Annotated in this window: 46 protein-coding genes and 4 pseudogenes (1 of these 50 running past the window's edge); 24 read left to right on the forward strand and 26 right to left on the reverse strand. The window is 70.7% G+C overall.

Translation table 11 applies throughout. The features are described 5' to 3' along the window. The first annotated feature begins 164 nt into the window (after positions 1-164). Positions 165-1,024 (forward strand): IS5 family transposase gene (locus tag AADR41_RS15790; protein ID WP_446751048.1). Its coding sequence is split into 2 segments (ribosomal slippage): positions 165-516 and positions 516-1,024, totalling 861 coding nucleotides; the frame shifts between segments, so codons are not numbered across the junction. Between the two features lie 30 nt (positions 1,025-1,054). Here the strand turns inward: AADR41_RS15790 and AADR41_RS15795 are convergent. From AADR41_RS15795 to AADR41_RS15810, 5 genes are all read right to left on the reverse strand, one after another. Then, the gene (locus AADR41_RS15795; RefSeq protein ID WP_342282022.1) at positions 1,055-1,693 is read right to left on the reverse strand and encodes a LysE family translocator; all 639 of its coding nucleotides are present in this window, start codon (positions 1,691-1,693) and stop codon (positions 1,055-1,057) included. Between the two features lie 117 nt (positions 1,694-1,810). Beyond that, positions 1,811-2,155 carry a DUF6188 family protein gene (locus AADR41_RS42900; RefSeq protein ID WP_446751049.1) on the reverse strand — a complete coding sequence of 115 codons (345 nt, stop codon included), beginning with the start codon at positions 2,153-2,155 and terminating at the stop codon, positions 1,811-1,813. After that, entirely contained in the window at positions 2,073-2,309 is a 237-nt protein-coding gene (locus AADR41_RS15800; protein ID WP_342282023.1) for a hypothetical protein, read from the reverse strand. Before AADR41_RS15800 ends, AADR41_RS42900 begins: the two co-directional genes overlap by 83 nt. Before the next feature lie 769 nt (positions 2,310-3,078). Beyond that, positions 3,079-4,008, reverse strand: a complete 930-nt coding sequence (locus tag AADR41_RS15805; RefSeq protein WP_342282024.1) for a hypothetical protein — start codon at positions 4,006-4,008, stop codon at positions 3,079-3,081. A gap of 264 nt (positions 4,009-4,272) precedes the next feature. Further along, positions 4,273-4,500 carry a hypothetical protein gene (locus AADR41_RS15810; RefSeq protein WP_342282025.1) on the reverse strand — a complete coding sequence of 76 codons (228 nt, stop codon included), beginning with the start codon at positions 4,498-4,500 and terminating at the stop codon, positions 4,273-4,275. A 403-nt stretch (positions 4,501-4,903) separates the two neighbouring features. On the opposite strand from AADR41_RS15810, the gene AADR41_RS15815 reads away from it, so the two are divergent. The 5 genes from AADR41_RS15815 (at position 4,904) to AADR41_RS15835 (ending at position 12,010) form a co-directional block, all read left to right on the forward strand. Beyond that, positions 4,904-6,604, forward strand: coding sequence for a sensor histidine kinase (locus tag AADR41_RS15815; protein ID WP_342282026.1), 1,701 nt, complete (start codon positions 4,904-4,906; stop codon positions 6,602-6,604). Further along, positions 6,601-7,275: a response regulator transcription factor gene (locus AADR41_RS15820; protein WP_342282027.1), complete on the forward strand. Its 675-nt coding sequence runs from the start codon at positions 6,601-6,603 to the stop codon at positions 7,273-7,275. Before AADR41_RS15815 ends, AADR41_RS15820 begins: the two co-directional genes overlap by 4 nt. A 330-nt stretch (positions 7,276-7,605) precedes the next feature. Next, a complete protein-coding gene (locus AADR41_RS15825; RefSeq protein WP_446751050.1) occupies positions 7,606-8,403 on the forward strand; it encodes an ABC transporter ATP-binding protein in 798 nt (265 codons plus the stop codon). A gap of 84 nt (positions 8,404-8,487) precedes the next feature. Then, positions 8,488-11,058 carry an ABC transporter permease gene (locus AADR41_RS15830; protein ID WP_342282029.1) on the forward strand — a complete coding sequence of 857 codons (2,571 nt, stop codon included), beginning with the start codon at positions 8,488-8,490 and terminating at the stop codon, positions 11,056-11,058. A 562-nt stretch (positions 11,059-11,620) separates the two neighbouring features. Then, on the forward strand, positions 11,621-12,010 hold the full coding sequence (locus tag AADR41_RS15835) for a substrate-binding domain-containing protein (protein ID WP_342282030.1): 390 nt from the start codon (positions 11,621-11,623) through the stop codon (positions 12,008-12,010). Between the two features lie 54 nt (positions 12,011-12,064). Here AADR41_RS15835 and AADR41_RS15840 read toward each other — a convergent pair whose 3' ends face one another. Further along, positions 12,065-12,508 carry a hypothetical protein gene (locus tag AADR41_RS15840; RefSeq protein ID WP_342282031.1) on the reverse strand — a complete coding sequence of 148 codons (444 nt, stop codon included), beginning with the start codon at positions 12,506-12,508 and terminating at the stop codon, positions 12,065-12,067. Positions 12,509-12,511: 3 nt separating this feature from the next. Continuing rightward, complete coding sequence (locus AADR41_RS15845; protein ID WP_342282032.1) at positions 12,512-13,390, reverse strand: TetR/AcrR family transcriptional regulator C-terminal domain-containing protein; 879 nt, start codon at positions 13,388-13,390, stop codon at positions 12,512-12,514. Between the two features lie 194 nt (positions 13,391-13,584). Here AADR41_RS15845 and AADR41_RS15850 point away from each other — a divergent pair, with 194 nt between their 5' ends. Beyond that, entirely contained in the window at positions 13,585-15,183 is a 1,599-nt protein-coding gene (locus AADR41_RS15850; RefSeq protein ID WP_446751051.1) for an MFS transporter, read from the forward strand. Positions 15,184-15,430: 247 nt separating this feature from the next. Here AADR41_RS15850 and AADR41_RS15855 read toward each other — a convergent pair whose 3' ends face one another. From AADR41_RS15855 to AADR41_RS15865, 3 genes are all read right to left on the reverse strand, one after another. Then, positions 15,431-16,606, reverse strand: a complete 1,176-nt coding sequence (locus tag AADR41_RS15855) for a serine hydrolase domain-containing protein (protein WP_446751052.1) — start codon at positions 16,604-16,606, stop codon at positions 15,431-15,433. Between the two features lie 181 nt (positions 16,607-16,787). Beyond that, positions 16,788-19,205, reverse strand: coding sequence for an ABC transporter permease (locus AADR41_RS15860; protein WP_342282034.1), 2,418 nt, complete (start codon positions 19,203-19,205; stop codon positions 16,788-16,790). Next, positions 19,202-19,936 carry an ABC transporter ATP-binding protein gene (locus tag AADR41_RS15865; protein WP_446751053.1) on the reverse strand — a complete coding sequence of 245 codons (735 nt, stop codon included), beginning with the start codon at positions 19,934-19,936 and terminating at the stop codon, positions 19,202-19,204. The genes AADR41_RS15860 and AADR41_RS15865 overlap by 4 nt, the downstream gene beginning before the upstream one ends. Positions 19,937-20,105: 169 nt before the next feature. Between AADR41_RS15865 and AADR41_RS15870 the strand changes: the two genes are divergently transcribed. From AADR41_RS15870 to AADR41_RS15895, 6 genes and pseudogenes are all read left to right on the forward strand, one after another. Next, the gene (locus AADR41_RS15870) at positions 20,106-21,338 is read left to right on the forward strand and encodes a sensor histidine kinase (RefSeq protein WP_342282036.1); all 1,233 of its coding nucleotides are present in this window, start codon (positions 20,106-20,108) and stop codon (positions 21,336-21,338) included. Beyond that, positions 21,326-21,961: a response regulator transcription factor gene (locus AADR41_RS15875; protein WP_259928450.1), complete on the forward strand. Its 636-nt coding sequence runs from the start codon at positions 21,326-21,328 to the stop codon at positions 21,959-21,961. Before AADR41_RS15870 ends, AADR41_RS15875 begins: the two co-directional genes overlap by 13 nt. A 188-nt stretch (positions 21,962-22,149) precedes the next feature. Then, complete coding sequence (locus tag AADR41_RS15880; RefSeq protein WP_342282037.1) at positions 22,150-22,317, forward strand: hypothetical protein; 168 nt, start codon at positions 22,150-22,152, stop codon at positions 22,315-22,317. Positions 22,318-22,520: 203 nt separating this feature from the next. Further along, positions 22,521-24,221: an amidase gene (locus AADR41_RS15885; protein WP_342282038.1), complete on the forward strand. Its 1,701-nt coding sequence runs from the start codon at positions 22,521-22,523 to the stop codon at positions 24,219-24,221. A 1,228-nt stretch (positions 24,222-25,449) separates the two neighbouring features. Next, on the forward strand, positions 25,450-25,893 hold the full coding sequence (locus AADR41_RS15890) for a nuclear transport factor 2 family protein (protein ID WP_342282039.1): 444 nt from the start codon (positions 25,450-25,452) through the stop codon (positions 25,891-25,893). Between the two features lie 319 nt (positions 25,894-26,212). Then, positions 26,213-26,350 (forward strand): annotated as a pseudogene (locus tag AADR41_RS15895) (GNAT family N-acetyltransferase); the annotation flags it as partial. Positions 26,351-26,874: 524 nt separating this feature from the next. Here AADR41_RS15895 and AADR41_RS15900 read toward each other — a convergent pair. The 3 genes from AADR41_RS15900 to AADR41_RS15910 are packed head-to-tail and all read right to left on the reverse strand — an operon-like array spanning position 26,875 to position 28,791. Beyond that, positions 26,875-27,297 (reverse strand): arsenate reductase ArsC, encoded by a 423-nt coding sequence (locus AADR41_RS15900; protein WP_342282040.1) that lies wholly within the window; start codon positions 27,295-27,297, stop codon positions 26,875-26,877. Next, entirely contained in the window at positions 27,290-28,387 is a 1,098-nt protein-coding gene (gene arsB / locus AADR41_RS15905) for an ACR3 family arsenite efflux transporter (protein WP_342282041.1), read from the reverse strand. Before arsB ends, AADR41_RS15900 begins: the two co-directional genes overlap by 8 nt. Beyond that, the gene (locus AADR41_RS15910) at positions 28,384-28,791 is read right to left on the reverse strand and encodes an ArsR/SmtB family transcription factor (RefSeq protein ID WP_342282042.1); all 408 of its coding nucleotides are present in this window, start codon (positions 28,789-28,791) and stop codon (positions 28,384-28,386) included. The genes arsB and AADR41_RS15910 overlap by 4 nt, the downstream gene beginning before the upstream one ends. Before the next feature lie 79 nt (positions 28,792-28,870). Here AADR41_RS15910 and AADR41_RS15915 point away from each other — a divergent pair, with 79 nt between their 5' ends. Continuing rightward, the gene (locus tag AADR41_RS15915) at positions 28,871-29,344 is read left to right on the forward strand and encodes an ArsI/CadI family heavy metal resistance metalloenzyme (RefSeq protein WP_342282043.1); all 474 of its coding nucleotides are present in this window, start codon (positions 28,871-28,873) and stop codon (positions 29,342-29,344) included. Positions 29,345-29,364: 20 nt separating this feature from the next. Further along, positions 29,365-30,069 (forward strand): ATP-dependent DNA ligase, encoded by a 705-nt coding sequence (locus AADR41_RS15920; RefSeq protein ID WP_342282044.1) that lies wholly within the window; start codon positions 29,365-29,367, stop codon positions 30,067-30,069. An 11-nt stretch (positions 30,070-30,080) separates the two neighbouring features. On the opposite strand, the gene AADR41_RS15925 is transcribed toward AADR41_RS15920, so the two are convergent. Then, positions 30,081-30,377 carry a GYD domain-containing protein gene (locus AADR41_RS15925; protein ID WP_342282045.1) on the reverse strand — a complete coding sequence of 99 codons (297 nt, stop codon included), beginning with the start codon at positions 30,375-30,377 and terminating at the stop codon, positions 30,081-30,083. 397 nt (positions 30,378-30,774) lie between these two features. On the opposite strand from AADR41_RS15925, the gene AADR41_RS15930 reads away from it, so the two are divergent. Together AADR41_RS15930 and AADR41_RS15935 are read left to right on the forward strand one after the other, a co-directional pair. After that, entirely contained in the window at positions 30,775-31,575 is an 801-nt protein-coding gene (locus AADR41_RS15930) for a DUF6585 family protein (protein WP_342282046.1), read from the forward strand. Positions 31,576-31,591: 16 nt separating this feature from the next. Then, a complete protein-coding gene (locus AADR41_RS15935; protein WP_342282067.1) occupies positions 31,592-31,783 on the forward strand; it encodes a hypothetical protein in 192 nt (63 codons plus the stop codon). Positions 31,784-32,029: 246 nt separating this feature from the next. Here the strand turns inward: AADR41_RS15935 and AADR41_RS15940 are convergent. From AADR41_RS15940 to AADR41_RS15965, 6 genes and pseudogenes are all read right to left on the reverse strand, one after another. Further along, positions 32,030-32,302 (reverse strand): annotated as a pseudogene (locus tag AADR41_RS15940) (helix-turn-helix domain-containing protein); the annotation flags it as partial. 483 nt (positions 32,303-32,785) lie between these two features. Beyond that, entirely contained in the window at positions 32,786-34,657 is a 1,872-nt protein-coding gene (locus AADR41_RS15945; RefSeq protein WP_342282047.1) for a hypothetical protein, read from the reverse strand. After that, a complete protein-coding gene (locus AADR41_RS15950) occupies positions 34,654-38,388 on the reverse strand; it encodes a vWA domain-containing protein (protein ID WP_342282048.1) in 3,735 nt (1,244 codons plus the stop codon). Before AADR41_RS15950 ends, AADR41_RS15945 begins: the two co-directional genes overlap by 4 nt. After that, positions 38,385-39,539 carry an ATP-binding protein gene (locus AADR41_RS15955; RefSeq protein ID WP_342282049.1) on the reverse strand — a complete coding sequence of 385 codons (1,155 nt, stop codon included), beginning with the start codon at positions 39,537-39,539 and terminating at the stop codon, positions 38,385-38,387. Before AADR41_RS15955 ends, AADR41_RS15950 begins: the two co-directional genes overlap by 4 nt. Before the next feature lie 136 nt (positions 39,540-39,675). Continuing rightward, positions 39,676-44,595: a DNA-binding protein gene (locus AADR41_RS15960; protein ID WP_342282050.1), complete on the reverse strand. Its 4,920-nt coding sequence runs from the start codon at positions 44,593-44,595 to the stop codon at positions 39,676-39,678. Beyond that, on the reverse strand, positions 44,592-45,458 hold the full coding sequence (locus AADR41_RS15965) for a DUF4132 domain-containing protein (protein WP_342282051.1): 867 nt from the start codon (positions 45,456-45,458) through the stop codon (positions 44,592-44,594). The genes AADR41_RS15960 and AADR41_RS15965 overlap by 4 nt, the downstream gene beginning before the upstream one ends. A 474-nt stretch (positions 45,459-45,932) precedes the next feature. On the opposite strand from AADR41_RS15965, the gene AADR41_RS15970 reads away from it, so the two are divergent. Together AADR41_RS15970 and AADR41_RS15975 are read left to right on the forward strand one after the other, a co-directional pair. Continuing rightward, a complete protein-coding gene (locus AADR41_RS15970; RefSeq protein WP_342282052.1) occupies positions 45,933-46,412 on the forward strand; it encodes a hypothetical protein in 480 nt (159 codons plus the stop codon). 68 nt (positions 46,413-46,480) lie between these two features. Further along, entirely contained in the window at positions 46,481-47,089 is a 609-nt protein-coding gene (locus AADR41_RS15975; RefSeq protein ID WP_342282053.1) for a vitamin K epoxide reductase family protein, read from the forward strand. Here the strand turns inward: AADR41_RS15975 and AADR41_RS15980 are convergent. Beyond that, entirely contained in the window at positions 47,040-48,374 is a 1,335-nt protein-coding gene (locus AADR41_RS15980) for a globin domain-containing protein (RefSeq protein ID WP_342282054.1), read from the reverse strand. The two genes, AADR41_RS15975 and AADR41_RS15980, sit on opposite strands and share 50 nt — an antisense overlap. A 241-nt stretch (positions 48,375-48,615) precedes the next feature. Between AADR41_RS15980 and AADR41_RS15985 the strand changes: the two genes are divergently transcribed. Beyond that, positions 48,616-49,377 carry a response regulator transcription factor gene (locus AADR41_RS15985; RefSeq protein ID WP_446751054.1) on the forward strand — a complete coding sequence of 254 codons (762 nt, stop codon included), beginning with the start codon at positions 48,616-48,618 and terminating at the stop codon, positions 49,375-49,377. Between the two features lie 27 nt (positions 49,378-49,404). Here the strand turns inward: AADR41_RS15985 and AADR41_RS15990 are convergent, their stop codons facing one another. From AADR41_RS15990 to AADR41_RS16010, 4 genes and pseudogenes are all read right to left on the reverse strand, one after another. Then, complete coding sequence (locus AADR41_RS15990) at positions 49,405-51,096, reverse strand: sensor histidine kinase (protein WP_342282055.1); 1,692 nt, start codon at positions 51,094-51,096, stop codon at positions 49,405-49,407. Positions 51,097-51,956: 860 nt separating this feature from the next. Then, positions 51,957-52,607 (reverse strand): hypothetical protein, encoded by a 651-nt coding sequence (locus AADR41_RS15995; RefSeq protein ID WP_342282056.1) that lies wholly within the window; start codon positions 52,605-52,607, stop codon positions 51,957-51,959. 145 nt (positions 52,608-52,752) lie between these two features. After that, entirely contained in the window at positions 52,753-53,052 is a 300-nt protein-coding gene (locus AADR41_RS16005) for a hypothetical protein (protein WP_342282057.1), read from the reverse strand. A 262-nt stretch (positions 53,053-53,314) separates the two neighbouring features. Next, positions 53,315-53,853, reverse strand: a pseudogene (locus AADR41_RS16010) (IS5 family transposase); the annotation flags it as partial. Between the two features lie 161 nt (positions 53,854-54,014). Here AADR41_RS16010 and AADR41_RS16015 point away from each other — a divergent pair. Further along, positions 54,015-54,776: a maleylpyruvate isomerase family mycothiol-dependent enzyme gene (locus AADR41_RS16015; protein WP_342282058.1), complete on the forward strand. Its 762-nt coding sequence runs from the start codon at positions 54,015-54,017 to the stop codon at positions 54,774-54,776. 57 nt (positions 54,777-54,833) lie between these two features. Beyond that, positions 54,834-55,109: pseudogene (locus AADR41_RS16020) on the forward strand (IS5/IS1182 family transposase); the annotation flags it as partial. A 126-nt stretch (positions 55,110-55,235) separates the two neighbouring features. Here AADR41_RS16020 and AADR41_RS16025 read toward each other — a convergent pair. Next, positions 55,236-55,640, reverse strand: coding sequence for a type II toxin-antitoxin system PemK/MazF family toxin (locus AADR41_RS16025; RefSeq protein WP_342282059.1), 405 nt, complete (start codon positions 55,638-55,640; stop codon positions 55,236-55,238). Positions 55,641-55,749: 109 nt separating this feature from the next. On the opposite strand from AADR41_RS16025, the gene AADR41_RS16030 reads away from it, so the two are divergent. Beyond that, a complete protein-coding gene (locus AADR41_RS16030) occupies positions 55,750-56,670 on the forward strand; it encodes an IS701 family transposase (RefSeq protein WP_446751055.1) in 921 nt (306 codons plus the stop codon). Positions 56,671-56,901: 231 nt separating this feature from the next. Then, positions 56,902-57,671, forward strand: partial view of a hypothetical protein gene (locus AADR41_RS16035; RefSeq protein WP_342282060.1) — the 5' portion only. It continues 109 nt past the right edge of the window; 770 of the gene's 879 nt are visible here — the first part of the coding sequence; the start codon lies at positions 56,902-56,904; its stop codon lies off the right edge, out of view.

Consider the following 57,671-nt stretch of genomic DNA (forward strand, 5'->3'; position numbering starts at 1 on the left):
GCACATCCTGCACTGGTCGACCTGGCGCCGACGACGACAACACCAGGCCCGCATCAGTCACTACAAACGGCGCGGGCACAGCCCCTGACCTGGCCATCAGTCACGGCAAGCACCGTTGCAGTACTAGAGCGTGTCTCTTTGACGGGTCGGTCGGTTGATCGGGTGTGTCTGCCCGGTTAGTGATCACTGATGCGATGTGGGGCCGGATCGAGCCGCTGATGCCGGCAGATCCGGTCCGTGGGCGACGGTGGGCTGACCACCGCCGCACCCTTGAGGCCATCGCGTGGAAGTACCGAACCGGCTCACCCTGGCGCGACCTGCCCAACGAGCTCGGTTCTTTTCAGACCGCTCACAAGCGCTTGATCAGGTGGGCCGTGGACGGCACGTGGGAACGCATTCTCACAGCGGTTCTTACTGCGGCTGACGAGGGTGACGATGTGAGCTGGACAGTCTCGGTGGACTCGACCGTCTGCCGGGCTCACCAGCATTCGGCCGGTGCCAGAAAAAGGGGGCACCAGGCCGGTCGGAGCCCGAGGATCACGCGCTCGGACGCTCCCGCGGCGGACTGAGCACGAAGGTCCACTTGGCCAGTGACAGCCAAGCGCCTCCGCTGGGTATCCGCGTCACCGCCGGTCAGGCCGGTGACGCGCCGGCCTTCGAGGCGGTCATGGCCAGAATCCGGATTCCAGGCAGCGGACTCGGGAGGCCAAGAACCCGCCCGGTGACCGTCCTGGCGGATCGCGCCTACTCGTCCCGTGCGATCCGTGGACACCTTCGCCGTCGAGGCATCCGGGCTGTCATCCCGCAGCCCGCCGACCAGATCGGCCACCGTTTGCGGCGAGGCCGCGCCGGAGGTCGCCCGCCCGCCTTTGACGCCGACAGGTACAAGGAGCGCAATGCCGTCGAGCGCTGCATCGCCCGACTCAAGCAGTGGCGCGGGCTGGCTCTACGGACGGACAAGCTCGCCATCGCCTACCAGGACGCACTCCACTTCGCGTCCATCTTGATCTGGGTCCGGTGTTGAGCTGGTCGCTGGACCCTCACGTTCCGATCATCAGTTGCTGAGTGCCAGCCTGATGCCGAAGATGCCGATGACGGTGCCGGTGATCCGGTCGAGCAGGCGACGGGCCTGCGGCTTGCGGAGCCATCCGTGAAGGACGCGAGCAAAGCCGATCAGGACGCCAGACCAGAGCAGACCGATCAAGATGTGCACCGTGGTGAGCAGAAGGCCCATGGTCAAGTGGCCGGTGCCTGCCGGGATGAACTGAGGCAGGACGGCGACATAGAAGGCGCCCATCTTCGGGTTCAGGAGGTTGGTGAGCGTCCCCTGCCGCCAGCCGCCGCTGACCGAGTCCGCGCCGGCGGCCAGAACAGAATCGTCCGTGTCTGCCGTGGGCAGCCCCCGGAAGGTGTCCCGGAGCATACGGAACCCCATCCAGATCAGGTAAGCGGCACCGATCCAACGCAACGCGGTGTAGGCGAGGTGGGAGGCGGTGAGAAGCGCGGTCACTCCGAGGGAGGTGAACGCACCCCACATCAGAGTGCCGGTCTGGATTCCGAGGACGACGCCCCAGGCCCGCTTGCGTCGGCCGAGGGCTGACGTGCGCAAGATCAGCGCCGTATCGAGTCCGGGAGTCAGAGTGAGGAGCCCTACAACTAGGGCGAAGGACCACAGAGCGGAGCTTATTGCCATGGAATGCCAGCCTACCCCGCCAGATCGCCTGCCTTGTGAGCAGGTCCGGTAGGTCTGCCTCTACTCCAAAGAGACAGGGCCTAGCCGCACTTCGACCCTGGATCTGGTTGGTGGTGATCAGCCACTGGGCTTCGCGGAGTCTTCTGCCGGGCTCGGCACGCCAGGATTCGTGGATGGTGGGCGAGGCGGGTGAAGGCGGGCTGCGGTACGTCTGACAGGTTCCCAGCGCTCTGTAGACCGACCTTGTGAATTCTCAGTCGCCGCGCAGCCAAACCAGACGCCGAGGTCACCTCCCGGCAGGGACAGGAACCGCCGTCCTCCAGGTCCTGTGATCTGCCACGCCTCGAATGCTGCGTCGGCTGGACACGTCAGATGCGTGTCACCCCCGAACACCATCCGGAGCGTGCCGGGACTTGAAGGCGACGGCAGAGACGACGTTCGTCCCGAATTCCCAACCTTCATCGAGGGCCGGAGTGAGGCGGTAGTCGACAGTGATCCCAGCAACGCCCGGCTCTCGGAAATTCAAGATCCACCGGTCATCGTGTTCGACCGGCTCTGCTTCAGTGCTCATCACCCCACCGTGGTGGACGGCCCAGCCGAGGGCGATGGAGGTCATCACGGATTCCGCCGGAGCCACGGCTGTTGAGAATCCGGCGAGGTGTGCTCTCGATCCTCTTGGCAAACCGGCAGATCAGGCCAAGATCCGGAGACAGCTCCGATGCGACGGGACGGCCGGCGTCCGCCGCAGCAGGCCATCACTTCTGTCGCCGTGGAGTTCAGGAAGATCGTGAACCAGGATGATCTGTCCACCGTGTCGATGGATCCGGTACGAAGTGGCTCTTTCCCGGCTCGCAGGAGGATGTCGACGCTGTCGGCCAGGCCATCGATCGTGCGGCCACGTCTCAAGGAGTGGTGCATTCGGCGCCGGAAGACGCCCGCGTGCCTGTTGGCCGGGACCAGGCCGTCCCAGACGACGAATTCAGCCCCGGCGATCAAGGCTGCGCGTGCAGGTCCGCATGCCGGGGTCTGTTCGCGGAGCATGGCGATGAGGTCGTCGCGAGTCACACTGCCATCCGGTGGTGGCCGACGATCGGCTGCATGTGACAACCACAGCGCCCTTCTGGTGACAGTCCGGCTGCTCCGGCCTGGTTCCTGAGCAGCCTACGCGGCGCGGTCGGTGACAACTACCAAACCTCGGCACACTGGTGTGACTGGGCGAGACAGTTGCCACTTGGGCGCGACACCTGTCACTGAGCATCTGGATGCCCGACATCGGTAGCAACGCTGCCGGACGGAAAAGACGATGCACAGGCAAGTCGTCGGTTGGGCCACCGGACTCCCGTACGGCAGCCAGGCGTGGGTAATTCGGCGCATCCGGTGCCGGGTCAGACCCCCGCAGACGTCTGAGCGTCCTTGGCGGGTGTCGCGGGCGCCGCCTCGGCGTCGGTGTCGTGCCCCTCCGGGGACCCGAACCAGGCCACTGCCACCGCGCCCGATACGGCGAGCACGAACCCGGTGATCGCCGCCCAGGCGAAGCCGGGACGGGAGGCATCGCCGAGCCACAGCACGCCGATGATGCCCGGCAGGACGGTCTCGCCGACGACCAGCGCGGCAGTGGCACCGTTGACCGAGCCGATCTGCAGGGCGACCGTGTGCAGATACATGCCGCCGATGCCTGCCACCAGGATCGCGTAGAGCGCCGGGTCGCAGAGCAGCGCTCCCGGGTCGAAAGGGTCGATGCCGTTCAGCACACGGACCCCGACACCGAGGGCGCCGAAGCCCAGTCCGGACAGCAGACCGGCCAGAATCGCGGCGCGCGCCCCCAGCAGGCGTACGACCACGATGCCGCCCACGATCAGGAGCAGCGAGATCCCCAGCAGCCACCAGTGTGTGGAGATCGGGGTGTCGCCGCTGCCTTCCGGGCCCGCCGCCGTCGCCAGAAGCACCAGCGCGGAGCAGACCACGGCAATCGAGGTTTGCTCGGCGCGGTTGAGCCGGATACCGAGGAGCTTGATGCTCAGCACCGCCGTGATCACCAAGTTGGCGCTGATCACGGTCTGCGACAGGAACAGCGGCAGGAGGCGCGCCGCCAGTGCGCCGAGCCCGAAGCCGACGAAGTCCAGGATGGTCCCGACGACGAACTCCCAGGTCATCGCCGCCTTCGCAGTGGACGACAGGCTCGGGCCACCGTGCTGGGTCACGCTGCCCGCAGCGGCCTCCCGGCGGGCTGACTTCCGTGATCCGACGGCCTGGAGGACGGAGCCCGTGCCGTAACAGATCGATGCTGCCACGGCGGTGAGCAGTCCTATGAGCACCGAAAGCTCCTTTCATGTATGGGTCGGTGGGGTTCGGCCCCGTTCCCACTGGCAGACGCGGGTTTCGGCGCAAAAGTTGCTTCCGGCGAGTCGGTTGCCGGTGTATCTCCTTCCACAGGCCAACTGCGGTCTACTGCCTGGCTGTGACGGTCCGGTGGCGGTGCTCGCACAGGTGCGGGTGCGGGTGCGGCTGGCGTCTGCTCCGGCCCCGCGTTTCCGGCCCCGCTTCGGAAGCGGCGGGGCACCGGGCCGGGTCCGCGCGAGTCAGTCGGAATGGTGGGGCGGTTCGTCGTCGGCGTGGCCGCCGGTTCCGAGGGTCCGTCGCGGGGACGGGGGACGCTGCGGACGTGTGCCGAGTGCGCCTCGGGCCCGCAGTTCGTCGAGGTCGGACAGACGCTCGTCGGGGAGAGCGTCGAGCAGGTCGGCCTGGGCGGCTCGGATGCTGGGCGCGGGAGCCCGGCGGCCTGCGCCGAGGGCACGGCGGACGGTCACGCCGGTCATCGTACGGTCAGTACATCGCGGGTTGGCCCGGCCGCCGGGTTCCCGTGCAATGGGGTGTCTGCGCGGCGCCGGGAATCGTGGTCCAGGAGCAGGACGTTGGCCCGGGCCTGCGGTGGTCGGGGCTGTGGTCGGCCCACGCCTTTGGTCAACTCCGGCAGGGATACGGGAGTTGAGTGGCCTGCAGAGCATGGGCAGGACCGGCATCTGCTTCGACAACGCAGCGGCCGAGAGTTCCGGGCCGTCCTCAAAGAAGAGATCGGCACCCGTTGCTGCCCCGACCCGGCCGGTCGCCCGTCGGAGGGGCCGTGGGCCGGCGAGGTCCGTCTTTCGGTAGAGGGAGGAATCATTCCATGGGGTCACGCCCGCGTCCGGGGTGTGTGTCGATACTGGGGTCATGTCCCTGCTCAGCCGCGTCTTGCCCGTCGTTCCGCGCGGCATCTCAGCCCGTCTGCCCAGATGGGCCGGTGTGGGCCTGGAGGGGATCACCGCCGCGGCCGTGACCGGCCTGCTCTGCCTCTCCGCCGGAGTCCAGTGGCAGCTCCCGCACCTGGGTGCCCAGGCGGTGGCAGCTCCCGTCGCCGCTGTGCTCTATCCGCTGCGCCGCCGCCACCCTGTGGTCGTCCTCGTGGCGTTGACCGCGTCGGTGGGCCTGCTGCCGTTCCTGGGACCGGTCACCGCCGCAGCCGTCTACACCATTTCCCTGCTGCTGTCCCCCGGCAGGCGCCACGCCTGGTTGTGGGCCCTGGCCACGGTGGCGCCGGTCGTGACGGTGACAATGTCCTCGGCCGTCTCGTGGACAGGCCCGGCCCGTGCGACCTACGCGGTCGCCCTGGGATTGGTCCTGTCGGTGGCCGCGGTGGTGGTGCCGGGCCTGGTGGGCACGGTCTTCGGCCAGGCGGACCGGTTGCTGGAGGCCCTGCGGGCCCGCGCGGACGCCGCCGAACGGGCCCGGGCCTCGGCCGACAGCGAGGCCCGGACCCAGGAACGTTCCCGGATCGCCGCCGAGATGCACGATCTGGTCGGCCACAGGCTCAGCCTGGCCTCCTTGCACGTGGGTGGCCTGGAGCTCGCGCTGTCCAGGGCCGCGCCCGCTCTGCGCCCGGACGCCGCCGTTGTGCGGAGCACCATCAAGGACGCGCTGCGCGAGCTTCGGCAGGCGCTGGGCGTCCTCGACCCGCTGGGAGTGAGCACACAGACCGAGGCCCCGTTGACCGAGGAGATCGGCACCCGGGCCAACATCGGGGAACTGGTCGCCCAGTCCCACGCGGGCGGCGTCGATGTCGCCCTGGAGTGGACTGGGCTGGATCTGACGGACGTACCGGTGCCGGTTCGACGGGCGGTGCACCGTGTGGTGCGCGAGTCCCTGACCAACGTGCACCGCTACGCGGCCGGCGCCGGGGTCACCGTCGAGGTCTGCCGTGACGAGGACACCGTGCGGGTCGCCGTCCACAACACCGCGTCGCCGGGGGCGATCACCGACGGGGTGGGCACCGGACGGGGCCTGCCCGCACTGCGCGAACGCGTCGGGCTGCTGCACGGCTCCTTCACCGCGGGGCCGTCGGCCGACGGCGGATTCCGCCTCGCCGCGGACCTTCCGCTGCGCCCCGTCCTCTCACCGGCCACGACCCGATCCGGTGCCTCTCCATGGGCCGGGGCCCATCCGGCGTATTCCTCGTACGGCCCGGTCCCGGAACCGGCCGAGCCTCGCCGCACTCGGGCGATCCGCGCCCTCGTGCTCGGCGGGGGGCTGGCCGCGGTGACGGCGCTGATCCTTGCGGGTATCGGGTTCTCCTACGCCCCGAAAGGCCCACAGGCCCCTCCGGAGCAGCCCAGGATCGGCATGACGCTGGAGAAGTTCCATGTCACGGGGCCCGGAGAATCCCAGGGTGCGCGCGCCGCCGCGGCGGGCCGGGAACCCGCCCGGCCAGCCGCGGCGGCCGGCTGCCTCTACGCCTTCGGCCCGCGCCCCGACGACCGGCCGACCGACACCCTCCCGCTGGTCCGCCACTGCTTCGACACCCATCAGCGGTTGATCACCATCGACCCCTTCACCGTCCCCACAGTGCGCGAGCCAGTCTCCTGGGAGAGCCCATGACCACCCCGACCGTCCCGATCCGTGTCCTGCTCGCCGACGACGAGACCATGATCCGGGCCGCCGTGCGAATGATCCTCTCCCACGCCGACGGCATCGAGGTCGTGGGCGAAGCCGCCGACGGCCGCCAGGCCGTGACGGAGGCGGCCTCCCACCGCCCCGATGTCGTCCTCCTCGACATCTACATGCCCGTTCACGGCGGGCTCGCCGCCGTCGCCCCACTGCTGGCCCTGGATCCGGCACCACGGGTGCTGATGCTGACCACCTTCGGCACCGACGACAACGTGCTGACCGCGCTGCGCGACGGCGCGGCCGGGTTCCTCCTCAAGGACGAGGGGCCCGAGGAACTGATCCGAGCGGTCCGCGCGGCGGCAGCCGGGGACTCCGTACTGTCCCCGCAGGTCACCGGCGCCGTAGTCGCCCGAATGCTGAGCGGTGTGCACCAGGAGGCGGCTCCCGGCCTCACCGACGAACGCATTGCTCGCCTGACCGGCCGGGAACGCGAGGTCCTGAAACTCATCGGCGAGGGCTTGTCGAACCAGGAGATCGCCGGCCGGCTCCGCATCACCGTCGGCACCGTCAAAACCCACGTGGTCGCCGTCTTCGCCAAGACCGACACCACCAGCCGCGTCCAGGCGGCCGTTCTCGCTCACCGCACCGGTCTCGTCCACTGATCCGGCTTTCACACCGTCCTCGGGCACTCCCCGAGCCATCCGCCCCTTCCCGTACGCTCCGGCGCGCCGGGAGGGGCTCCATCCTTCGACAGAGACGCCAGTCGTCCTGAAGAGGGAAACGGACCACCACTCCCCTGGATCGTCTCTGTCCGGCGACGGAGGCGAAACCACCGCCTGAGGACGATGTTTTCGCAGGTCAGACACGGTGATGATGGTAAGCGTCCCCGGCCGGGTGCCCCCGAATGCCAAGCGCTCTCCCCCGACGGGGAGGCCCCGGGCCACCCGACCGTCTTCTTCTCACCCCTGTGCCGGAGTGTGTCCATGTCGCCGATGTCCTTCCCCCACCACGCCCCGTACGCGGGCTCCTCCGCTCCGTGCCAGTCGGCGGCCCCCTTCGCCGCGAGCGCATCCGACCTGTCGAAGGTGTACGGGAGCGGGGACACACGAGTCGTCGCCCTGGACCGGGTGAGCATCTCCTTCGAAGAGGGCGAGTTCACCGCGATCATGGGCCCCTCGGGCTCGGGCAAGTCGACCCTGATGCACTGCGTCGCCGGCCTGGACTCGGCGTCCTCGGGTTCGGTGCGGATCGGCACCACCGAGCTGAGCCCCCTGAACGACTGGCAGCTCACCGAACTGCGCCGGGACCGGATCGGGTTCATCTTCCAGGCGTTCAACCTGTTGCCCACCCTGACGGCGGTGGAGAACATCACACTCCCCACGGACATCGCGGGCCGCACCGTCGACCGGCAGTGGCTGGAGACGGTCGTGAACATGGTGGGCCTGTCCGGTCGCCTCGACCACCGCCCCAGCCATCTCTCCGGCGGCCAGCAGCAGCGTGTGGCCGTTGCCCGGGCCCTGGCCTCCCGACCCGCGATCGTCTTCGGTGACGAGCCCACCGGAAGCCTCGACTCCCGGGCCGGTGCCGAGGTCCTGGGCTTCCTCCGGGAATCGGTGCGGCAACTCGGACAGACGGTGGTGATGGTGACACACGACCCGGTGGCCGCCGGCTACGCGGACCGGGTCGTCTTCCTCGCCGACGGCCGGCTGGTGGACGAGATGCGGCAGCCCACCCCGGACCGGGTCCTGGACCGCATGAAGGAATTCGACGCCCGGGGCCGCACCAGCTGACCGGGCCGTCCCGGTGCTCCCGCCCCCGGGTTCCGCTCGCGTCGCACTCCCCCTTCCGCCCTCTCACGCCCCGGACACACATCCATGCTGAAAGCAGCCCTGCGCAACGTCCTCGCGCACAAAGCCCACCTGATCATGACCGTGCTCGCGGTCTGCCTCGGCGTCGCCTTCGTCAGCGGCACCCTGGTCTTCGGCGAGACCTCCACCGCCGCCAGCCGCGCCGCCGCCTCCGAGAACCTCGCCGACCTCTCCGTCCGCGTCAGCCCCAAGCCCCCCGAGCCCGGGGACCCCGCGTCCAAGGGCCGGCCGCCGGCACTAGACGACGCGGCCGTCGCCGAGCTCGCCGGTATCAGCGGCGTCGACAGCGTCCGGCCCTCGATCTCCGGCTCCGCCGTACTGAACACGGCCGAGGGCATCCCGATGCGCAGCGCGAAGCGCGGCGGCAACCTGGCCGACGCCTGGATCCCCGGACCCGGCGGCAAGGACCCCCGCTTCCCGATCGCCCGGGGCCGCACACCGCGCACCGGCGACGAGATCGCCCTGGACGTCGGCACCGCCGCCCGTGGCAAGCACCAGATCGGTGACAAGATCACCCTCGCCACCAACGGCCCCGTCATGCACAAGCGGCTGGTAGGCATCGTCACCACCAAGGACACCCGCGTCAGCTCCGGCACCGGCACCCTCGTCCTCTTCGACAGGGCCACCGCCCGCGACATGTTCGGGCAGCCCGGCGCCTACTCGTCCATCGACCTGACGGCCAAGCCCGGCACCGGTGAATTCGACCTGGCCAGGCGCGTCGCCGGCACGCTCGGCGCCGACCGGGTCGAGACCTCCACCGCGAGTGACCTCGTCGCCCAACAGGACCGCTACGTCGGCGTCCTGGTCCGCGGCAACGAGAAGGTCGCCCTGATCTACGCCGCCGTCGCCCTCTTCATCGGCTCGTTCCTGATCGTCAACACCTTCACCATGCTGGTGGCCCGCCGCAGCCGGGAGATCGCCCTGCTGCGTGCCATCGGCGCCTCGCGCCGCCAGGTGGTCCGCTCCCTGCTGGTCGAGGCCGGTTTGGTCGGCCTGCTCTCCTCCGCCCTCGGCCTCGTTCTCGGCCTCGGCCTCGCCGTCGCGATGCCCCACTTGATGACCATCGACGGGGGCGCCGCTCCCACCGGGCCCCTCGTGATCGGGGCCACGCCCATCGCCGCCGGGCTCTTCGTCGGCGTCGGCCTCACCGTGCTCTCCGCCTGGCTCCCCTCCCGCAAGGCGTCCAAGATCGCCCCGGTCGAGGCGCTGCGGGTCGTCCACCAGCCGCCGTCCGCCACTGCCTCCCGCTACCGGGCCATCGCGGGCGGCCTCCTCGCCTTCGGCGGCGCCGCCCTGCTGATCTCCCTCTCGGGAGCCGAGGACGCCTCCGACGAGAACCTCCAGAACGCCGTATTCGGCGCGTTCGGCCTGATCGTCGGCCTGTTGATGCTGACCCCGATCCTGGCAGTCCCGATGATCCTGGCCGGCTGCAAGCTCACCACTCGCTTCGGCGTCGCCGGCCGGCTCTCCCGCGAGAATGCCCTGCGCGACCCGCGCCGCACCGCCGCCACCGCCTCCGCCGTCATCGTCAGCACCGCCCTCGTCGCCGGCCTCGCCACCATCGCCCACTCCAGCGCCGAGGCCCTCGACCGCCAGGCCGCCGCCGGCCTCACCGCCGACCACCTGATCACCGCAGACCAGATGACCGGTATCGACCGGGCCACCGCCCGTAGGATCGCCGGCACCCCGGGCGTGCGCACCGCGAGCGCCATCGCCGATGGGCAGATCCTCCTCGGCGGCGACAATCTGCGCGTCACCGGTGTCGATCCCGCCGGTCTCGACAACGTGATGAAGCTCGACTTCGTCTCCGGTTCCCTCAAGGGCCTCAAGGCCGGTGCCATCGCCGTATCCGAGACCACCGCCCGCGAACACCACCTCAAGACCGGCTCCCGGGCCAGGACCACCCCCGGCTTCGGCCGCGACGGCATCCGGACCTACACCGTCATCGGCGTCTACCGCGACAACCCCACCGGCGGCCCGGCCATCGGCAACCGCGCAGAGATCCAGCGCCTGGACGAGAACAGCGGGACCAGCCAGTACTTCACCCGAATCCTCGTCGCCGCCGACAAGAACGGCGTCTCCAAGGCCGAGCTCCTCGCCGCCACCGGCAAGAACCCCCTCCTCACCGTCCAGAGCCGCGACGAGTTCGTCGCGGAGGCGTCCGGTGTCATGAGCATCGTCATCAACCTGATGTACGGCCTGCTCTTCCTCGGCGGCGCCATCTCCGCCCTCGGCATCGCCAACACCCTCGCCATGTCCGTCACCGACCGCACCCGCGAGATCGGCGCCCTGCGCGCCATCGGCATGCACCGCGCCGGCATCCGCACGATGATCCGCCTTGAGGCCCTCATCGTCGCCGCCTTCGGTACCGTCCTCGGCGTGGTGAGCGGAACCTTCGGCGCCTGGGCCGTCAGCTCCCTCGCCAACGGCTCCATCAAGCAGTACGAGTTCGCCCTCCCCTGGGGAACCCTCCTCGTGACCTGCGCGCTCTCCCTCACGGTCGGCATCCTCGCCGCAGCCCTCCCGGCCCGCCGGGCCGCCGGCCTCAGCCCCTTGGCGGCCGTCGCCGAATCCTGACCCCGAGCCGCTCGCCAGCGTCCCACCCGCCGGCCGCTTGCTCTGCGCCGTTCCGCAGGTCCGGATGGACAACGGTATCGGCGGCCGAAGCAGCTCCGCAGGCGCGCCGGCATAGTCCGGCGCGCCTGCGTTCGGGGTCATGGCTCCCCTCGCCGTCACTTAAATTCCGTGTTCAACCACCTCGCAGTGGTGTCGGCCAGGAGTCCTTGTCGGTGGTGAACCACCGGCCGCCGGCCTGCCAGGCGAGGGCTCCAGCCGGCCGGGGTCGTTGGTGTGGAGGACGCCGCCGCGGGCGTCTGCGTCGGCCTTCTTCACCTGTTCCGTCATGGACCGGTACGCGTCCCATGTGGCCGGCACGTCGATCTTGTGCCGGGCGAAGAAGTCCTTGCGGTACATCAGCGTCAAGGGTGCGGCGTCCCGCGGGACGCCGCAGGTCTTGCCGCCGAGGTTGTCCAGCTGCCCCGGCCCTGCGCCATCCGGTCGGCCTGTGGCGCAGCCGCATCGCACTGCTGCAGTTCGCCACAATGACGTCCCCCTGCTGGAGATCGGATACCAGCAGGCCGTGACCGTACTGAGCCTGGAGCCCTCCCCGCCCGACATCCCCCGGGTTCTCCCGGAGCACGACCTAACGGACCTCGACGACAAGTGCGCCCAGCTCGTGCAGTGCGTACGTGCCGGACAGGTCGACGCGATCCTGGTCCACAACGATTCGATCGCCCTCCCCCTGGTCAGCCGCCTGCAGGCATCCGGGATCCGGGTGCCTGACGACCTCGCCGTCGTGACCTACGACGACGAACTGGCCCCCCTCGCCGACCCCCCGCTCACCGCGGCCGCCCCGCCACGGCGGGCAGTGGGGGCCGAAGCTGTCGAGTTGCTCGTCGAGCGACTGGAGGATCCTGAGCGGCCCCCACACCGCCTCATATTGGATCCCGTCCTGAACGTGCGGGGCTGAGAAGGCGCCAGGAGCACCTCGCGTCGTGCCAACTGCCGATCGAGGTGGCTTCGTTCACCTCCAGGGGCAGCGCATACGACGCGCGGCGTCTCGCTCGTCCTGCCCGTGGGCCGTCACTGCGGCGGGGCACAGCGTTTCGGTGACCTTCGTCAGCCCTCGGGGGTGGTCGGGGTCGGTGCCGCGCGCGATCGCCAGGTGCCGCGCCAGGATCTGGAACGGCAGGATCCCCACCAGCGGGGAGAGCTCCTCGGCACCGGTGTCGGGCCGGACGACCGTCAAGTCCGTGCGCCGGGCGGCCGACGCCCGGCCCACGACGAGAATCTCCGCGCCGGAATCGCCCGGCCGGTCCGGAACCCGGAGCATCGCTTCGCCGCCGCGTCCGTCGGCGACGACGGCGACGACACACGCACCGGCGCCGGGGGTCGGCGTACACAGTTGCGTCCCCAGCTTCTTACGGATGAATGGGGACAGTTGCTGGTGCGGTGGGGCGTGCTGCAAGTCCTAGCCCGAGCGACCCGTGAGGCCGCGCCGGGTGAGATCGGCCTCGATGCCGTCGAGGACTCCGGCAAGGCCGGCGAGGAACAGGTCGTCGAGATCCCAGGGGTCGGCGCCCGCGCGCATCGCCGGGCCGAGTCGTGGATAGGCGCCGGGGGCAAAGAGCGGAGCTCGTGCGACTTCCGGGGAAGTTCCCTTCCGGCGGGCGGCGTTGGCCGACTGCCGTTCGGCTTCTACGTCGCTGACGTAGGTCAGTGCCACGCCCTGGACGTAGGAGGCGAACATGAACATGTAGCGGAATGCGTCGGCAGGTTCCAGGGCAAGCTCGTCGAAGGAGGAGAAGGCGCTCTCACTGTCCGCCGCGAGTGCGGGGCTGAAGTGCGCTCGGGTCGTCACCAGGACCTTCGCCAGGATCCACGGGTGGCGGTGATAGAGCTCCCAGTCGCGGCGGGCGGCTCGTTCGAGGCCGTGCCGCCAGTTCTGTGGCGGTGTGTCGGGCAGGGGGACGTCGGACAGTGCGGCCTCCACCATGATGGCCATCAGATCGTCTTTGGACGTCACGTACCGGTAAAGGGCCATGGTGCTTGCTCCGAGGTCGGTCGCGACGCGGCGCATCGACAGGGCTTCGAGTCCCTCGGCGTCGGCGATGTCGATCCCCGCCCGCGCGATGCGCTCGGCCGACAGGTGGGGCGCGCTGTCGTCGCCCACCGGCGAGCCGACCGTTGAGTCGCGCGCCGGGGCGAGGTCCGACTCCGTCGTCTCCGCAGCCCTGCGTGCTCGATACGCCCGTGCCTGGCAGGCCCGGGAGCAGTAGCGCCTCGGGCGGCCCCGGTCCGCGGGCTCCAGGCCCTTTCCGCAGGACGCGCAGGTTGCCTGTTCCGCCACCGCCGCCACACCTCTTTTCGTCACACTCGCTCACTCGTGTCGAAATCCTATCGCACCGCGGACGGAAGCACCGAGATCAGCGGGATATGCCCAGCTCAGTAACTCGCTTGCGGCCTTTCGACCCAGAAGGTTTACTCTGTACACGGCGGCGCGTACTAAGTACGCAAGGTGCGACGTAATTCGTCCCCGCCGCCATGCCGTCACCCGACACAGGAGCTGGAGCGCACGACGTGAGTCACGAGAACGAGAGAGCCGGAACCCGGCAATGGATTGGGCTCGCCGTCCTGGTACTGCCCTGCGTGCTGGCCTCGATGGACATGTCCGTCATGTTCGTCACGCTGCCCTCCCTGACGGCCGACCTCAGCCCCAGCGGCTCCCAGCTGCTGTGGATCATGGACGCGTACGGGTTCCTGCTGGCCGGCCTCCTGATCACGATGGGCACCCTCGGCGACCGGATCGGACGGCGCCGGGTGCTGCTGACCGGTGCCGCCGCCTTCGGGCTCGCCTCCGCCCTGGCAGCCTGGGCGTCCAGCCCGGAAATGCTGATCGCCACCCGCGCCCTCATGGGCATCGCGGGTGCCACGCTCGCGCCCTCGACGCTCGCCCTGATCCGGAACCTCTTCCACGACGACCGGCAGCGGGCCACCGCCGTCGGCATCTGGACGGCCGGCTTCGCGGGCGGGGCCATCGTCGGCCCGATCATCGGCGGCCTTCTGCTCGAACACTTCTGGTGGGGTTCAGTCTTCCTGATCAACATCCCTGTGATGGCCCTGCTCCTGTGCCTCGGACCACTACTGCTGCCCGAGTTCCGTGACCCGAAGCCGGACAGCCGCTTCGACCTGCTCGGTGCCCTGTTGTCCCTGGTGGCGGTACTCGCCGTGATCTACGGCATCAAGGCAACCGCCGAGCACGGAATCAGGTGGGCCGGGACCGGCTCCCTCCTTGCGGGCATGGCGGCGGGAGCCCTGTTCCTGCACCGCCAGCACACCATCCCGAACCCGATGATCAACATCACGCTGTTCCGCACCCGCTGGTTCAACGTGCCCCTGCTCATCGACGCCCTGGCCACCTTCGCCATGGTCGGATTCTCGCTGTTCAACTGGCAGTTCATGCAGCTCGTCCTGGGCATGGGCCCGCTCAGGTCGGCCCTGTGGTCGCTGCCCACCTTCCTCGTCATGCCCGTGGGCATCGCCCTGGCCGCGGGCATGGCACCACGCTTCGGCAAGCCCCGGGTCATGGCCGCCGGCCTGCTGGTGGCGGCCGCCGGCTACGCCGGGCTGACCCTCATCAGGCCCGATTCCGGCATCCTCCACCTCGTGTGCGCCCTGACCGTGGCGTCCTTCGGCATCGCCGGCGTGGCCGCCGTCGTCACCGACGTCATCCTCTCCGCCGCGCCACCGGAGCGGGCCGGGGCCGCCTCCTCCCTCGCAGAGACCTCCGCGGAGTTCGGCGGCGCACTGGGCATCGCGATTCTGGGCAGCGTCGGCACCGCCGTCTACCGAGCACAGATGGAATCCCGGGCCCCGGCGAACCTCACCCCCGAACAACTGGCCTCCGCGGAGGGCACGCTGGGTGGGGCGGTCGACACCGCCCGGACATTGCCCGCCGGCACAGCCGAGGCTCTACGGAACGCGGCCTTCGACGCCTTCACTCACGAGCTCCGGATCGCCGCCGTGCTCAGCGCGGTCCTGACCGCCGGCGGAGCACTCCTCATCGCTCGCCTGCTCCGCCCCTCACGCACCCGACCTGCGGACCTCGACCCGGCTCCGGACCTGGGGCGGGCCCGCGCGTGACGCAGACGCGAAGAGGAGCGGATGAACTCGCGGCTTGTTGAAGCCCGATGGGGGAATGTCGCCGGGCCGTATTCGCCCCATCGGCACCTGCGGAACAGCGAGTGAAGCGCGAGGAAGTCCTGGCCCCCGCGATCCTCGACCGCCTCCCGCACCACTGCGAAGTCGTCCCGGCCTACGGCCCAGCCACCGGCTCGGAATCCGCCTCCGGTGGGCCCCAGCTCAGGGGTGTTCACGCTCTCTGCCTGGATCAGCGGCACAGCGCCGTGTCGACGGCGGCCTCCACCCGCTGGGAGGCCGCACCCGTCGGGGCGGTGGTTACCGCGACGCCGGCGGCGCGTCCGTCCTCTGTGACGCCTCCTCGTGTCCGGTATCCCAGGGCGGTTCCGCCGTGGCCCCAGTAGACGCCGCCGCACGACAGCGGCGTGCTGGTCAGGCCCAGCCCGTAGCGGACGCCGGGGGCGCGTGCCTCTGCGGGGACGGTGGTGCGCATCTGGGCAAGTTGGGCCGGGGGCAGCAGTCTGCCGCCGAGGAGGGCGGTGTAGAAACGGTTGAGGTCGCTGTTGGTGGAAACCAGAGCACCCGCAGCCCACCCCATCGACATGTCCATGGTGGTGTAGTCGATCAGAGGTCCGTCGGCCACTTCCCGTTCGTAGCCCTTGGGGTGGGGCTCGTGGATGGTCGTCTCTCCGGGGGCGGGGAAGTAGGTGTGGCGCAGTCCGATGCGGGCGATGACGCGCCGGTCGATCTCCTCCCCTATGGGGCGGCCGGTGACCTTCTGGATGATCAGGCCCGCGACCAGGTAATTCGTGTTGCTGTACTCCCACTTCGCGCCCGGGGAGAAGTGCGCCTTCTGCGCGAGGGCGCCGTCAAGCAGGTCGCGCGGCTCGAAGTACCGGTACCGGACGGCGGGGAAGTCCGCGAAGATGGGGGCTTCCATGTATTCGGGCAGGCCGCTGGTGTGCTGGAGGAGTTGGCGGACGGTGATGTGGCGTCCGTCGATCCCCTCACCGCGCAGCAGGCCGGGCAGACAGGTGTCGACGGGAGCGTCCAGAACGATCTTCTTCTCGGCGACCAACTGCAGCACGACCACAGCCGTGAACGCCTTGGTATTACTGCCCGCCCGCACCTGCCCGTCCTTGGGCACCTTCGCCCCGGTCCTGAGGTCGCCGACACCAGCGGTGTAGTGACGCATCCGGCCCTCGCGGTCCGCGACACTCGCCAGCGCAGCGGGCATCCGGTCGCCGAACACCAAGGCGTTCAGGCTGCTTTGAACGGTGTCCGGCCTGGCGGCGGAGGCCACGGGCGAAAACGGCGCACCGGTGGTCATGACCGCCCCGGTGAGCACGGCCACGGTCGACAAGGCCCTACGCCGACCACTACGCGAAACAGTGGGACGAAAACTCCGCGATACACGTGCGTGCATGGAGCAACTCCTGCCGGTAGGGGAACAACATCAGTGGGCCATTGAGAGGTGGTCGTGGTGCGACGGGCCTGCCCATGGCTCGGCCCGGCCCTGTGGTGGTCGCGGCGCATGAAGGAGCGGCTCTCCGCTCGTGCCCCCCGCCCGAGGACGGGGAGCATGAGAGAGGCGGGAGCTGGTTCCGCTACGTGATTCGAGGAGACTTTCGGCGGCGCAGCAGCCGGCGGGCGGGCAGCATGACAGCTGCCATGCCCGAGAGGAACACCGTGCCGAGTACGGCCGCGCAGACCGAGGGGGACACCGACAGCGCGGACAGACCGGTCACCGCGCCGCCGAAGGTCAGCAGCGTCACCGCCGCGACCAGGGAGCCGACGGCGGCCCCCGTACCGAGTACGAGGCAGGTCTCCAGCCGCAGCATCGCCAGAACCTGGCCGCGGGTAGCGCCGATGAGCCGGAGCAGAGCCAGTTCACGACGGCGGGACGCGGTGGCGACGGCCAGCGTGGTCACCACGCCGATCAGGGTGAACAGGGAGATCGCCGCGACTGCGAGCAGTCCGGGCAGGGCCTGCTGGCGTGCCTTCTCGGTGAGGGCCGCACTGTACTGTCCGGCGGACGTGGCACGGGTCCCGGGGAAACGGTCGAGCACCGGTCGCAGGTCGGCCGCTCCCTTCACCAGGAGGTAGTCGTCGTGGCCCGCGTCGGTGACGTGGGCGGCGACCACATCGTGAGGCAGCAGGACATCCCCGAAGCCCTGTCCCCGGTCGTAGACGGCCACCACCTCGGGTCGGATCACGGTGCCGTCCCCGAGCCAGAGAGACACGGTCGAACCGACCTTGGCCGCGCTGGCCACGTTCGAACTGAGCGCGACCGTGTTCTTGCCGTGCAGGTCCTTCAGCAGGCCCGCCTTCACGTCCGGGTCCAGATTGGACAGTGCGCCCTTCACGCCTTGGGTGGGCAGGGACTGGAGCTGGGCCGCGACCGACATCACCACGGTGGTGCGTTTCACCGCGGTCACGGTCCCCGGTCCGGACGTCCTTTCCACCGCCCGGTACATGGTCCGGGGCACGCCCGGCCCGTTCGAGACGAGCACCTGGTCCGCTTGCAGCCCCGCGGCTGCCTGCGTCCGGGTGGCGTTGACCGCGGTGGTCTGCACGAACAGCTGGCTGGCGCCGAAGGAGAGCGCGAGCGCGATCGGCGTGATCACCGACGCGAGTCGCACGGCCGCGGCGGTGGCCGTGTCGGTGGCGAGCCGGCCCGGGACCGGGAACAGGAGGCGCATGACGGGGCTGAGGACGACGATTCCCCCTCGGGCGATCGAGGGACCCAGGAGGGCCGCCGCCCAGATGAGGGAGAGTACGAGTCCGCCCATGGCCGCGGTCGCCACCTGCCCGCCGAACGCGAACGCGGTGCCGGCCGAAGCGAGACCGACGACCAGGAGCACCAGGCCGGTGATCACGCGCCAGCGCGGTAGCCGAGTCGGTTCGGCGGAGGTCTCGCTCACGGCCTGGGCCGGCCGGATCCGGGATACACGTCGTGCCGCGAGCCAGGCGGAACCGACCGCGGTGAGCACCGTGAGCGCCAGGGCACCGACGACGGGAAACGGTCCCAGAGCGAGCCCCAGCCCCGGGGGCAGGACCCCCTGCTCGGCCATGAAGCGGTGCAGCAGGGTGCCGAGCCCGAGCGACAGCAGACCGCCCAGGAGCGAGGCAGGTACGGCGACCTTGAGCGTCTCGCGGACGATCACCCTGCGGACCTGCCGGGGGGTGGCACCGATGGCGCGCAGGACGGCGAGTTCGCGGGTCCGGTCCCGTACGGACGTGTCCAGGAGACCGGTCAAGATCAGCAGCACCACCAGGAGGGCGACTCCGCCGATCGACGCACAGACGCCGATCAGGTCGAGTCGTGCCGCCGCCACCTCCGGGTTCTCGACGTCGCCACGGTCCGCGCCGGTCGCGACGACGAGACCGGGGGCGGCTGCCCGCAGCGTCTGGGCGGACGTCTCCTTCGTGCCGAGCACGACCAGCGCGTCCGCACGCTCGGGACGGCCGCTGAGGACCTGTGCCGTGTGCTGGCCGAACCAGACATCGCGGCCTGCACCGGGCCCGCCGGCCACCAGACCGCTGACGCGGTAGGGTTCCGGCGCCTTGCCGCCGACCTGGAGACGGACGGTGTCCCCGACGGCCCTGCCGCTGCCGGAGTCCACCGCGACTTCGTGTTCCGCCCGCGGGGCCCGGCCGGCACGCAGCTCGACAGCGGTGAGCACGGTCGCGTCCCAGCCACGGCCGGTCCGCACGGCCCCGTCCGCGGTGACCACCGGCAAAGAGACGTCCGCGACCACCTCGGTGACCCCCGGTGCCTTACGCACCCGGTCGGCCACCGATACCGGCACCCGGGCTCGTTCCACCAGTGGCCTGACATCGGTCTGGTCGTCCTTGACGACCTCGACGCGCTGGCTCGCGGCGACGACGGCCACGGCGCGCTCATAGCGGTCGGCCGATCCGTGCGCCCGCAGTGCGGACTCCAGCAGGACCCCGAACGCGCCCGTCAACGCAGCCGCGCACAACAGTGCCGCCGCCACTCCGGCGGCGATCCCACGCCTCACAGCGTGCCCCAATGCGCCAGGACGGTTGCGGCGGAGGGAGTCGTGAGCTCGTCGACGATCCTGCCCTCGCTCAGGAAGACAACGCTGTCGGCCCAGGCCGCGGCCACCGGGTCGTGGGTGACCAGCACGACCGTCTGCCCCATCTCGTCGACCGCGTCGCGCAGCAGTTTCAGGACGTGCTCGGCCGACCTCGGATCGAGCGCGGCCGTCGGCTCGTCGGCGAAGACGATCTCCGGTCGGGTGACGAGCGCCCGGGCGACCGCCACACGCTGCTGCTGGCCGCCGGACAAGCGTGCTGGAAGCCGGTCCAGGTGGCCGGCCATCCCCACCCGGTGGACCACTTCGTCCAGCCAGCCCCTGTCCGCCTGGCGGCCGCCGAGGGACAGCGGGAGGGTGATGTTGCGCTCGACATCCATCGAGGGCATGAGGTTGTAGCCCTGGAAGACGAACCCGATCCGTTCACGGCGCAGCCGGGTCAGCTCCGTCTCGCGGAGCCCGCCCATGTCCAGATCACCGAGCCGTACCGTTCCACTGCTGGGCCGGTCGAGGCCGGAGGCGCAGTGCAGGAAGGTGCTCTTGCCCGATCCGGACGGGCCCATGATCGCGGTGAGACTGCCCTTGCGGAACCCCCAGCTGACCCGGTCCAGTGCGGTCACCTCGCCATAGGTCTGGGAGACCTCCTCCAGAGACACGGCGAACGGCGTGGCCCGGGTCGTCGTCATCGGTTGCATGATGGGTCCTTCGGTTCCTCGATCGGTCAGAACGGGTACCGAACGTAATCGCGCATGCCGATCAGACGTCAGCAGTCCCTCCCCCGAACCCGGGGTGTAGCGCGCTACACCTGCCAGGTGTAGCGCGCACTTATGACAAGGGAACACTCGTGAAGTACCGTCTTGCTCCATGGACCTGAAGGCAAGAGCACTCCACAGCCTACGATCCACGCGGTATTTGCTGGGCGGACTTGCTACCGCCCTGCCTTCGCTGGCTGGTTACTTTCTGTTGCCGCTTGTCTGCTTCACGTTGATCTTCGCACCGATCCTGCCCTGGGCGGTGCAGCCGTTGCGCGCCTTGACCGATGCCGAACGCCGACGCGCCGAACGCATTCTCGGCCGCCTCGTGCGCCGGCCCTACCCGACACCCGAAGGCAATGCCTACCAGCGGTCGCTCCAGCTGCTGCGGTTCCCGGGTACCCGCAAGGACACGGCATGGATGCTGGTTCACGGCGTCGTGGGGCTCGTCCTTCCCGCCCTCGTCCTGGGAGTGCTGCTCAGTCTGCTGCTGACGATCTCCATCCCGTTGTGGTGGTGGACCGTTCCCGGCGGAACCCTCACCCTCCTTGCGGCCCCCCTCACCACCTGGATGCAGGCGATCGTCCTGTCCGCGGTGTGTGCCTGGCTCTTCACTGCCCTCTTCTTGTGGCTGGCCCCCGCCGCTGTGAGGCTGGAGACCTGGATCGCAGAGATCATGCTCGGCACTTGGACCGGCGCCGGCCGGCGGATCGAGGAACTGACCGCCTCGCGCGCGGGAGCCCTCCAGGCCCACGAGGCGGAACTCCGACGGATCGAACGCGACCTCCACGACGGCACCCAGGCACAACTCGTGGCGGTGGCCATGCGCCTGGCCCTGGCCGACCGCCGGTTCGACAAGGACCCCCAGAGTTCCAGGAAAATGGTGCTTGAGGCCAGAGCCACCGTGGACGAAGCACTTGTCCAACTGCGCACCGTCATCCGCGGCATCCACCCGCCGATCCTTTCCGACCGGGGGCTGAACGGAGCCATCCGCTCCCTGGCCGCGGGCCGGCCGATCCCCACCACCCTGGATCTGCCCGAGACCGACCACCGCCCCCCGGCCGCCGTCGAGGCAGCCGCCTACTTCGTGGTCGCCGAGGCGCTGACCAACATCGCCCGGCACAGCGACGCGAGCCGTGCCCAGGTGTCGCTCCGGTACGACGGCCCCACGCTGCGCGTCGTCGTGCGGGACGACGGACGCGGCGGGGCCGCACCCGGCTCCACCTCGGGCAGCGGGCTCGCCGGGGTACGCCGACGGGTCGCCGCCCTGGACGGTACGACGAGAATTGACAGTCCTGTCGGTTCCGGAACAACGATTGAGGTGGTGCTGCCGTGCGGATCGTGATCGCGGAGGACAACGTCCTTCTCCGCGAGGGCCTGATTCTGCTCCTGGAGGATGTCGGGCACGAGATCGTGGCCGTCGTGGGAAGCGGGCCCGAGATTGTTCCCACCCTGCTCGAACACCGGCCGGACGTGGCAGTCCTCGACGTCCGGCTACCGCCCGGATTCCGCGACGAGGGGCTGCGTGCTGCCATCGAGGCCCGGAAACTCATTCCCGGCCTGCCGCTCCTGGTGCTCTCCCAGTACGTCGAGGAGAGCTACGCCGCCGAACTTCTCGGACAGGGCGCCTCGGGGATCGGCTACCTGCTCAAGGACCGTGTGGGACACATCGAAGAGTTCCAGGACGCGCTGGAGCGCGTGGCTGCGGGCGGAACGGCGCTGGACCCCGAGGTCGTCTCCCAGCTGATGAGCCGCCGGGACCCGCTCGACGCGCTGTCCCCCCGGGAACGGGAGGTTCTCGGGCTGATGGCGCAGGGCCTGGACAATCCCACGATCGCCACGACCCTGTTCATCACCGAACGTTCCGTCAGCAAGCACATCGGCAGCATCCTCGCCAAGCTGAACCTGCCGCCGAGCGACAGCGGTCACCGCCGGGTCCTCGCGGTGCTTGCCTACCTGAACGCCTGACCTGCGTCGCGGACGGCCGTCCCGTGCGGCGACGCGTCCGTCGCCGCAGGGTGTAGCAGGCTACACCTCAGGTTCGGGGGGACGGTCCGATGTGCCGACCGGGGGCGCAGGGAGAAGGTGAATGGCGTAAGGATCCCTCCCCTGCCGCCCACCGGGCCGCCGGGGGCGCACAACAGGAGGAACCCCTGATGAAGCCCGTGCTCTGGCTGCTGCTCTTCGTCTCCACGGTGGCGGCGGTCTACGTCAGCACCTTCGCCCACTACACCGGCACCACGAGGGTCCTGGCCGGAGTCGGCACCGGCGTCGTCTTCGTCGGATCGGCTCTGGGACTGTGGCTGGCCGGCGGCAAGAAGTGACCCGTAGCGGCGCGAGCGCATGAGGAGGGGGTGTCCGGCAGCCAGCCGGACACCCCCTCCTCATGCGTGGTGCGGAAAACGGACACCACCTCAGGAGGTGTAGTCCGCACCACTCCCGAACGGGGAGCCATCCCTGTCGTTCCGAAATGACGCCGTTCATAGGCTCTTTTGTACGGACACAGGTCCTTCTTTCCCTTACCTCTATGGAGAAGCAACTGATGCGCTCGCTCACTCGAACCACGCGACGGCACACGGTGATCGCCGTATCGGCAGCCTGCCTGCTCGTTCCGCTGGCGGCCTGCACACCGGACGACGGACCGCGACCGGCCGCCTCCGCCACCTCGACGGGCGGAGCAGCCCCGTACGCTCCGAAGAACGACGGGAAGCGCGACGGACGATGGGACGAGCGGCTGGACCGCGCCACGATCCTGGAACTTCAGGAGGACATGAAGGGCAAGCGGCTGACGTCCAAAGAACTGACCCAGGCATACCTTGACCGGATCCGTCGCCTCAACCCCCGACTCAATGCCGTCGTCACCGTGAACCCGGACGCACTGGACCTTGCACGCAAGAGCGACGAGCTGCGCCGCACCGGTGAGGTGCGGGGGCCCCTGGAAGGCATCCCCGTTCTCATCAAGGACAACATCGACACTGCGGACCGCCAGCCCACCACCGCCGGCTCCACGGCCCTGCTGCGCTCCAGGCCGGCGCAGGACGCCTTCCTGGTGAAGAAACTGCGCGAGGCGGGTGCGGTGATCCTGGGCAAGACCAACATGTCGGAATGGGCCAACTTCAGGTCCCCCGAGCAGACGGCCGGATGGAGTGCCACTGGCGGCCAGACGCGTAATCCCTACGTACTCGACCGGAGCCCCTGCGGATCGTCCAGCGGCTCCGCGGTCGCCGCCGCGGCCACCCTGGCCGCTGTGACCATCGGCTCCGAGACCGACGGCTCCATCGTGTGCCCCGCGAGTGTCACCTCCACCGTCGGTGTCAAGCCCACCCTCGGCATGGTCAGCCGCAGCGGCATGATCCCTATCACCAGCCGCCACGACACCGCCGGCCCGATCGCCCGCAACACGACGGACGCCGCCCTGGCGCTCTGGGCCATCCACGGATCGGACACCGCCGACACGGCTACCTCCGACGCCGACACCGCCCTCCCCTCCGACTACCGCGAGGTGCTCGACCCGAACGCGCTGCGCGGCAAGCGCATCGGCGTGTGGCGCAAGGGACACGTCGGCATCGACCCGGACGTGGACCGTGTCTTCGACGCGGCTGTCCAGCGGCTCCGAGCGCTCGGCGCAACCGTCGTCGAGGGCGCGGACGTGGCCGACTCCAAAGACATGATGCAGAAGGACATGCTTCCCGCCGTGCTGACCGAGTTCAAGCACGACCTCAACGCCTACCTGGCCGCCACCCCGGGCCCCCACCCCAAGAACCTCACCGAGCTCATCGCGTTCAACAAGCGGAACTCCACCGTCGAAATGCCGAAGTTCGGCCAGGAACTCTTCGAGATGGCCGACAAGACCGACGGAGATGTCAACGCACCGGCCTACCGTCAGCACCGCAGCGCCGCGACCCGTCAGGCCCGTCAGGCCATCGACGGCGTTCTCGCCGAGCACCGGCTTGATGCCATCGTCACCCCCACCGGCATCCCCGCTCCTGCCGTCGAAGCGCTGGACCCCACCCCCTTCGAGAGTTCCACCCGCAACTCCGCAGTGGCCGGCTATCCCCACATCACCGTGCCCGCCGGCTACGCACGGGACACGCTGCCGCTGGGCGTCTCTTTCCTCGGAACGCGCTACAGCGACGCGAACCTGCTCAGCTACGCGTACGCCTTGGAGAGGGCCACCCCGGTCCGCAAGGCACCGGCCTACCTCCCCACCCTGCGCGGCCGGTCTTAGAATTCCTCCGGATCGAGACCGACTGCCGGCTCTCGGTGCCCGGGTACGCGGCAGTCGGACCGGTGCCCCCGTCAGGATCAGCCGCTAGCCCTGACCTGCGAGCTCCACCACTCCGCACCGCGGGGCGGCGTGGTGGAGCCCGGACCGGCGCCCGGGGAGAAGCAGGCGGGCGCCGACGTCATGACAGGTCACCCCCAGCCAATGCCTACACACTCTTCGGCGACCCACCCGTCCCGGCCGTTGATCTTCACTGTCATCCAGCCGTTCCCCCCGCCACAGGAGGTATAGCTCTGGCCTGTCGTCACGGTGTCCTTGTCAACGCCGCAGGGCAGCCGTCCACCCGCTGCAATCGTCCCGATGCTCGTGTACTTGGTTCCAGGACCGCTGCGCACGGTCAGAACACCGCTTGACACATTCTGGATGTAGCAGCCGGCAGCCGCGACACCAGGAACAGCGGTTCCTGCTTCGGCAGCGTTCACAGGGGAGACCGCTGCAAACAGAAGTGCGACCGTGGACGCACCACCAACCGCTGCGGCCCTCATGGACAAACGCACTTTTTCTCTCCTCACCAAGATCCAGTACGGCGTGCTGAAGACTACGTCCGCCTACACAGACCCGAAAGATCATTTCCCGCCACCACCGGGGTGCGATGTGCCGGTCTGGTGTCGGTCAAGTCCGGTGCAGTCGGGGCTGCCAGGGAGGCGGAGGCCCGTACGGCCACCGGACGGGACCGGCACGACGGACGGGCGGTGATCAGGGTCACCTGCCCGATCCCGGGTGCCCCGGACGCATACGCGTACCTCGACCGAGCCACATCCTGCTTGCGACAGGTCGGCGCGGGGTTGGGATGTGCGAGGCGTCGCGCCCCGGCCTCCGCGCCGCGAGCGGAGCCGCTCTGGCCCTGGGCCGCCTCACCGCTGATCTCCCGGAACGAGAACGATGCATGCGGTCCTGGCCTCGGTCACCGTTACGGATGCGTGTGCGGGGTCAGGCCGGGGCGGCGGAACGCCCATCTGCTCTGCCGCCTTCCTCGGGGGCAGTCGGGGCGGTGTCCCGTTGTCGCGGCAAACGTCTCTGTGTCCGGCACACACCTCCGCGGGCTTGTTTCTGCCTTTCCCCCCGTCCATTACCACTGACGTAATCGACCACGCTCCCCTGTTGCGGCAGCGTGGTGCACGTCAACGAGATCCCCGACGAGGGTTCCGGCACCCAGGCCCGAGGAGCAACCATGCCCATCAAGTCCTCTGACACCAAGGCGAGTTCCGTCGCCGACACCACTCGCCATGTCGTCCAGGAGTTCCTCGCCGCCCGGACGGCCGGGGACGTCGAGCGGCTCGTCGCACTCTTCGCGGACGACGTCGACTGGCTCCTCGCCGAGAACCCTGCCGTCCCGTGGATCCGGCCACGCTCCACCGGAGCCGAATGCGCCGCACAGTTCACCGAGCTGGCCGAGCACACGGTGGCCGAGGACGCACGGGCCTTCGCCGACACGTTCCTCGTCGACGGCACCGACGCCGTCCTGATGGGCCACTACTCGGGAACTGTACGAGCAACGGGGAAGCACTTCGAGGGCCCCTTCGCGCTGCGCCTCACCGTCGAGAAGGGCCGGATCACCCGGCATCACCTCTACGAGAACAGCGTCTCGCTCGCCGAGGCGTGCACCCCCTCCTGAATGCCACACCCCGAGTCCCGGCCCGACCGGTGCCGGGGCACAGCGCTCGCTGCGGCATCGGCACCGCGAGCCGTGCCCGCAATGGGCGAGTGCGGGGCCTGCCCGGCCCGGTCGAATGCGTTGTCGGGGCAGTGGCCTGCTGTCAAGCTCGTTCGGTGACATGGCACAGCACCAGAACGCTCCTTCCGTACGTCCCATCACCGACGCCGACGTTCCCACGGCGGTCGATACTCTCGCTCGGGCCTTCGCCGGACTCGGGCCGATTCTCGGCGAACTCAGCGGCGACCGGGCCGCCGTTTCTCAGGCGGCGGACGCGGTCATGGCCCCGCACAGGCCCAAGGAGCCGGGATGGTTCCTGGAGACCGTGGCCACCTCCCCCGAGGCCCAGGGCAAGGGCCTCGGCAGCGCCGTACTGATTCCCGGCATCCAGGAGGCCGGGCGCGCCGAGTGTCCGGCGTTCCTGGAGACCTCCAGCGAGGCGAACGTGCGGTTCTACGAACGCCTCGGCTTCCAGGTCACCGCCGACGTCCAGCTCCCGACAACGGTCCCCGCACCTGGTGCATGCGCAGGAACCCCCGCTGAGAGCCTGAGAATCCGACCGTCGGGGACTGTGCTCAGACCGTCTCGTCGCCCTCGTCCAGCCCGCCCGCGGCCGGGTCGCGCAGCGGGCGCAGAGCGCCGGCGGCCGGGACGCCGGGGGGCGAAGCTGTAGCAGCCAAGCGCGTTGAGATGCTTGTGCTTGAGCGGGGAGAGCCGGGCGAAGTTGCCGCCATGATCCGGTGCCTGGAGAAGGACGGCCACAGAACAGTGCTGCGCCACACTGACGAGACCGTCGTGCTGTCCGCACGGTCCGACAGAGTCGTCACCCAGCGCTGGACGGACCTGGCCGTCGCCGCCACGGCGCTATGCCCTCGACTTCGCAGTGGGCATCGACGGCATGCTCGGGCCGCAGTGGTTCAATGCGACCGTCCTGGGTGCCGGTCATGCGCGGGCCGTCGGTGCGATGTCGTCGATCAGGGCGCGGATGCGTTGTTCGATCTCGTCGCGGATGGGGCGGACGGCGCCGATGCCTTGGCCCGCCGGGTCGGAGAGTTGCCAGTCGAGGTAGCGCTTGCCCGGGAAGACGGGACAGGTGTCGCCGCAGCCCATGGTGATGACGACGTCGGAGGCCTGGACGGCTTCCACGGTGAGGACCTTGGGCACCTCGGCGGAGATGTCGATGCCGACCTCACCGAGCGCCTCGACCACGGCCGGATTGACCGTGTCCGCCGGGGCGGACCCGGCGGACCGGACCTGGACGCGGTCCCCGGCGAGGTGGGTGAGGAAGGCGGCCGCCATCTGTGAGCGCCCGGCGTTGTGGACGCAGACGAACAGCACTGATGGTTGCTGCGGGGTGTCAGGCACGGGTGGGCTCTTCCTGCGGTGCGGGGGCAGTTGGGGTTGTGAAATAGCGGCGCGCATACAGGGCCACGTAGACCAGGCCGATCAGTACGGGCACTTCGATGAGCGGGCCGACGACCCCGGCGAGTGCCTGTCCTGAGGAGGCGCCGAAGGTGGCGATGGCCACGGCGATGGCCAGCTCGAAGTTGTTGCCTGCGGCGGTGAAGGCGAGCGTGGTGGTACGCGGGTAGTCGAGGCCGACGGCCTTGCCCAGCAGCATCGATCCGGCCCACATGAGCGCGAAGTAGACCAGCAGCGGCAGCGCGATACGGGCCACGTCCAGCGGCCGGCCGGTGATGGCGTCGCCCTGGAGGGCGAAGAGGACGACGATCGTGAACAGCAGCCCGTACAGGGCGAACGGGCCGATGCGCGGGATCAACTTCGCCTCGTACCAGGCGCGGCCCTTGGTCTTCTCACCGAGGCGGCGGGTCAGGTAACCGGCCGCGAGCGGGATCCCGAGGAAGATCAGGACGCTGCGGGCGATCTCCCACACGGACACGTCGAGTCCGGTCTGTTCCAGGCCGAGCCAGCCGGGCAGTACCCGGAGGTAGAACCAGCCGAGCGCGGAGAACGCGATCACCTGGAACACCGAGTTGAGCGCGACCAAAACAGCGGCCGCTTCCCGGTGTCCGCAGGCCAGGTCGTTCCAGATGATGACCATGGCGATACAGCGGGCCAGTCCGACGATGATCAGGCCGGTGCGGTACTCGGGCAGGTCCGACAGGAACAGCCAGGCCAGCGCGAACATCAGGGCCGGGCCGATGATCCAGTTCAGCAGCAGCGAGAGCAGCAGCAGGCGCCGGTCGCGGGTCACGGTGTCGAGCCGGTCGTAACGGACCTTGGCCAGCACCGGGTACATCATCACAAGCAGGCCCAGCGCGATCGGCAGGGATACCCCGCTCACCGTCACGGTGGCCAACGCGTCCCCGAGCCCAGGGACCAGGCGCCCCAGGCCGAGGCCCACGGCCATCGCGGCGAGGATCCACAAGGCCAGATAGCGGTCCAGGAACGACAGCCGCCGGGTCACGCTCCGTTCAGGTGCGGCAGCGCTCACGAGGCAGCACCGGCCGTCTCGCCCCGACCGGGCAGCGGAGTGCCGGCGGGACGGGTCAGGATGCCCGCGATGCGGTCGGTCATCTCCGGCAGCAGCCAGTAGTAGACCCACGTGCCACGGCGCTCGCAGTCGATCAGACCGGCTTGCCGCAGCAGCTTGAGATGGTGCGAGATGGTTGGCTGGGAGAGGTCGAAGGCCGGAGTCAGGTCGCACACGCAGACCTCACCGCCCGCCTGCGAAGCGATCATCGACAACAGCCGCAAGCGCACCGGGTCACCAAGCGCCTTGAAGACTTTCGCCAGGTCAACGGCTTGTTCCTCGTCCAGCGGGGCAGACAGCAGCCCGGGGCAGCACGCGTCGGCCTCGCCGCCCCGCCCCAACACCACAAGTTCGTGATTCGACATGCTTCTATATTGACACCCCTCAATTCAGGGCGCAACGTTGCATCGACAGATGTCAATGCAATCGAATGGGAGTACCGCCATGTCCCGCGCTCAGCTCGCCCTGCGTGTCAGCGACCTGGAGGCGTCGATCACCTTCTACTCGAAGCTGTTCGGCACCGAACCGGCCAAACGGCGCGAGGGCTACGCCAACTTCGCCATCACCGAACCTCCGCTCAAGCTCGTCCTCATCGAGGGCGAGCCGGGGCAGGACACCCGCCTGGACCACCTTGGCGTCGAGGTCGAGTCCGCCGACCAGGTCACTGCGGCCACCGGCCGCCTCAAGGACGCGGGCCTGGCGACGTTCGAGGAGAACGACACCTCCTGCTGCTACGCCCTGCAGGACAAGGTCTGGGTCCACGGTCCCGGCCAGGAACCGTGGGAGGTGTACGTCGTCAAGGCCGACGCCGACACCCTTGGCAAGAGCGCCCAGGCCGGCGCAGGCGATGACGCATGCTGCGCCGGCGAGCTCTCCGAACAAGTTCCGGCCACGACCAACTGCGCCTGCGGCAACTGACCCAGGGCGCCGGCTGTGCGGTGTCTCGTGAGACACCGCACAGTCCTGAGAACGACGGGCACCGGGCCATGGTCTACATGCCGGGCGACGGGACCAGGGGCCAGCGGTCCCGGTCCGGGGCGGACACCAGCGCCCCCTACCCGGAGCTCGCCGGGCTCCGGGCCGTGCTCGGCAGGTCCGCGGCCCTGAACGGCGAGATCGTCGCACTCGACGTCGAGGAGCGCTGTGACTTCGAGCGGCTGCAGTCCCCCATGGGCCTTGCATCGGCGGCCGAGGCAGCCCTGACAGCCCAGTTGGTGCCGGCGCATCTCGTGCTGTTCGATGCGGTGCACCTGGACGGCCGCGGCCCGGCCGGGCTGCCGTACGGCGAGCGCCGCGCCATGCTGGAGGACCTGGGACTGGACGCGAAGCACCGGCCGACGCCCGCAGCTGTCGTCGGACGCGGCGCACAGGCACTGGAGATGACCCGGAGCACTCTGGGTACTCCTGCCTGGTCGGCGAGGTCCGCTACGCAACCGGAACCCGCGCGGAACTGCTGCGGCCGAATCCTCCACCGCAGCGCGGCGCGCGCCTGCCGCCGCACGTCTCGGCGACCGAGCTGGAGACGCCGGCCAGGGGCGCGGTCATCTCGTGCGGGTGCTGATCGGTACGACGCCGGCGCGTGGCGCACCGGCCCCACGCTCAACAAATGCCCTGCCCAACCTCACATCACCAGGGCCCGGTAGATCCACCGTTGTCAGCCAGCCGTCTTGGCGATGATGTGCTCCATCTCTTCTCGGCCGAACGCCCGCAGTGTCGTGGAACGGACGTTGCCCACCCCGTCGAGCTGCAGGAGTGCCGCCGTGGCAGTTTCGTCGTCGGGCGCCTCGACGATCGCCACGAGGTCGTACGGACCGACAGTCCAGTAGATACTCAGGAGCCTCGCGCCGAGCTTCTGTACTGCTGCGCCGAAGATCTCGGCGCGTTTCGCGGTGTCCTTGTAGTTTCGGATCCCCTGATCGGTCCAGCTCAGCAGGGCGACAAACGTCGGCATGTTCTTTCACCTTCATGAGGAGACATATTGCGAGGTCAAGCCTGGACACCTGGGCTGGAACCTGCACGAGGTATGCACCCGAGCGGGTGTCACAGTGCTTGAGGGCGCCCGGGGCACCACGTACAGCCCCATATCTGTTTCCGTCGGGGCTGCCGTGGCAAGGGGGCTGCACGGGGTGAGCGGGCTCGCGGAGGGCGATTTCGGCGAGAGCGCTGCGGCCGCCGTTCTCTGCGGGACAAGGCCGCGGCGCGGCGCTTCTTCCGCCGCCCGTCAAAGATGACTTGTACGGTCCAAGGGCGCTCTTCCCGTAAGGGCTCTTCTCCCCGACAATGGCCCTCAACTGTCTGGCCCTGGGGGGGTTGTGTCGGATCATGGTTCCACTCCTGTTCCGCCCTCCATGCGCAGAGTCGCGCGGGAGTTCGAACTCGGCTCGCGCCAGGGGCTGGTGTGGACCGAGCCCAAGCGCTTTCCATGGATCTTGGTGCTGCTGCCGGCACTGATCGGACTGCCGGTGCTCTGGCTGGGGATTTCGACCGCAGCGGAGGGCCGGCGGAGTCACGGCGCCTGGTACTACGGGCTGCCGCTACTCGTCTTGGGGACCGCCATAGTCGCCGCAGCCGGGTACTTCCTCTTCCTCGCGCTCACGAGACGGCAGGCGCAGGTCTGGGTAGGTCACTACCAGCACGGCATCGTTCGGGAGGTCGCCGGGCACGTGCCGGAGGCGTACTCGTGGGACGAGATCAACGGCATTCGGCGGAGCAGCACCAAAGTGACGAACGGAATCACCAGCGTCACCACGCACGAACTCTGGGTGCGTCCCCGTGAGGGCTCCGAGATCACGGTGACCGACGCGTACAAGGGAGTCGCACGGTTCATCGACGAACTGGACAAAACATTCACGCGCGTACGGCTGCCGCAGGACAGGGACCGGCTGCAGGCGGGCGAACGGCTCGACTTCTTCGGAGCCCACCTCGATCAAGCCGGGGTCGGGTACCTCGACCACCGGCTCGACTGGCGCGAGGTCGACCGGGTCACGGTGAAACAGGGCTGGCTGGAGATCCATCGGCTCGGCGACGGAAAGCCGTGGGCCAGGCTCCCCATGGAGATGGTCGAGAATCTGTCGGTCTTCCTGGCCCTCGCCGCAAGGATGCACCGGGAAGCGTCCGGGGAGCGGTTGCGACCAGACGATCCGGCCTGATCCGGCGAAGGCCGGCATGGCAGAAGGCGTCGCCCTCACCGTCCGCCGTCCGGAGTGGCTCGGCCACCTCGGCGCACCCGTCATCCTGCTGTTCGCGAATCTCGCCGGGTCGATCGCCCGGCACACCCACAACCTCACGGATTCCACCGGCCGAACCGCCGCCGTCGGCCGGGCCGGCGGCACGGGCTCGGGAGGTGTCGGCAACTGATCCGGCCCGGACTTCGCCGCAGAACAGCAGGCGTCCGATCTCATCGGTGACGACGAGGGCCTTCATCGCGTTGATGCGGCTCCAGCCGGAGATGAACCGGCTGCGTCCGCCGCGGTGTGTTCCCGGGCGGCGGACCCTGATGTCGGTGGCGTCCAGCAGCGCGGTTTGGCCGTCGGCGCCGAGGTGGGTGATCACATCGGCGGGCGTGCGAAGTCGTAGACCGCCCTCGATGCGACAGCCGCGGTCGGCGAGCTGAGGCCGGACCCCGCCGACCGCACGGGTGACGGTTGACCGGTCAACCTGAGACCAGCAGGCCAGTACGTCGTGGGTGACGCCATGCCTCGGATGAACGAGTTCGGCCAGGAGCCGGTCAACGAAGACCAGCCTGCACTTCGCGCCCGCTCCAACCGCTCGCCGACCTGGTCGGTCGCGTAGTCCGGCATCCCTGCGGGCCTGCCGGACCGGCCCCAACTCCCCCACCGGATCAGCGATCACAGCCGATGAAAGGCCCGTGCCCATCGGACGGTCAGCCCGATCACAACCGGTTGGTCGCCGACCGTGGTATCGGCCAACCGGCGCTCGTAGCAGCTGTGCACATGATCCGGGGGAAGCTCACAGTCCGGGCACGAAGCACTGTCATCGAGGAATCCCGGTGATCGTCGTCACGGAATGTGTGCCAGCACCCACCACTGCTCGACAGAGCCGAACCGGGGATTCGCTGTCCGGACCGCCGCCACGATCGTAGTCGCGGTCGCGGAGCGAGTGTCTCCCCCGTGGGTGACATCTATGCCGAACCGGGCCGTGCCGGGCCGTGGCGCCACCCCTCGACGCGTCCAGGGTGCCGAACACGGGTAGCAGAGACCGGCGGTTCGGGAGCGGCTCGGTGGAAGAGTCCGCAGACAGGCCGCCACCCGTGGCGGTACGGAGCGCCAGAAGAACTGGGGTCCGGGGCCGCCTGAGCCCACCGGGCGGCCCAGGCGGCCCGGTGGGCTCAGTGGTGGGTCACGACCAGGACGCGGCCACCAGCGAGCGTTCCGCAGCGGCCAGGTGCACGGCCGAGGCGAGCCAGGCCCTCGCGTAGGCGTCGGCCGAGGGGTCGGTCAGGCGGCCGAAGGTGTCGCGGGGGCGGCGGCCCGCCTCCGTTGTCAGGGCCTGTGCGAGGAGGGCCGCTACGCCGAGTTCCGCCCGGGTCAGGCGGGCGGAGAGCGAGGCCGCGTCCGTCCCGCGGCCCGCCTCGGCCACGGCACGGCGACCGCCCGCGACGCCCGTCTCCAGCAGGCGACGGACACGCCACAGCGGTGCCTCCGCCAGCGGGTCGGGGCCTGCGGTGACCGGCCCGCAGGCCGCGGGTCCTGCCGTCTCGCGGGGGAAGTGCTCGCCCTGGAGCCGGTCGTAGCCCAGGTCGGCACGGCCCTTCCACGCGTCCGGCAGCCGCAGCGTGGCGGACACTCCCGGCACCGGCCCGACCGCCAGCGGCCGGAGTGTCGCCGCCCGGTCCAGGTCGGGACGGCCGAGCACCCGCAGGGCGAGCCCGGGGTGTTCGGCGATCCGGCGCAGGTTGGCGGCGTGCGGCAACTCCGGGTGGGGGTGTGCGGGGCGGAGCCGCAGCAGCGGTCCCTCACCGGCGACGCGGACGACGGCAGAGTCGCCGGCCGCACCGATCACCTCGACGTCGCAGCCCAGCAGACTCGGCGCTGTCCTGCCGGGCGCGCCCGCTCCGGGCGCGCCGTCGGCGAGCACAGCGGCCATCGCCTCCCGCACCGGTCGGGCGAAGAGGGCGGCGGCAGGTTCCTCGGACCAGTCCACCCCGCGCATCGGTGTCGCGCCGACCCCCCGCCCCGCCCCGAGCCGTCCGTCCGCGGAGACGGTCGCGCCGACGATCCGCAGACCTCCGCGTGCCAGCCCGGCGTGGTCGAGGACGGCACCGCCGAGCGCCACGGACGCGGACCCCGCGCCCTTCACACGGGCGAGGCCGCCGGGGCGCACGTCGGACACCGTGTAACCGGCGCCGTCCGAACCGACCAGGTGCGTGGTCACTCCGCCGTACCCCGTCGCGGAGAGCACCGGCTCCCGGCACAGGCCGTACACCCGCAGGCTGCCGCCCTGTTCGTAGACCCGGCGCGCGGAGCCGGCCGCCTCCGTGTCGGCCGCCCCGGAGGCGAGGAGGGCGGCGCCGGCCAGCAGCTCACGGAAGGCTCCGGTGAGGTCGGCGAGACTCTGTCCCTGGCTCCGCTCCCGCGCGGCCCTCAGGCTCCGTACAACTCGCAGCGCAGCGGCTTCGGCCCGCGGCAGCCCGGCCAGCCGCGCGGTGTGGGCGGCGCGGAGCAGCTCGGCCTGCACCACGGCGCCGCCCGCCGTGACACCGGCGGACAGGGCTTCGGCGGCGGCGTCCCACAGCGCCGTGGCGGCCTGGACCTGCGCCTCGGTGAGGGCGGCCGGCTCGACCACCGTGGCCGCAACGTCGGTGGCGGGGGTGTGGGGTGCGGGCTCCTCGGGGCCCGCACCCGTGTCGGAGGTTGTGCCCGGGCCTGCGGCCCCACCCGTACCTGAGTCGTCCTCACCGCCCACGTCGTCCTCCCCGTCGGCGATGGGCGCCGCACCCAGGGCCGCGGCCCGGTGCAGGCAGCGCGGGGCCAACAGGCAGGTGCACACGGCCTGTGCCGGGTTCGTGACCGTGCCGGACGGGCCCGGGCGCAGTGTGACCGTGGCGTCCTCGCCGAAGTGGACCTCGACCGTCCCGACGGCCGTGGCGGAGGCCTGGCCGGCGCAGCCAGAGATCGCCGCGTCGAGTTTCTTGCGCAGCCGTGCGCTGAGCTGCTCCACGGCATCGGCGAGGACGTCGGGGGCGACGGGCGGCAGGAGTTCGGTGCTCAACGGGGTTCTCCACGGAGGCGGTCGCCCACCCAGCGGGCGAGTTCGAGCGGGCTGAGAGCGGCCACCGGCATACCGGCCGCGACGAGTTGGCGCGCCACGGACACCGAGTAGCGCGGTGTGCCGGTGTCGTCGAGTGCCGCGCAGCCCAGCAGGTGGGCGCCGCAGGACGCCAGGGCACGCACCTCGCCCAGCAGCCCGCCGAGCGGTGCGCCCTCCTCGAAGTCGCTGACCACGACGACCAGCGTGCGGCTCGGCACTGTGATCAGCGAACGCGCGTGCGCGAGACCGGCCGCGATGTGCGTACCGCCGCCGACCCTGACTTCCAGCAGCAGCGACAGCGGATCCTCGACCCGGTCGGTCAGGTCGATCACCTGCGTGGAGAAGGCCAGGAAGTGCGTGGACAAGGTCGGAACCCCGCCGAGGACCGCGGCCGTCAGCGCCGACCAGATCACCGATGCCTCCATCGAGCCGGAGACGTCGACGACGAGGACCAGGCGCCAGTCCGCCTCCTTGCTCGCCCTCGTGGTGAACAGCGGGCGCTCCGGTACGACGACGAGCCGACCGTCCTCGGTCCGCCGGGTGTGGGCGAGATTGGCCCGCAGGGTACGGGCGAGGTCGAGGCGCCCGCCGGGCCGTCGCGTCGGGCGCGGGGTGGCCAGACCGGTGAGCGCCGGGCGCAGGCGGGTGGCCAGCTCCCGGGACAGCTCGTCGACGAGCCGCTTCACCAGCGGACGCAGCCGGGCGAGTTGGGCCTCGGGCATGCCTCCCGCCAGGGACAGCACCGAACCGAGCAGTTCCACCGACGGGCGCACCGACGCCGGATCGAGCTGCGCGAGCACGTCGGTGCGGCCCGCGTCGGCGGCCTCCGCGAGGACCTCCTCGCGTACGTCGGTGCCGAAGAGGGCCTCCAGTTCCTGTGCCCACTCCCGCGCGGTGGGGAAGGACGGGTCCTGACCGCCGCCTTGACCCGGTGCGCCGCCGGCCAGGTCCTGGGCGCCTTCGCCGCGCCCGCGGCCGTAGAGCTCGTCCAGGGCGTGGGCGTAGCGGCGTGCGTCGTGGGTGAGCCGTTCCTTGTGGCGGCCGAGCAGCAGCCGCCAGCGGTCGGCACGGCCGAGCCGTCGGTCCGCGGCGGCGCTGTCCGCTGCGGGTGGGGGTACGGGGCGGGGAATGCCGGCCGAGCCCGGGTCCGTTCCTGAGTCGGTGTCCGCGGCCGGCAGGCCCAGGGCCTTCAGCGCTGCCGATCCGGCCGCGTCGGCCGCCGCCCACAGGGCGAGCAGCTCCGGCGGGGCGTCGAGTGACAGGTCGAGCCGGTCGCCGAGCCGCTCCGTCACGGTGATGAGCAGCCTGTCGCGCGCGGCCGGGGTCAGCGTGTCGAAGCCGCCGCGCAGGGCCGGGAGCCGGTCGAGGAAGTCCTGGTCGGTCAGCGAGTCGATCCGGTCCATGAGTGCGACGAGCGCGTCCGGCGACGCCTGGAGCAGGGGCCCGGCGGCTGTGAGCAGCCCGGCAAGACGCTTCGCCAGCGCCCGGCGCGTGTCCGGAGCCGTGGCCCCGTCGATCCAGCCGGCCGTACGCTCGCCGAGTGCGGCCGCGTCGTCCAGGTCGAGCAGCACGCGTACGGCCAGGGCCGCGCCCTGGATGAGCGGGGAGCCCTCGGCCGCCAGCTCGGCGAGCGCCCGGTCCAGTCGCAGGCCCAGATGACGGGAGGCCGTCCGGTCCGCCAGTGCCACCAGCGCCCCGGCGTCGGCTCCGCTGTCGCTCCCGGCGAGGCCGGGCAGTGCCCGGACCGCGGCGTCGAGGAGTTCCTCCGTGAGGGCGCCGGCCGTCGTGCGGGCGTCCTGCACGGTGTCGGGGTAGTGGCCGCGCCGCAGCCCCTCCAACAGGTCCAGGGCCTGGAGGAGCTCGGGCAGGTCGGCGCTGTCGGGCAGCACGACGGAGGCCTCGTGCAGGCGTGCGTCGACCAGTTCGGGCAGGCCGCAGCGCGCGGCGGCGGTCAGCCCGGTGAGGATCTGGGCGGGGGTTGGGCCGCCCTCGGCGGCCTCGTGGCGCGCGGTCGCGGCGAGCGTACCGGCGGCGGCCTGGGCCGCGGTCACCCCGCGCACGCCCGCGAGGTCGAGGCGTGCGGGCACGGACGGCGTCCACGTCAGACGCCACCTGGTGCCGAGCGCGGTGCCGTCGCCCGTGCCCGCCACGTCCAGCGGTTCGCCGTACGAGGCGCCGATCACCAGCAGCCGCTGGAGCAGCACTTCGCGGCGGCCGTCCAGCGGTGAGCGGAGCGGGTCGAGGCGCAGGTCGCGGCGGTCGGGGTCGTCCGGTCGGGGCAGCCGCAGTTCCGCGAGTTCGGTCTCGACCGAGGGGCCGAGACCGGACCGGGGCGCGTGCGGGCTGATCCGGCCGCGTGCGGTGCCGACGAACACGGCCTCCAGCGCGCGGGCCAGGGCCCGGCCCCGGCCGAGCGGTTCGCCCTGGCCGAGGACAGTGGTGACGGCCTCCAGGAGTTCGCCGCGTCCGGGCGCGGGCAGTCCGCGCAGGGCGGCCAGGTCGCAGGCCAGGCGCAGCGTCTCGGCGCCTTCGCCGGTCCCCGCGGTGTGACCGTTGCGGCGCATTTCGCGGCACAGGCCGGTCACCGCGTCGGCAGCCGCCTCCCGGATCCGTTCCGGATCGCCGGCGGCGGTGAGCACCGCCTGCTGCCACAACGGGTCGCGGATTCCAGCCGGGTAGCCGGACCGGGAGTCGAGCAGGTCGAAGGAGTACGGCACGAGCGAGGTCACCGACGAGCCGTCGGTCGCTTCGGCGCCCTCTCCCCCGGCCCTGCCTGCCGCCCAATCCGCTGCCGTGTCCGTATCGGACCCCCACGTGCGGGGCCCCGCCCCGCGTGGGGCGGCCTCGGACGGAACGGCCGCCCGCTCCGCAGCGCCGAAAACGTCCGCTGTCCCGGCCCCGGCCTCCGCGTTCGTGGACGTGAGAAGCGCGGGTGCGTGGAAGGCGCCGATCACGGCTGCCACCCGGCGCCCGTCGGCCGAGGCAGAGGCGATCACCTGCCGCATCCGTTCCTCCCGCGCCAGGTCGGCGACGGGTACGGCAGCGTCGGCGCGCAGGGCCCAGCCCACGCCCAGTGCGGCTCGGCGCACCGCGTCCGGGGCGCACCCCGGAGCCAGCACCTCCACCGCGCGGTCCCACAAGTCGTCGCCGTCCCGTCCGGTCCCGGCGGCGGCGAGCGCCTCGGCGTACGAGCGCCGCACCCGCGACGTCCCGTCGCCGGGAGCAGGGTCGGGGCCGGCGTCGAGCGCACCCGTGGCTCCCGGGGGCGCACCGGCCTCCGGGCGTACCGCCTCACTCCCGTCATGCTCGCGCACCGGTCCGAGTGCCCCCGACGACCAGCGCGGGTCGCCGAGGGGAAGGTCGCAGCACACGACCTCCATCCCGCGGCTCCTGGCCCAGCGGACCGCGGCGAGCTCCGGTGAGAAGTCCGCGAACGGGTAGAACGAGAGCCGTCCTCCCCCGCCCGCTCCGGCCAGGGCGACCGGGGCGACGGTTTCGGGGTCCGCCAGGTGCTCCAGCCAGGGCTGGAAGTCGCTCGGCAGCTCGACGCAGACCACCTCGGCCCGCGCCTCTTCCAGCAGGGCGGGTACCACGGCGGCCAGCGCCGGACTGTGGTGGCGCACTCCCAGCAGGAACGGCTCACGCGACGCGGCCAGTGCGTCCACGGCCGTCCGTGGATCGACGGTCGTCAACGCAGGCTCCCGCGCAGGTCCCAGAGCCGGCGCCACATCGCCGAGCCGTTCTCGGCGCGGCGGCGCACCGGGCCGTCCCAGTAGCCCAGCAGCCGTGCGTGGTCGGCGGGGTCGTCCTTGCGGACCACACCGAGCAGATGGCCCGGCAGCAGATCGAGCACGTCCGCGGGGGGCAGGTAGGCGGCCGCGACCCCCAGCGACGCCGCCACCTGGACGGCCTCGGCGGTGGACATGACCGTTCCCGGCCGCTCCACGTCCCAGCCCTCGCCGGAGCGGCCGGAGCGCAGGTCGCGGAAGACGGTGACGAGGGCGTCGAGGACGGCGTCATCGACGGCGAAGGCCGCGCCCGCCCGCTGTACGGCGGCGACGGCCTGGCGGCGTATCAGGACCGCCTCGGCGTCGGCGTCGGCGATCGGGTCGACGGTCTCGAAGTTGAATCGGCGCTTCAGCGCGGCCGACATCTCGGAGACGCCCCGGTCGCGCAGGTTGGCGGTGGCGATGACGGTGAAGCCGGGGGCGGCGCGGACGACCGCGTCCTCGGTGGAGGTCAGCTCGGGTACGGTGATCCGCCGGTCCGACAGGATGGAGACGAGGGCGTCCTGGACCTCGGGCAGACAGCGGGTGATCTCCTCGACCCGCACCACCCGGCCGGCCCGCATGGCGGCGAGGACCGGGGAGTCCACCAGGGCCTGCGGGGTGGGGCCCTGGGCGAGCAGCAGGGCGTAGTTCCATCCGTAGCGGAACGCGTCCTCGGTGGTGCCCGCCGTGCCCTGCACCGTAAGGGCGCTGGTCCCGCTGACAGCGGCCGCGAGCAGCTCCGACAGCATCGACTTGGCAGTGCCGGGCTCGCCGGTGAGCAGCAGCCCGCGCTCTCCGGCGAGGGTGACCACACAGCGTTCGACCAGCGCGCGCTCGCCGACGAACTTCGGGGCGATCACCAGCTTCGACGGCAGACCGGCGCGACGTCCTGGCAAGGCCAGCTCCACGCCGTCGCTGCCGCAGACGAACGTGACCACCGCGCGAGGAGTGAGCGCCCAGCCGGGCGGCCGCGGCCCGGGGTCCTGGGCGGCGAGGAAGGCGAGTTCGACGGCGTGGCGCTCCTCGGCCGGCTGGCCCTGCCGGACGGGTGCGGTCTGTTCGGTGGCGGTCATGCGGGTTTCCTTCGTCATGGTTCGACAGGTGTTCCTACGGGTCGGGGACCGGCGCGGCGCACCCGGAGGGGCGCGCCGCGCCGTGCTGACGACGGGCGGCCGGTCAGCGGCGGCTCAGGTGCCGTTCGGCGGCGCCTCAGCGGCGGCGCCTGGTACGCCGCACCTTCAGCTCCTCGAAGCGCGGGAGGTCGCCGTCGAGGATCCGCTGCCAGGCCCGGGCGAACAGCTCCGCGGCCGGTTCGGTCGGCACCAGGGCGCCCAGCACCGGCCGGCCGCCCGTGGCCACCCCGTACATCGGCAGCTTCCACTGCTCGACGGGCAGGACGGGCGCCGACTGCTCCGCCCAGGCGCCCGGCAGGACCAGCGAGCGTCCCGCCCGGGCCCGTACGCCCGACACCACCAGGTCGGTCTCGGCCAGTTCGGCCCGCGCCGCCTTGAGACGAGCCGGCTTCCACCCCGTCCATCGCGCGGTGTTGCGGTCCGTCGGGTCGGGCATGGCCAGCAGCATCAGGTACAGCGTCGCCGCGTCGGCGGTCAGACCGTGCGCCTCGGCGACCTCGGCCACCCGCTCGGGCACCGAACGGGACGGATCCTGCGGCCACCACAGGCCCTCGTCGTCCGCCGCGCCCGCCACGGGCACCCCCGGGTCGGCCAGCAGCCGTGCGAACGCCGGGTCGTACGCCCACCGCAGGGCCGTCTCGACCCCGGTCGGCTGCTGATCGGCGCCGCGCAGTGCCACCAGGTACGGGTCGGAGCCGGTGGAATCCAGCAGGGCGGGCCGTACGGCCGGCTGCGGCCGGTCGTCCTGCGTAGCCATGAGCACCGCACCGTACCGCTCGTGGTCCGGTGCCGTCTCCGTCGGGGCGCCGGCCACCTTCCGGAAGTCCGCGAGACTCGTGTAGTGCCCGGCGCAGAGCAGCAGTTCGGGCGCCGCGAGACGCTGCCGCACGGCGGTCAGCGCACTCGGCAGCGCCGCCCGTACCGGGTCGCCGGCGGGCAGCCGGTGGGCCAGCCAGGCCATCAGGCTCATCGAGCCGACCAGCACCGCCGAGGTGAACGGCGCATCGGCGGGGGACGCCGTCGCCGGGTGATCGCCCTCGATGTGCCACGGGACGTCGACGCCGAGCTCCGGCGACGACGCCGGTTCGAGCAGTGCCGGGAGCGCCCGGTGCACGGGCCAGCCGCTGCCCGCGGCGCGCGCGGCCTCCGCCGCCAGCCAGTCGGGCACCTGCCGGCGCCGTCCCACCTTCTCGTTCCACACGACGGCCGCCGACGCCACGTCCGGGCCCTCGCTCCACAGCCGGGCCGGGTCGTCGGGCAGGAGCGCCGCGAGCACCGCCCGGCGTACCTCGACCGGAAGCGCGCGCAACTCGTCACGGGCGTGTCCCGCCTCGGCCACCTTCAGCCCGAGCGTCTTGCGCAGCTCGGTCGGCAGAAAGTTGTTCTCCCAGCTGTCCACGTCGGGCATGCCCACGAGAACGATCCGGGCCAGCGCCCGGGACACACCGGTGAGTCGGCTGAACTCGTCGGCGGCCTCCGGCAGGAAGGGCACCGCCTCACGGGACTGCGCCTCCCCGAGGAAGCCGGTCAGCCAGTCGGCACGGCGCACCCGGTCGCCCACCGGCGCGTCACCGCTCACGGTGTAGGGGCCGGGCACCTCGGCACAGCCGCTCGGATCGTGGAGCAGCGCGCCGAACTCCCACCCGTCGTCGACACCGGAGTTGTGCTCGGTGATGCCGAGCAGAGCACCGCCGCCCAGCGGCAGCACACTGCGGTGCGTGACGTTGCGCCGCTGGCCGTCCGGCGTGTGCAGGTGAGGCGTCGACAGGCGGACCAGGACCCGGCGCCAGTGACCGGCCGAGGCCGCCGTCGAGGCCAGCCCCAGCGCGTCCACCCGGCCGAGGACTTCGAGCAGGGCCGCCCGGTGTGCCGGTTCGCTGCCGGGCGCGACGGCCCGGTAGGCGATCGCGGCCGGCTCGTCGAGAAGCGAGACGAACGGCAGTCCCGAGTAGGGCAGCGACGGGAGATCGAAGTGCAGCCGGCCCGGCAGCGCCGTGGCGGCGGTGTCCGCGCGCACGGACGCCAGAGTCTCCAGATATCGGAAGGTCACGTCGGTGTCCGCGCCGTAGCGGTAGTAGCCGGTGTTGACGATGCCGTGCAGCGCCTTGGCGAGCACGTGGTCGCTCGGTCCCTGCACCCGGGCCGCCGTGGGCTCGGCTGCGGGGTCGAGCCGGGCCGCCACGGCGTCCAGGGCCTTCTGCTGCCGCACCGCGAAGCGCAGCACCTTCACCACGCCGGCGACCAGCTCGGGTGCCGAGACCTGCGGCAGCGCGGCGCTCACCAACTCGGGCAGGTCCGCCACCCGCTCCGCGAGCACAGCCGCCTTCAGCAGGACGCCGGCCCGCTCCGCGTCGGCGTCCCGCAGCGCCGCCGACCCCTGCGGATCTCGCGCGCGCAGCATGTGCAGGTACGGCAGCGGCGGCAGGGCCTGAGCCGCGGTCCCGTACAGCTCGTTGCGGTGGTCGCACTCGGCCGACATCGTGACCGTGCCCTCCGGGTCGTTCAGCAACAGCTCACGCCACTGCTGGGTCAGCGCCCGCGGTCGGTCGTCGCCGGGGAATGTCAGCGCACCGACCGGCCTGTCGGCACCACTCGGAAGGGTGACGACCCGTCCGGTGGTGTCCTCGCCGTGGTGGCTGCCGTCGGACAGCCGCACGACACGCCAGCCGAGGAGTCCGTCCGCCGACGTCCCCTGGGCCGAACCCGCCACCGCCGGGGCGGGCCGCAGCCGGCACGAGCCGGCCGCCAACTCGGCCCCCGGGGCGTGCCGCAGCAGCGCGTCGGCGAGGAAGCCGGGCTGCGAGCGCCGGCCGTACGCACCGCCCGCGGGGTCGTATTCGAGCCAGCCGCCCTTGTCCTCCCCGTCCCTGTCCTGCCACACCCAGTACGACGTGCCGTCGGACAGCAGCGCGCGCTCCGCGGGCAGCTTCGTGTCGCCGCTGTGGAGGACCCCGCCGCCGGTGGTGCGGCCGCCGCCGGGCAGCTGCAGGCTGATGTGGTCCGAACGCATGGCCCAGGAGCCGGCGCCGGTGGCGGCGAGAGCGAACACCGTGTCGGGCGCGGTGTGCCAGTAGCCTTGCGGCTCGCCGCGACCGTATGTGTTCCAGAACACCAGCAACGCACCGTCCACGTAGTGGAAGCCCGTGCGCCACACGGACGTGGTGGGGAGCCTCAGGTCGTGCACGAGAACGGTGGAGTCGGCGTCGATGACGCGCACCTGTGCCGCGTTGGCCACGATCAGATACGGCCAGGCCTCGACGACCGTCAGTCCTTCGGTGGTGTGGTGGCCCGGTGCCAGCTCCGTGAGTGCCTCCTCCCACGCCGGCCAGCGCAGCTCCTCCCACAGACCGCCTCGTAGCGTGCGCGCCAGGGCCTCGCCGAGATCGGCACCGGCTGCGGCCGCGACCTCCTGCGGCGCGAGCGCGAGAGCCTCGGGGGGCAGCCACGAAAGCCGCTCGATCGCCTGCGGAAGTCCGGGCAGCCCGGCCGCCACCGACGAGGCGGCCACCTCACGCATCCACTCGGTGAGCATCGGGCGGCCGCCGGGCGAGGCGGCCAGCCGCCGCATCACGTCCGCACCGGAGGACGCGCTGTTGTAGCTGTTCGCCCCGCGCCCGAAGGCGGGCCGGAAGCGAGGGTCGGCCGCCAGCGCGACCAGGTCCCGCGGCTCCTCGCCGCGGGCCCAGTCGGACAGGCTCAGGGCGTTGCCCTGCCGGTGGTGGGCGGACTTCTCCTCGGGGTCGGCGACCGCGATCTCCAGCGAGAGCAGGAGGTCCAGCAGGTTCACGTCCTCGACACCGATCCGCAGGAACCGCTCACCCTCGGGCCGCGCCGCCAGGTCGGCACGCAGCCGGCCGGCCGCCCGCTCGACCAGCTCCAGCAGAGCGGGTGGCGTCGGGCGCGGCCCCCAACCGCGGTGCCGAGCGTGGTGGAAGCGCTCCAGCCAGCCCGCCGCGCCGTCGGAGCACTGCTCCTCCTGCGGCAGGCCGGCGTCCGCGAGACCGGCGTCGGCCCCCGACTCCGCCATGATTCCCAGCCACAGCTCGGTCATCTCCCCGTTGTCCCCGGGCGGGGTCATCGACAGCAGCGTGCCCCGCACGGACGGATCGCGGCGGGCCAGTGCGACCAGCGCGCCACGGTGCGACTTCCACCAACCGGCGGCGGCGCGCAAGGTGGCCGGCAGCGGAAGGAGCTCGGCGAGGTAGTCCTGCTCCGCCTCGTTGCCGGACAGGGCCGCGGCGCGGGCGAGCCGCTTCAGCTCCACCGCGGCCTGGGCGGACGGCGCGAGACCGCCGGCGGTCCGGCGCACGCACAGCCGCCGGAACCGCTCGTACGCCTCGACGGGCGCGAGCCGGGCCGACAGGTCCTTGCCGTACCCGGTCAGTACCTTCACCGGCAGCGCGCCGGCCAGGGCGAACTCCAGGAACAGGGCGTCGAGCCGGTCCTCGTCGACCGTCAGCCCGTACTGCGCCTCGCTCGTGCGGGCACGGCCGAACAACTGGCCGGCGTACGTGCTGTTCTCGACGCCGAGGAAGATCCGCGCGGCCTGCTCGTAGAAGACGGGCAGGAAGTGGGGGACGGCCGCGGCGAGCCGCCCGGCCAGCTCGTGGCAGGCGTCCAGGGCGGCCTTGGGCTTGGTCCTGGCCTGCCGGGCCAGCCGGTCCAGCTCCGGCACGACCGCCAGGGCGTGGTGCCCGTCCTCGGGGTGGTGCACCAGCACCCACTCGGGGAAGCCGAGTTCCTGGCGCCGGCCGAGACCGACCACGGCCGGCTCGCCCTGCGGCTCAAGTCCGAGGAAGCCGGCGGCGAGATCCTCGGCGGGGCCCAGTTCGGCCGCGGCCAGCCGCACGACGACCCGGTCCTCGCCGAGCACCGCGTGGCGATAGGCGCGCGCGGTCAGCTCGACCGCCGAGGGCCCCGCACCCCGCGCGTCGGCCGGGAGGACCGCGCCCGCCGCGAGCAGTTCCCTGTTGTCGTTCTCAATCGTCCCGGTCACGCGTCCCCACCCTCTTCGATCGTGCGGCCGGCGTACAGCGCAGCGGCCATGCGCATCCCCTCGGACCAGACCACCGGCCCGACCTCGGTCAGCCGCACCGCGCGGCCGTCCTCGTCGTGCCAACTCAGTCCACCGGTCTCCGACTCCCCGTCCCAGTACGGCTCGCCGATCCACACCGACGCCTCCGTGCTGCGGCCCCCGTCGCGCACCTTGCACGTGGCGTAGCCACCGGACACCCGGTAGCCGAGGCCTGTGGCGCGCGCCGCGAGGCCGAACCGCGAGGCGAACTTCCCGCCCGCGTAGTCCCGTATCTCCGTCGCCGTCTCCGGGCGCCCGGCATCCGGACCGTCCGGCCTGGTCCAGGTCGCCCGGTGGATCTGCTCCACCTTCTGAGTGATGCCGAGATCGGCCGCGAAGTCCCGTACGTCGTCCAGGTCCGGCAGGAGCACGGGGTGGGGAAGCGTCACCGTGCGCGGCGACAGCCGCACGGTCTCACCGTCGAGGTCGACCACCTTGAGCTCCCCGTCCCCGGTGACGTCCCGCAGGAAGCCGACCTCGTCCGGGTCGTCGCCCACAACGGCCATGTCGCGCAGCGCCGCCTGCCACGCCCCGTCCGGCCACACCCGCGCGATCAGCTCGGTCGGAACCGGAAGCGACGACACCATCCAGGCATCCACCTGAGTCACGCACGAGGCCGCGTGCCGGTCCAGCCACTCGGCCAGCTGCCTCAGCCGGTCTACCTCGGGGCTGTCGCGCAACGCCTTCGGCAGCGTCTTCAACTGCCGCCCCCCTACCCGCCGTGCGACCACACGCCCGTCCTCAAGGGTGATCTCGTACCCCTCACCCGCTGCCAGCCACGCCATCAGCCGTGCCCCTCCGCCTGTCCATCAGATGCCAGCGCAGCCGGAACCAAGGGCCACGAAGCCCCTGAACTGCGATATGAGGGGAGCGTAGCGAGGGCCACTGACAACGCGGATCGGTCCGCGGTGTCCTCCCGACGGCCCGGCGGGCGTCTTGGTGCCGGCGGGGACGGCCGGCGGCGCCGACGACGGCGGGAGGCAGTGCGGCCGACGGAACGTCAGCAGTGCGCCGGCCGGATGCGATCAGGACGTCGGCCGAGTGGTGCTTCCGTACGGCGGGCCGGCTTTCGCGGCACACCTCCATGTCGGCGGCCGGGACGAAGACGATGCGGACCTCATGCCGGTCCGGGGCGCTCGGGAGTTCTGCCTCGACGGTGACCGCGCCCCACCAGGGCCGATCGGCCCTAGCGGGGCATGGCCTCCGATGGGTTCACTGCGATGCATCGCATGCCGCGGGCGCGCGAGGAGGGAAACATCGTGATCGCAGTCGTCGGGCACAGGGACCTCGGCAACAGAACCCTGGAGTTGGTGGAAGCCGAACTGAGGGGGCGGCTGGACCGCTTGGCGGAAGGTGCCGCCGCCCTGGTACGGGCCGGGGCGGGGCTGCCGTTGGTGTTCGGACGGGCCGCCCGGGAGGCCGGGCGGAAGCTGACGGTGCTGTTGCCGGCCCAGGGCGCGGTCCCCGCCGTGCTGCCCGAGCGGGACCGTTCGGCCGCGGGCGAATTGCTGGTGCTGGCCGAGCACGTACGGCTGCTGCCTTTCGATCCGGCGGACCGCAACGCGTGTGTCGGCGCCGACGAACGGCTGGTGGCGACCTGCCGGACCGTGCTCGCCGTGTGGGACGGATCGCCGTCGGACGGCCGGGACGCCACCGCGCATCTGGTCGCCTTCGCGCGTGCACGAGGAATCCGGGTGGAGGTCGTCTGGCCGGACGGTTCTGTGCGGGGGCGGGCATGAGACTTCCGGAGCGCGGCACGGGGAGGGTGGCGGACGGCCCCGAGGCCGGCGAGCGGTAATGCGCCGGTGTGTCCGCGACGGGCGACGAACGGGAGTGCGCCGGGGCGAGGCGGGGGTTCGGGTGGCTGCTGGTCGTCACCGCCGCGCTCGGGCTGCTCGGCTCGTTCGTCATCACGATCGACAAGTTCGCGCTGCTCGCCGACCCCGGCTTCGTGCCCGCCTGCTCGCTGAGCCCCGTGGTGTCCTGCACCAGTGTGATGCGCAGCGAGCAGGCGTCGGCGTTCGGCTTTCCCAACCCGCTCATCGGGCTGGTCGCCTTCGGGACGGTGCTGGGTACCGGCGCGGGCCTGCTCGCGGGTGCGCGCTACCGGCGCTGGTACTGGCTGGGGCTGAACCTCGGCACGCTGTTCGGTGCCGGCTTCTGCATGTGGCTGATGACCCAGGCGTTGTTCGAGATCGGCGCGCTCTGTCTGTGGTGCGTGCTCGTGTGGGTGGCCACCGTCGTCATGTTCTGGCACACCACGGTGCACAATCTGCGCCACGGCGTCCTGCCCGCGCCGCGCGCCCTGGTCGCGGCGGTGCTGGAGTTCCCCCTCGTGGTGCCGGTGACCTGGTGTCTGGCCATCGTCATGCTGATAGCAATCCGGTTCTGGTCGTACTGGCAGACATTTCTGTGACCGCGACCACGCCGGTGGCGTCATGACGGATCTGCTCGGCCGGTACTCCTGCGGCGGCCAGCCGAGCGGCAAGGGCCTGCGCCCGCCCGGTCGTCGTGGCGGCCTCGGGGGCCAGGGCCAGACAGGCGTGCTGACGGGCGGCGGCCCCGGGCTGCGGAGGCAGGATCCCGTTCAGGGCCCGCAGGCCGGCATCCGCGAATCGGGGGTGCGCCGTGTCGGCCGCGATGACGGTCAGCCAGGGGCGCTCGCGCCGGAACGCTTCCAGATACGCCGCGTCGTACATCTCCCCGGCCGTCGCCGTCTCCCCTGCGGGATCCAGCAGCAGCCGTACCCGGCGTGCGCGGGCGCGCTCGTCGTCGATCCGCTGGAGCAGCGCCTTCATCGGGGCCCAGCCCGTACCGGAGGCGATCAGCAGGAGGTCCGCGTCCGGAAGGTGGTCCGGCAGGGCCAGTGCGCCGCGCGGGGCGCTGAGCCGGACGGTGCAGCCCTCCCGCGTACCGTGCACCAGAGCATCGCTCACCCCGCCTGCGCCCCGGGCCCTCACGTGGAACTCCAGTTCACCGTCCGGATGCGGAGCACGGGCCAGGTAGTACGGACGCCAGGCCTGCTCCAGCAGCGGCGACTCCAGGGACGCGTACTGTCCGGCCTCGAAGGCGTACGGCTGGTGGGGCCGTACCCGCAGTACCGCGAGATCGGGGGTGCGCAGTTCGTGCGAGGTCACCGTCGCGTCCCAGCTCGGTGGTTCGGCGATCGCCTCGTCCGCTCCTCTGACCATCGCCGAGACGGCCAGCCGCAGCATCCGCAGCCAGGCCTGCTCCAGCTCGTGGGTCCACCGGGCGCCGGCGCGCACACGCAGCGCCTCGATCAGCGCCGCCTCGAAGGCCTCGAAGTGCGCGGGGCGCACACCGAGCTTGCGGTGATCGCGCCCCAACTGCTCGAAGACGCCGATCATTTCGCCCGTCTGGTGCAGATTGCCGATCAGATAGCGGAAGATCCCGGCGAGATGGGCCTGCTGGAAGGCCATCGACTCGGGGAACAGCGACCGCAGATACGGGTGCCGCTCGAACAGGATCCGGTACAGCTCGGCGATCAGCTGCTCCAGCGGGTTCACCAGGGGCAGCGAGTCTCCGATCAGCAGCTGGTCGGCCGTTCCGTCGTACGCCTGCGGGGCCTCTGCGCTCCACTCCCCGGCACGGCTGCCGGACGGGGCCAGGATGCGTCGCCGGAGCCGCATCGCGTCATGCCGTGCGAGCAGTGCGTGGTAGTCCTCGCTCGGGGTGTTCATGGGCCGTTTGCTCCTCGTTGCAGCACAGTGGGGTGGCCGGGAAGGAAGATGTCCGTAGCGCCCGGACGATCTTGGCGGCGTCAGTATGGCACCGCGCCCCACCCGCTGACCGGCCCCTGGCCACAGGGCCTTTCGGCCCTGTTCAGGCACCGTTTTCCATGCTGTCGCACCCCGGCGGAAGCAGCTCCGCGGACGGGCACATACTGTTTGCGCCCCTCTCCCCGAACCGATCGAGCATGTGGTGAATGAGTTCGCGAACACCCCACCGAGCACGACCCCGACGAGTCCGGAATCGCCCCGGTCCGCGACCCCCGTACGCGTCTTCATCCTCGACGACCACGAGGTCGTCCGGCGTGGCGTACGCGATCTGCTGGAGGCCGAGGACGACATCGAGGTCGTCGGCGAGGCGTCCGACGCCCGGGAGGCGCTGGCCCGGGTACCGGCCAGCAGACCGCAGGTCGCCGTGCTGGACGTACGCCTCGGTGACGACCGGGGCGGTGATCGCGCCGGCATCGAGGTGTGCCGCGAACTACGCGCGCTGATGCCCGAACTCGCCTGCCTGATGCTGACATCGTTCGACGACGACGAGGCGCTCTTCGACGCCATCATGGCGGGCGCCGCAGGGTACGTGCTCAAGCAGATCAACGGAGCCGATCTGATCACCGCCGTACGGAGGGTCGCGTCGGGCACCTCGATGCTCGATCCGCGGACGACCGCCCGTGTGATGGAGCGACTGCGGGGCGGTGAGCGGCCCCCGGACCAGGCGTCGGAGGGATCGGAACTGGACGGACTCACGCCCAGGGAACGGCAGATCCTCGATCTCATCGGCGAGGGACTCACCAACCGCGAGATCGCGGAACGCCTGTTCCTCGCCGAGAAGACCGTCAAGAACCGCATCTCCTCGATCCTCGCCAAGCTGGGCGTGGGCCGCCGGATCCAGGCCGCGATGCTCGTCGGCCGGGTCAAGGACCGCCAGGGGCAGCCCCGGGCGCCGATGGGCTGACGGGTACGGGGAGGCCGGTCCCGGGCATCAGTCGTGGAGCGGGGCGCGCCAGATGATCCGGGTGCCACCGTCCGACGGCCGTTCGACGGCCAGTGTGCCGCCGCACAGTTCCGCCCGCGTACGCATGTTGGTCAGCCCTCCGGGGCGCTCGGCTGCGGTCCCTGTTCCGGTCGTGGTCGTGGTCGTGGTCGTGGTCGTGACACCGTCCCGGATCCCGATGCCGTTGTCGGTGACGGTCAGGGTCACCGCGTCGTCGGCCGACAGCACGATGCCGATACGCGTGGCACGGGCATGGCGGGAGGCGTTGGACACCGCCTCGGCGGCGACCGCCACCACATGTTCGGCCACCTCGTCCGGCACCGTGGTGTCCACCGGCCCGTCGATCTGCAGGGAAGGCCGGAAACCGAGGGCTTGGGCCGCCGTGCGAGCGGTCTCCGCCATACGGTGCCGCAGCCCGCCGCGGCCAGGACCGTCCACCGTCCGCAGATCGAAGATGGTGGACCGGATGATCCGGATCGTGGTGTCCAGATCGTCCACCGCGCGGCTGACCCGCTCGGCCGCGTCCGGCCGGTCCGCGATGGCACGCGTGGTGCTCTGCAGGGTCATCCCGGTCGCGAAGAGACGCTGGATCGCCAGATCGTGCAGATCGCGGGCGATCCGGTCCCGGTCGTGCATGACGGCGAGTTCCTCGGACTCGGCCCGTCTGTGGGCCAGTTCCAGAGCGATGGCAGCCTGGTCGGCGAAGCCCGAGACGAGCGCGACCTCGGTGTCGTCGAACGGCGGGCGGCCTGCCGGCCGCCCCAGGCGCAGGGCACCCCTGGTCTCCGCATCGACCCGCAGAGGCACCGTCACCACCGGGCCCAGGCCGTCCTCTGCACCGTCGTCGAACGGATGGGCCCGAGGATCGGTACGCACATCGGCGCTGTGCACCGGGGTTCCGGTACGGGCGGCGAGTCCGGCCAGTGAACCCCGCGCGGGCAGGGACAGCCCCGTGACGCGCTCGGAGTCCCTGCCGTGCGCGACGGCAACGGTCAGACGTGCCTGGGCTTGGGCGGCCTCCGAGGCCCAGGAGCGGGGCGTGGGGGGTTCCGGCAGCAGGATCGCGGCCCGGTCGGCCCCGGCCACTTCCATCGCCCGCTCGGCAATCAGATGCAGCACCTCGTCGGCGTCCGTTCCCGAGAGCAGGGTGCGGGTGATCTCGCCCAGCGCCTCCAGTCTCCGCTCCCGGCGACGGCTCTCGTCGTACATGCGGGCGTTGTCGATGGCGACCCCGGCCGCGATCGACAGGGTGGTCAGCACCGCCTCGTCGTCGGCGTCGAAACTCACCCCGCCCCGCTTCTCGGTGAGATAGAGGTTGCCGAACACCTCGTCCCGCACTCGCACCGGCACGCCGAGGAAGGTACGCATCGGGGGATGGTGGGGCGGAAATCCGAAGCTGCGCGGATGGTCGCTGAGATCGGTGAGCCGCAGCGGTTCCGGGTGCCGGATCAGCTCACCGAGGATGCCGTGTCCGCACGGTGTCTGGCCGATCGCAGCGGCGAGCTGCTCCGATATGCCGACCGGCAGGAACTCCAGCAGTTTCTCTCCGTCCCCGACGATGCCAAGTGCCCCGTACTCCGCGTCGGTCAGGGTCACCGCGGCCTTCACGATCCCGCGGAGCACCTCGGGCAGTTCCAGGCCCCGCCCCAGGCTCATCACAGCGTCCAGCAGACTGCGCATCCTGTCCGGCCGACTGGGCTGGGGCCAGGCCGCCGGGCCGGCACAGAGGGAGTCGGGCAAAGCCCTGGGGGCTGTCTCTGTCATCGGGCGTCGCTCTCAGGTTCCGTGTGCCGTATACCGGGAATCGCTCACCGGATCACCGCAGGTCTGGGACCGGTCCACGGACGGTCAGCCTACGGCAGCCGCGGGACGGTTCCGGCCGTGCGCCGCCGTCCCGGTGGGGCCGGTCGGCTCCCCTGCACCCCGGCAATCAGGGCCGGTCGGCCCGACGGAACGTACCCCGTCGGTCCCTGGAGGACTTCGAAGGGCGCGGCCAGCATGGTGGGGCCGGGAAGGTCCGGTCCCGTCCCCCCGTGATTCGCCGGACCTTCCCGACCGCTCACCGCCGCCCGTACGGCCGGGCGAGGTGGTGCTCGGATCCCCGACTGGCTGAACTGGCACAACTACCACCGCCCACACACCTGAATCGGCGGTCAGCCCCCCACCGGCCGCGTCACCAACCTGTTCGGACAACACAGACACGGGATGCGGGAGATCATCAACACAAGCCTGCACCAAGGCAGTTCCGGCTGTATCGACGTCGAGACCGTCGGACGCAACCCCACGGACAAGGGCACCGGCTTCGTCCCACGGGCCAACCGGTGGATCGTGGAGCAGACGCTCGGCATAGCCAAGCTGTTCCGGCGGCTCGTGCGGGACTACGAGCCCACGCCGGCATCCTCCGAGCCCCGGGTGCGCCGGGCATCCCTACCGAGACCGAACCGGGCCGGTTGGCCCAGCGCTGCCCGTAGCCGCCCTCCGCTCCGAACCACCCGTCCATCACGGCCGCCGCATTCGTCATCCTGCTTACGACGTGATCGCTAGTGACCCGTCGTGCGGAGCCACCGCATCGTTGTGACGAGCTCTTCACCGAAGTCCTCGCAAAGCGCGAGCAACTCGCGACCGGTGGACGAGTCCAGCAGCCCTGCAGAATCGGGGAGAGCCCGGAGAACACCATGGCAGGCGGACTCGACAGCGAAATTTCGTGACCCGAAATAGCCCCCGCTCGCCCGGCCCTCCAGGTCGGCGAGGTACTGGCGGTGGGCTTCCTCCGAGGGGTGGGAGCAGAACGATCCCTCGACGAGGTCGTCGAGGTAGTTCGCCAGGCCGGCCGAGGATTCGACCACTCGCTCCGCTTCGTCCACGCCAGGCCCATCCAGCAACTCTCCGAAAGCCAGCAGGCTGCTGATGGTCTCCAGTTGGAAGAGCGGAACCGTGCCCGGGTCCACTTCAGACGTGAACAGCGGGGCAGTGCACAGCTCGGCGACTGCTCGCCGGTATGCGCGATCCGTCTGATCACCAGCAGGTGATGCCGCCAGTCGGAACAGCGACTCCAGCACAGCCTGGTCGACGCCCCACTCCGCATCGAGCTCGAATGCGAGTGCCGGCGCACGCCACCGCCACAGGGCCAGGGCGGCAGCCTGACGCCGCCGGGCGGGCTCCAGGTCCACCAACCGCTCGATCTGCACCACGTCCTTCAACCGGTCCCGAGTCGGGCACGCCTTCGCCCGCATGAAGACTTGGAAGGCCCTCCGAGAACGCCCCCGAAAAGGCGACGACCTTCACCACGCCATGCCGGGCATCGCCCAACTGCACAGTCTTGCTCCAACCCGGTGGCTATGAGGTCGACCCACCTCCGCCATGCCCGGAGTCAGCCGACTTCGGAGGTCTCTGATGCCCGCACTCCAGTCGGCCGCCGGTGGCGTCAAACACCACGTACTCCAGGACAATCCTGGTCGGGTCCCCGTCTTCGTAGGGCCACACTGTGATGCCTCCGTCCCAGACGACGGTGGAGAACCAGACATCGATCCCCTCGATGTCAGGCGCAACCGTGAACACCTCTCCTGACTTCAGCCAGTAGTCCTCACCGTACGGCTCGATGAAGAGGCAGAGATCGCCGTCACCAGCATTCTCCACAGGCAACGTGCTGCGCCCCACTCGTCCCCCAAGATCGCAACCTGTGATCCGCTCCACAGTGTCCGTCCACCTTATTACTGAGGCTTGAAGCCGCCCCAGCCCTGCAAGCCCGTCGCGGAACATCCCTTGGCGGAGCCGACACAATGCCCGGACTCGCCTGTAGGTGGTCACACAGCAGGCCGGCTTCAGCAAACGCCTCGTGAATGTCGTCGCCGATCTCCCGGCGGATTCGTCACCGTGTCGGCAGCCATGGATCCAGGCGTTCGTAGCCTCGGTCGGCGAACAGCTGCCGCGGCCGGTGACGGGGCGACCGGTCACTCCGCGGATCCGCGGGATCGCCTCGGGCAGGGGCAGCAGCTGGGTGATGTCGTGGCGGTTGCCACCGGTCAGGGTGATGGCGATCGGGGTGCCGCCTGCGTCGGTGATGACGTGATGATTCGAGCCGGGCCGGGCACGGTCGACCGGGCTCGGCCCGGTCTTGGGCCGCCCTGACGGGCCTGGTGGTGGGAGCCGTCGATCACCGTCCGGGACCAGTCCGGCTTCCCGGAACGGCGCGGCTCGGTCAGCAGCACCTGGTGCAGCCGGTCCCACACCCCGGCCTCGTGCCGGTCCCGGCACGTCGTCCCGGACCCGAAGCCGAGCTCCTGCGGCAGCCAATCCCACTGGATCCCGGTGTGCAGCGAACAGGACGCACTGCAGGCAACCACGGTTGTCCGGTGGCAGCCGACCGGGATGGCGCGGACGCCACTGCCTGACCGGCAGCAACGGCTCGATCCGCCCCCACAGGCCATCCAGCACCATCTGCGGAGGACCGTTCCCCTTCCCCCGTGACTCGTTGCAACGAAGCGGCCAGGAAGGGGATATGGCTCAGCTCAGGCTTTCCGTCAGGTGCTCCGACGCCCGTAGCTGACAGTCTGGAAAATAGGGTGCAGTCGGCTGAGCCGGGGTGATAGGCAGGCGATGTGACAGAGAGTCTTGAGTATTCCGCCCTGCTGCAACTGATCGACGAGCGGTCGGCCGCGTTCCGGAGTGCGGTTGCCGCCGCGCCCGGCCTCGACGCGCCGGTGCCGTCCTGCCCCGAGTGGACGTTGTTCGATCTGGTGCAGCACCTGGGTACGGGGCAGCGTTGGTGGGCCGCGATCGTCACCGCGGGCCCGGCCGAGACTCCGCCGGCCAAGGATGCCGGGGAGGTGCCGCGCGAGCTCGAAGCGCTGCTGGCCTGGTATGCCGAGTCCAACGAGCTGCTGCTGAGTGCGCTGCGCGACGCCGGCCCGGAGCGCGAGTGCTGGACGTGGTGGAGCGCCGGCGTGTCCCCGGCGAATGCCTGGGGCGTTGCCCGGCGCCGGGTGCACGAGCTGCTGGTGCACACCTACGACGCCCAGCTCGCCGCAGGCGCCGTGCAGCCGATGCCGGCGGACGTCGCGATCGACGGCGTGGCCGAGTTTCTCGACACCTGCAACTCCACCCCGGCGGCCTGGCCGCACGAGGCCGCCACCATCCACTACCACGCCACCGAGGGCCGCTCCTGGCTCCTCGCGCTGGACGGCACCGGTGCCTGGCCCGCACCCCTCACGAACGACGCCACGCCCGCCTCCGCTTCGGCCACGGGCACGGCCGAGCAGCTGCTCCTCTTCGTCTGGGGCCGCCTCACGCTGAGCGACCTGAAAGTCGAGGGCGACCAGCAGGTGTTCGAGCAGCTGATCGCCTGGGAGCCCGAGGAGTAGCCAGTCGATTCGCCGGCGGACGGCCTCGATGACGTCCGCGTCGGTGAACATCACGAACCCGGCAAGCTTCACACGGACAAGGCATACGACGTCCCCGACCTGCGGAAATGGCTGCACGGAAAACGTATCGGCGCCCGCATCGCCCGCCAAGGAATCGAGTCCGGCGAACGGCTCGGACGCCGCAGCCGGGTCATCGAACGAACCATGTCACGGCTGACCGACTACCGCCGACTCAACCACCGCTACGAACGCCACCCCCGCAACTACCTGACCTTCCCCGCCCTCGCTGCCGCACTCTGCCGCTACAAACGACTCCTCCGACTCACCACATAGGACACCGTCTTAGACTCCAGCCGTAGATCGTGATCTCGATGGTGAGGGGCGCTGAGGCGGCAGGTGGCCAGCGTCGACCATCTGGCCGATATCGCCACGCCGTCGCGGGCGTCGGCTCCTTCTCGTCTACCCGAGTTCACCGAGACGGAGGGCATCCCTTGTCTCGCTGAGCTTCGCGGTTGTCGCTGGGGTCCGCTCCTGCGCTTGTTCAGCGAGTCGGAGGGCGTCGTCAATCTCGCTGAGCTTCGCGGAGGACAGGACGGCCGCCCGCTCTATCAGGTCATCCCGGGACACAGTGGTCAGCCATGTGCACGGGGTGAAGCCTGGGCGCGGGAACGCGAGCCGCAGCACGCCTTCGAATGGCAGTCCTTCACCGGCGCCCACCATCACTTCGATGCCCAGACCGCTGATGTCGACGCCCGCCGGAGCGACGACCTGCATCACCCGGATCCCCGACGTGTCGTCTCCCGACAGGAGGACGACCAATCTCCGCTCGTCGAACTGGACCCACCAGACTTCGCCGCGTTGCACAAGTCCTCCAGACACAGGACGGCAGGCAGACGCTGAGCGAACCTGACGCGCTGTTGAGACGGGAACGGCCATCGTTGATCACTGGTGTGTGAAGACTGAAGATCACGCGGTGGCCGCAGGTCTCAGCGTAGACCCTGCCCACTGGCAGGAGGAGTTCGAGGGCCTGACGATCCGGATGGCGGGACGGTTCACGCGGGTCGAATCGCGGCGCCGGGCCCGGAAGTTGGTACTCGGCCTGCTGTCGGATCTGCCGCGCAAGAACTGCTGGACCATCGCGGAGTGGGCCGGGGACAGGCCCCTGGACGGCATGCAGCACCTGCTCGGGCGGGCCACGTGGGACGCCGACCAGGTCCGCGACGACATGGGGGACTACGTGGTGGAGCACTTGCACGACGACGAGGCGGTGCTGGTGGCCGACGAGACCGGCGACGTGAAGAAGGGCACCGACACTGCCGGTGCCCAGCGCCAGTACACCGGCACCGCGGGCAGGATCGAGAACGCCCAGGTCGCTGTCTACCTGGTCTACGCAGGCCACCGCGGGCACACGGCGGTAGACCAGGAACTGTACGTTCCGCGTTCCTGGACCTCCGACCCCGACCGCTGCCGGGCCGTCGGCCTCGGTGACAAGACGGAGTTCGCGACCAAGCCGGAGCCGGCCGCTCGCGCGGTCACCCGATTCCTGGACGCCGGCCACCGGGCCGCATGGGTCGCGGGAGACGAAGTCCATGGCGGCAACCCGAGGCTGCGCACCGCGCTGGAGGAACGCGGCACCGGCTACATCCTCGCGGTGGCCTGCTCACACGAAGTCATCACAGGAACCGGGAAGTTCCGCGCGAACGAACACGACCGTCATCCCTCACCCGACGAGCTGATCCCGCTCACCTGCAACGAAATCCAACAACTGTTCATCACGCCCGTCGTCCAACGCGTCTTTGCCCCTGTCCACCGGCTCGGCCGGTCCGTCTGGCGGCGCCGTCACCAGGCCCGATCCCAGACCAGCCACTACCGGCGACAAGCCGCTCAAGCGTGAAGATCGCGATCTACCGCTGGAGTATTGGAAGGCGCCTGCAGGGGCCGCTCGCCCGGTTGAGCTATTTCGCCGTCGATGCGGGAAGCTTCGCAGCCCTCATGCTCCGCCAATGAGGTGGAACGCAGTCATAGCCACATGTGTATATGAGGCTCTCTGTTCCGCCGGTGCCGTACTTTTCAGAACCGTGCCTTAGGGCACAGAAAACCCACCCCCACAAGCTGAAGGGAAATCATGTCTGTTCGCACGTCGATCAGGCGCGTCGCTCAGGTCGCCGGCATGGGCCTCGCCATCACCGTCGGTGCGTCTGCCTTCCCAGCGACCGCGCAGCCGACCTCGTTCGTCGCCTGCAACGAGGGCGCCCTGTCAACGGCCATCGCACTGGCCAACGCGGCACCGTCCGCCACGCTGTCGCTCGAACCCGGCTGCGTGTACAACCTCACGACGCGGCTACCGGACGTGACCGGGAATATCACGATCAATGCGAATGGCGACACCATCACCCGCGACAACGGGGCATCTGCCTTTCGCATTCTCACGGTCTCAGGGCGGCTCACCCTGAACAACGCGACCATCTCCAACGGGAACGCAGCCGGGGAAAGTCAGAATTTCGGCGGCGGCATCGGCGTGATCAATTCGGGTTCCCTTTCTGTGAACCGGAGCAGCATCGTCAACAACAGGGCTGACTTCTCCGGCGGGATCGGTGGTCTTTCAAGCACGACGATCACAGTCGATCGCACCACCATCGCGGGCAATGAGGTGACACAGAGGGGTGGTGGCTTCATCGCTGACGGCGTCGGGACCATCACCAGCAGTCGAATCATCGGAAACAGCGCCGGAAATCAGGGGGGCGGCATCGCCAACGCAGGCGGTCAGTTGACGGTCCGGGACAGCAACGTCAACGACAACGTGGCGGGTGATGGTGGTGGGATCGTCAATCTCAGTGGCACCGTCAACCTGTTCCGCACCAACGTCAACAGCAACGAGGCCACAGACGGAGTAGG

Source organism: Streptomyces sp. CLV115, assembly GCF_038448545.1.
Lineage (GTDB): Bacteria > Actinomycetota > Actinomycetes > Streptomycetales > Streptomycetaceae > Streptomyces > Streptomyces sanglieri.

What these genes read in the sequence shown, in the direction of transcription:
- AADR41_RS15965 (WP_342282051.1), bottom strand. Translation starts at nt 45,458, where the DNA reads ATGGCGTGGCTGGCAGCGGGTGAGGGGTACGAGATCACCCTTGAGGAC.
- AADR41_RS15815 (WP_342282026.1), top strand. Translation starts at nt 4,904, where the DNA reads ATGTCCCTGCTCAGCCGCGTCTTGCCCGTCGTTCCGCGCGGCATCTCA.
- AADR41_RS15820 (WP_342282027.1), top strand. Translation starts at nt 6,601, where the DNA reads ATGACCACCCCGACCGTCCCGATCCGTGTCCTGCTCGCCGACGACGAG.
- AADR41_RS15830 (WP_342282029.1), top strand. Translation starts at nt 8,488, where the DNA reads ATGCTGAAAGCAGCCCTGCGCAACGTCCTCGCGCACAAAGCCCACCTG.
- AADR41_RS15930 (WP_342282046.1), top strand. Translation starts at nt 30,775, where the DNA reads ATGCGCAGAGTCGCGCGGGAGTTCGAACTCGGCTCGCGCCAGGGGCTG.
- AADR41_RS15925 (WP_342282045.1), bottom strand. Translation starts at nt 30,377, where the DNA reads ATGCCGACGTTTGTCGCCCTGCTGAGCTGGACCGATCAGGGGATCCGA.
- AADR41_RS15880 (WP_342282037.1), top strand. Translation starts at nt 22,150, where the DNA reads ATGAAGCCCGTGCTCTGGCTGCTGCTCTTCGTCTCCACGGTGGCGGCG.
- AADR41_RS15935 (WP_342282067.1), top strand. Translation starts at nt 31,592, where the DNA reads ATGGCAGAAGGCGTCGCCCTCACCGTCCGCCGTCCGGAGTGGCTCGGC.
- AADR41_RS15890 (WP_342282039.1), top strand. Translation starts at nt 25,450, where the DNA reads ATGCCCATCAAGTCCTCTGACACCAAGGCGAGTTCCGTCGCCGACACC.
- AADR41_RS15825 (WP_446751050.1), top strand. Translation starts at nt 7,606, where the DNA reads ATGTCCTTCCCCCACCACGCCCCGTACGCGGGCTCCTCCGCTCCGTGC.
- AADR41_RS15910 (WP_342282042.1), bottom strand. Translation starts at nt 28,791, where the DNA reads ATGTCGAATCACGAACTTGTGGTGTTGGGGCGGGGCGGCGAGGCCGAC.
- AADR41_RS15980 (WP_342282054.1), bottom strand. Translation starts at nt 48,374, where the DNA reads ATGAACACCCCGAGCGAGGACTACCACGCACTGCTCGCACGGCATGAC.
- AADR41_RS15870 (WP_342282036.1), top strand. Translation starts at nt 20,106, where the DNA reads ATGGACCTGAAGGCAAGAGCACTCCACAGCCTACGATCCACGCGGTAT.
- AADR41_RS42900 (WP_446751049.1), bottom strand. Translation starts at nt 2,155, where the DNA reads ATGAAGGTTGGGAATTCGGGACGAACGTCGTCTCTGCCGTCGCCTTCA.
- AADR41_RS15865 (WP_446751053.1), bottom strand. Translation starts at nt 19,936, where the DNA reads ATGCAACCGATGACGACGACCCGGGCCACGCCGTTCGCCGTGTCTCTG.
- AADR41_RS15885 (WP_342282038.1), top strand. Translation starts at nt 22,521, where the DNA reads ATGGAGAAGCAACTGATGCGCTCGCTCACTCGAACCACGCGACGGCAC.
- AADR41_RS15990 (WP_342282055.1), bottom strand. Translation starts at nt 51,096, where the DNA reads ATGCGCAGTCTGCTGGACGCTGTGATGAGCCTGGGGCGGGGCCTGGAA.
- AADR41_RS15795 (WP_342282022.1), bottom strand. Translation starts at nt 1,693, where the DNA reads ATGGCAATAAGCTCCGCTCTGTGGTCCTTCGCCCTAGTTGTAGGGCTC.
- AADR41_RS15955 (WP_342282049.1), bottom strand. Translation starts at nt 39,539, where the DNA reads ATGACCGCCACCGAACAGACCGCACCCGTCCGGCAGGGCCAGCCGGCC.
- AADR41_RS15800 (WP_342282023.1), bottom strand. Translation starts at nt 2,309, where the DNA reads ATGACCTCCATCGCCCTCGGCTGGGCCGTCCACCACGGTGGGGTGATG.
- AADR41_RS15915 (WP_342282043.1), top strand. Translation starts at nt 28,871, where the DNA reads ATGTCCCGCGCTCAGCTCGCCCTGCGTGTCAGCGACCTGGAGGCGTCG.
- AADR41_RS15850 (WP_446751051.1), top strand. Translation starts at nt 13,585, where the DNA reads ATGCCGTCACCCGACACAGGAGCTGGAGCGCACGACGTGAGTCACGAG.
- AADR41_RS15855 (WP_446751052.1), bottom strand. Translation starts at nt 16,606, where the DNA reads ATGCACGCACGTGTATCGCGGAGTTTTCGTCCCACTGTTTCGCGTAGT.